48 protein-coding genes and 1 tRNA gene (2 of these 49 cut by a window edge) are annotated in these 56,763 nt (G+C 73.4%); 13 read left to right on the plus strand and 36 right to left on the minus strand.

Annotated features, from left to right (window positions below; all coding sequences use genetic code 11):
• On the plus strand, positions 1-840 hold the 3' portion of the coding sequence (locus tag AB0E62_RS16225; RefSeq protein WP_362193115.1) for a peptidoglycan DD-metalloendopeptidase family protein. Its footprint begins 651 nt before the window's first position; the window shows 840 of its 1,491 coding nt (coding positions 652-1,491); its start codon lies off the left edge, out of view; it ends in the stop codon at positions 838-840.
• Between the two features lie 39 nt (positions 841-879).
• Here the strand turns inward: AB0E62_RS16225 and pcrA are convergent, their stop codons facing one another.
• Both pcrA and AB0E62_RS16235 read right to left on the minus strand, forming a co-directional pair.
• Positions 880-3,354 carry a DNA helicase PcrA gene (gene pcrA, locus AB0E62_RS16230; RefSeq protein WP_362193118.1) on the minus strand — a complete coding sequence of 825 codons (2,475 nt, stop codon included), beginning with the start codon at positions 3,352-3,354 and terminating at the stop codon, positions 880-882.
• A gap of 246 nt (positions 3,355-3,600) precedes the next feature.
• Positions 3,601-3,954 (minus strand): hypothetical protein, encoded by a 354-nt coding sequence (locus tag AB0E62_RS16235; RefSeq protein ID WP_362193121.1) that lies wholly within the window; start codon positions 3,952-3,954, stop codon positions 3,601-3,603.
• Between the two features lie 585 nt (positions 3,955-4,539).
• Here AB0E62_RS16235 and AB0E62_RS16240 point away from each other — a divergent pair.
• The gene (locus AB0E62_RS16240) at positions 4,540-5,598 is read left to right on the plus strand and encodes an NlpC/P60 family protein (RefSeq protein WP_362193123.1); all 1,059 of its coding nucleotides are present in this window, start codon (positions 4,540-4,542) and stop codon (positions 5,596-5,598) included.
• A 28-nt stretch (positions 5,599-5,626) separates the two neighbouring features.
• Here the strand turns inward: AB0E62_RS16240 and AB0E62_RS16245 are convergent, their stop codons facing one another.
• Complete coding sequence (locus AB0E62_RS16245; RefSeq protein ID WP_362193126.1) at positions 5,627-6,370, minus strand: response regulator transcription factor; 744 nt, start codon at positions 6,368-6,370, stop codon at positions 5,627-5,629.
• Positions 6,367-7,656, minus strand: a complete 1,290-nt coding sequence (locus AB0E62_RS16250) for a PspC domain-containing protein (protein ID WP_362193129.1) — start codon at positions 7,654-7,656, stop codon at positions 6,367-6,369. Before AB0E62_RS16250 ends, AB0E62_RS16245 begins: the two co-directional genes overlap by 4 nt.
• Positions 7,657-7,877: 221 nt before the next feature.
• Here AB0E62_RS16250 and AB0E62_RS16255 point away from each other — a divergent pair, with 221 nt between their 5' ends.
• Both AB0E62_RS16255 and AB0E62_RS16260 read left to right on the plus strand, forming a co-directional pair.
• Positions 7,878-9,380, plus strand: coding sequence for a PspC domain-containing protein (locus AB0E62_RS16255; RefSeq protein WP_362193132.1), 1,503 nt, complete (start codon positions 7,878-7,880; stop codon positions 9,378-9,380).
• Positions 9,367-9,582, plus strand: coding sequence for a hypothetical protein (locus AB0E62_RS16260; protein WP_362193135.1), 216 nt, complete (start codon positions 9,367-9,369; stop codon positions 9,580-9,582). Before AB0E62_RS16255 ends, AB0E62_RS16260 begins: the two co-directional genes overlap by 14 nt.
• Here the strand turns inward: AB0E62_RS16260 and AB0E62_RS16265 are convergent.
• The 3 genes from AB0E62_RS16265 to AB0E62_RS16275 all read right to left on the minus strand — a co-directional run bounded on the left by AB0E62_RS16265 (position 9,573) and on the right by AB0E62_RS16275 (position 12,511).
• Positions 9,573-10,097 carry a DoxX family protein gene (locus AB0E62_RS16265; protein WP_362193137.1) on the minus strand — a complete coding sequence of 175 codons (525 nt, stop codon included), beginning with the start codon at positions 10,095-10,097 and terminating at the stop codon, positions 9,573-9,575. The two genes, AB0E62_RS16260 and AB0E62_RS16265, sit on opposite strands and share 10 nt — an antisense overlap.
• Before the next feature lie 124 nt (positions 10,098-10,221).
• A complete protein-coding gene (locus AB0E62_RS16270) occupies positions 10,222-11,502 on the minus strand; it encodes an IPT/TIG domain-containing protein (RefSeq protein ID WP_362193481.1) in 1,281 nt (426 codons plus the stop codon).
• Positions 11,503-11,716: 214 nt separating this feature from the next.
• Entirely contained in the window at positions 11,717-12,511 is a 795-nt protein-coding gene (locus AB0E62_RS16275) for a class II aldolase/adducin family protein (RefSeq protein ID WP_362193140.1), read from the minus strand.
• A 140-nt stretch (positions 12,512-12,651) separates the two neighbouring features.
• Between AB0E62_RS16275 and AB0E62_RS16280 the strand changes: the two genes are divergently transcribed.
• Positions 12,652-13,119 (plus strand): pyridoxamine 5'-phosphate oxidase family protein, encoded by a 468-nt coding sequence (locus AB0E62_RS16280; protein WP_362193143.1) that lies wholly within the window; start codon positions 12,652-12,654, stop codon positions 13,117-13,119.
• A 3-nt stretch (positions 13,120-13,122) separates the two neighbouring features.
• Here the strand turns inward: AB0E62_RS16280 and guaA are convergent, their stop codons facing one another.
• Positions 13,123-14,703 (minus strand): glutamine-hydrolyzing GMP synthase, encoded by a 1,581-nt coding sequence (gene guaA, locus AB0E62_RS16285; RefSeq protein WP_362193146.1) that lies wholly within the window; start codon positions 14,701-14,703, stop codon positions 13,123-13,125.
• A gap of 291 nt (positions 14,704-14,994) precedes the next feature.
• On the opposite strand from guaA, the gene AB0E62_RS16290 reads away from it, so the two are divergent.
• Positions 14,995-15,252 carry a chorismate mutase gene (locus tag AB0E62_RS16290; protein WP_362193149.1) on the plus strand — a complete coding sequence of 86 codons (258 nt, stop codon included), beginning with the start codon at positions 14,995-14,997 and terminating at the stop codon, positions 15,250-15,252.
• Between the two features lie 527 nt (positions 15,253-15,779).
• Here AB0E62_RS16290 and AB0E62_RS16295 read toward each other — a convergent pair.
• From AB0E62_RS16295 to AB0E62_RS16330, 8 genes are all read right to left on the minus strand, one after another.
• The gene (locus AB0E62_RS16295; RefSeq protein WP_362193152.1) at positions 15,780-17,585 is read right to left on the minus strand and encodes a GMC family oxidoreductase; all 1,806 of its coding nucleotides are present in this window, start codon (positions 17,583-17,585) and stop codon (positions 15,780-15,782) included.
• Between the two features lie 119 nt (positions 17,586-17,704).
• Entirely contained in the window at positions 17,705-19,318 is a 1,614-nt protein-coding gene (locus AB0E62_RS16300) for a succinic semialdehyde dehydrogenase (RefSeq protein WP_362193155.1), read from the minus strand.
• Positions 19,319-19,465: 147 nt separating this feature from the next.
• On the minus strand, positions 19,466-20,344 hold the full coding sequence (locus tag AB0E62_RS16305; protein WP_362193158.1) for a serine/threonine-protein kinase: 879 nt from the start codon (positions 20,342-20,344) through the stop codon (positions 19,466-19,468).
• Positions 20,345-20,392: 48 nt separating this feature from the next.
• Positions 20,393-22,078, minus strand: coding sequence for a serine/threonine-protein kinase (locus AB0E62_RS16310; protein ID WP_362193161.1), 1,686 nt, complete (start codon positions 22,076-22,078; stop codon positions 20,393-20,395).
• A gap of 121 nt (positions 22,079-22,199) precedes the next feature.
• Complete coding sequence (locus tag AB0E62_RS16315; RefSeq protein ID WP_362193164.1) at positions 22,200-23,879, minus strand: serine/threonine-protein kinase; 1,680 nt, start codon at positions 23,877-23,879, stop codon at positions 22,200-22,202.
• A 149-nt stretch (positions 23,880-24,028) separates the two neighbouring features.
• Positions 24,029-26,755: a protein kinase gene (locus tag AB0E62_RS16320; protein ID WP_362193167.1), complete on the minus strand. Its 2,727-nt coding sequence runs from the start codon at positions 26,753-26,755 to the stop codon at positions 24,029-24,031.
• A gap of 162 nt (positions 26,756-26,917) precedes the next feature.
• The gene (locus AB0E62_RS16325) at positions 26,918-28,948 is read right to left on the minus strand and encodes a protein kinase (protein ID WP_362193170.1); all 2,031 of its coding nucleotides are present in this window, start codon (positions 28,946-28,948) and stop codon (positions 26,918-26,920) included.
• A gap of 392 nt (positions 28,949-29,340) precedes the next feature.
• Positions 29,341-31,047: a glycerol-3-phosphate dehydrogenase/oxidase gene (locus AB0E62_RS16330; RefSeq protein WP_362193173.1), complete on the minus strand. Its 1,707-nt coding sequence runs from the start codon at positions 31,045-31,047 to the stop codon at positions 29,341-29,343.
• Between the two features lie 279 nt (positions 31,048-31,326).
• On the opposite strand from AB0E62_RS16330, the gene AB0E62_RS16335 reads away from it, so the two are divergent.
• Positions 31,327-32,535, plus strand: a complete 1,209-nt coding sequence (locus tag AB0E62_RS16335) for a nucleotide sugar dehydrogenase (protein WP_362193176.1) — start codon at positions 31,327-31,329, stop codon at positions 32,533-32,535.
• Between the two features lie 556 nt (positions 32,536-33,091).
• Here AB0E62_RS16335 and AB0E62_RS16340 read toward each other — a convergent pair.
• From AB0E62_RS16340 to AB0E62_RS16355, 4 genes are all read right to left on the minus strand, one after another.
• On the minus strand, positions 33,092-34,216 hold the full coding sequence (locus AB0E62_RS16340; RefSeq protein WP_362193179.1) for a GuaB3 family IMP dehydrogenase-related protein: 1,125 nt from the start codon (positions 34,214-34,216) through the stop codon (positions 33,092-33,094).
• Positions 34,217-34,353: 137 nt separating this feature from the next.
• Positions 34,354-35,862, minus strand: coding sequence for an IMP dehydrogenase (guaB, locus tag AB0E62_RS16345; RefSeq protein WP_362193182.1), 1,509 nt, complete (start codon positions 35,860-35,862; stop codon positions 34,354-34,356).
• Between the two features lie 162 nt (positions 35,863-36,024).
• Positions 36,025-36,612, minus strand: a complete 588-nt coding sequence (locus tag AB0E62_RS16350) for a sigma-70 family RNA polymerase sigma factor (RefSeq protein WP_030601058.1) — start codon at positions 36,610-36,612, stop codon at positions 36,025-36,027.
• 777 nt (positions 36,613-37,389) lie between these two features.
• Positions 37,390-38,001 (minus strand): response regulator transcription factor, encoded by a 612-nt coding sequence (locus tag AB0E62_RS16355; RefSeq protein WP_003948568.1) that lies wholly within the window; start codon positions 37,999-38,001, stop codon positions 37,390-37,392.
• Between the two features lie 381 nt (positions 38,002-38,382).
• Between AB0E62_RS16355 and AB0E62_RS16360 the strand changes: the two genes are divergently transcribed.
• Entirely contained in the window at positions 38,383-38,712 is a 330-nt protein-coding gene (locus AB0E62_RS16360) for a WhiB family transcriptional regulator (RefSeq protein WP_362193185.1), read from the plus strand.
• 179 nt (positions 38,713-38,891) lie between these two features.
• Here the strand turns inward: AB0E62_RS16360 and AB0E62_RS16365 are convergent, their stop codons facing one another.
• Positions 38,892-39,791, minus strand: a complete 900-nt coding sequence (locus AB0E62_RS16365; RefSeq protein ID WP_362193188.1) for a LysR family transcriptional regulator — start codon at positions 39,789-39,791, stop codon at positions 38,892-38,894.
• 80 nt (positions 39,792-39,871) lie between these two features.
• On the opposite strand from AB0E62_RS16365, the gene AB0E62_RS16370 reads away from it, so the two are divergent.
• From AB0E62_RS16370 to AB0E62_RS16380, 3 genes are all read left to right on the plus strand, one after another.
• On the plus strand, positions 39,872-40,540 hold the full coding sequence (locus tag AB0E62_RS16370) for an MOSC domain-containing protein (protein ID WP_362193191.1): 669 nt from the start codon (positions 39,872-39,874) through the stop codon (positions 40,538-40,540).
• 74 nt (positions 40,541-40,614) lie between these two features.
• Entirely contained in the window at positions 40,615-41,388 is a 774-nt protein-coding gene (locus AB0E62_RS16375) for an SDR family oxidoreductase (RefSeq protein ID WP_362193194.1), read from the plus strand.
• 86 nt (positions 41,389-41,474) lie between these two features.
• Complete coding sequence (locus tag AB0E62_RS16380; protein ID WP_362193197.1) at positions 41,475-42,182, plus strand: ester cyclase; 708 nt, start codon at positions 41,475-41,477, stop codon at positions 42,180-42,182.
• A 231-nt stretch (positions 42,183-42,413) separates the two neighbouring features.
• Here AB0E62_RS16380 and groL read toward each other — a convergent pair whose 3' ends face one another.
• From groL to AB0E62_RS16400, 4 genes are all read right to left on the minus strand, one after another.
• Entirely contained in the window at positions 42,414-44,039 is a 1,626-nt protein-coding gene (groL, locus tag AB0E62_RS16385; protein WP_362193200.1) for a chaperonin GroEL, read from the minus strand.
• A gap of 119 nt (positions 44,040-44,158) precedes the next feature.
• On the minus strand, positions 44,159-44,467 hold the full coding sequence (gene groES, locus AB0E62_RS16390; RefSeq protein ID WP_004955293.1) for a co-chaperone GroES: 309 nt from the start codon (positions 44,465-44,467) through the stop codon (positions 44,159-44,161).
• A 243-nt stretch (positions 44,468-44,710) separates the two neighbouring features.
• Positions 44,711-45,508, minus strand: coding sequence for a polysaccharide deacetylase family protein (locus AB0E62_RS16395; protein ID WP_362193203.1), 798 nt, complete (start codon positions 45,506-45,508; stop codon positions 44,711-44,713).
• Positions 45,505-46,470, minus strand: a complete 966-nt coding sequence (locus AB0E62_RS16400; protein WP_362193206.1) for a polysaccharide deacetylase family protein — start codon at positions 46,468-46,470, stop codon at positions 45,505-45,507. The genes AB0E62_RS16395 and AB0E62_RS16400 overlap by 4 nt, the downstream gene beginning before the upstream one ends.
• A gap of 90 nt (positions 46,471-46,560) precedes the next feature.
• Between AB0E62_RS16400 and AB0E62_RS16405 the strand changes: the two genes are divergently transcribed.
• Positions 46,561-47,727: a methyltransferase domain-containing protein gene (locus tag AB0E62_RS16405; protein WP_362193209.1), complete on the plus strand. Its 1,167-nt coding sequence runs from the start codon at positions 46,561-46,563 to the stop codon at positions 47,725-47,727.
• Here the strand turns inward: AB0E62_RS16405 and AB0E62_RS16410 are convergent.
• From AB0E62_RS16410 to tsaB, 9 genes are all read right to left on the minus strand, one after another.
• A complete protein-coding gene (locus AB0E62_RS16410) occupies positions 47,712-48,983 on the minus strand; it encodes an RNA polymerase sigma factor (protein WP_362193212.1) in 1,272 nt (423 codons plus the stop codon). The two genes, AB0E62_RS16405 and AB0E62_RS16410, sit on opposite strands and share 16 nt — an antisense overlap.
• A 41-nt stretch (positions 48,984-49,024) precedes the next feature.
• The gene (locus AB0E62_RS16415; RefSeq protein WP_362193215.1) at positions 49,025-49,381 is read right to left on the minus strand and encodes a YciI family protein; all 357 of its coding nucleotides are present in this window, start codon (positions 49,379-49,381) and stop codon (positions 49,025-49,027) included.
• Positions 49,382-49,502: 121 nt separating this feature from the next.
• Positions 49,503-50,558: an LCP family protein gene (locus tag AB0E62_RS16420; protein WP_362193218.1), complete on the minus strand. Its 1,056-nt coding sequence runs from the start codon at positions 50,556-50,558 to the stop codon at positions 49,503-49,505.
• Positions 50,559-50,721: 163 nt separating this feature from the next.
• Entirely contained in the window at positions 50,722-51,759 is a 1,038-nt protein-coding gene (locus AB0E62_RS16425; RefSeq protein ID WP_362193221.1) for a LacI family DNA-binding transcriptional regulator, read from the minus strand.
• A 154-nt stretch (positions 51,760-51,913) separates the two neighbouring features.
• Positions 51,914-51,986, minus strand: a tRNA-Gly gene (locus tag AB0E62_RS16430).
• A 128-nt stretch (positions 51,987-52,114) separates the two neighbouring features.
• Positions 52,115-52,372, minus strand: coding sequence for a hypothetical protein (locus AB0E62_RS16435; protein ID WP_362193224.1), 258 nt, complete (start codon positions 52,370-52,372; stop codon positions 52,115-52,117).
• Entirely contained in the window at positions 52,369-53,475 is a 1,107-nt protein-coding gene (tsaD, locus tag AB0E62_RS16440; protein WP_362193227.1) for a tRNA (adenosine(37)-N6)-threonylcarbamoyltransferase complex transferase subunit TsaD, read from the minus strand. Before tsaD ends, AB0E62_RS16435 begins: the two co-directional genes overlap by 4 nt.
• Positions 53,468-53,968 (minus strand): ribosomal protein S18-alanine N-acetyltransferase, encoded by a 501-nt coding sequence (gene rimI, locus AB0E62_RS16445; RefSeq protein ID WP_362193484.1) that lies wholly within the window; start codon positions 53,966-53,968, stop codon positions 53,468-53,470. The genes tsaD and rimI overlap by 8 nt, the downstream gene beginning before the upstream one ends.
• Positions 53,969-53,997: 29 nt before the next feature.
• A complete protein-coding gene (tsaB, locus tag AB0E62_RS16450; protein WP_362193230.1) occupies positions 53,998-54,654 on the minus strand; it encodes a tRNA (adenosine(37)-N6)-threonylcarbamoyltransferase complex dimerization subunit type 1 TsaB in 657 nt (218 codons plus the stop codon).
• A 123-nt stretch (positions 54,655-54,777) separates the two neighbouring features.
• On the opposite strand from tsaB, the gene AB0E62_RS16455 reads away from it, so the two are divergent.
• On the plus strand, positions 54,778-55,335 hold the full coding sequence (locus AB0E62_RS16455; protein WP_362193233.1) for a hypothetical protein: 558 nt from the start codon (positions 54,778-54,780) through the stop codon (positions 55,333-55,335).
• Between the two features lie 30 nt (positions 55,336-55,365).
• On the opposite strand, the gene tsaE is transcribed toward AB0E62_RS16455, so the two are convergent.
• The gene (gene tsaE, locus AB0E62_RS16460; protein ID WP_362193236.1) at positions 55,366-55,884 is read right to left on the minus strand and encodes a tRNA (adenosine(37)-N6)-threonylcarbamoyltransferase complex ATPase subunit type 1 TsaE; all 519 of its coding nucleotides are present in this window, start codon (positions 55,882-55,884) and stop codon (positions 55,366-55,368) included.
• Positions 55,844-56,763: the 3' portion of an alpha/beta hydrolase gene (locus tag AB0E62_RS16465; protein WP_362193239.1), read on the minus strand. Its footprint extends 346 nt past the window's final position; the window shows 920 of its 1,266 coding nt (coding positions 347-1,266); the start codon falls outside the window, past its right edge — the gene reads right to left on this strand; it ends in the stop codon at positions 55,844-55,846. Before AB0E62_RS16465 ends, tsaE begins: the two co-directional genes overlap by 41 nt.

Here is a 56,763-nt window from a genome sequence, read left to right on the forward strand (position 1 = left end):
GAGGCGGACGCCACCGGGGAACTGCCCGCCGTGCCCGTCCTGCTGGAGGGCCAGGAGGAGATCACCCCCGTGCCGGCGGCCCGCGCGGCCTCACGCGGCGCGGGCCGCTCCCGGCGCCGTACGCCCGCCAAGCGTTCGGCGCTGCTGACCGTCGCCGTGCCCTCGGCCTGTGTGATGGGGGTCGCGGGGATCGCCGCCGCCTCCGTCAGTGCGCTCACCGACGACTCCAAGGACACCTCCACCACCGCCGCGGACGCGCAGCCGGTCAAGCCGTCGGTCGCCAACAGCCGGCTCGACAGCCAGCTCCAGACCCTCTCCGCCGGCGCCGACGACTTCGCCGACCGGGCGAGCCGCACCCAGGAGCGGATCGACCTCAAGGCGCAGCAGGAACTGGAGAAGAAGAAGGCGGCGGCTCAGGCCGCGCTCAAGGAGCGGCTGCGCCCCAAGTTCGCGCTGCCGGTCGCGCAGCACGGGCTCAGCGCCTACTACGGCCAGGCCGGCATCAACTGGATGTCGGTGCACACCGGCATCGACTTCCCGGTCTCCTACGGCACCACGGTGCTGGCCGCCACCGACGGCACCGTCACCACCAAGTGGAACAGCGCCTACGGCAACATGATGATCGTGACGGCGAAGGACGGCACGGAGACCTGGTACTGCCACCTGTCCAGCTACCGCGTCGCCTCCGGTACGACCGTCAAGGCCGGCGAGCCCATCGCCTACTCCGGCAACTCGGGCAACTCCACCGGCCCGCACCTGCACTTCGAGGTACGGCCGGCCGGCGGGTCGGCCATAGACCCCCTGCCGTGGCTGCGCAGCCACGGCCTGGACCCCACCTAGCCGACAGGGCCCCGCTTCCCGGCGGGGCCCTTTTCGGTACTACAGCTTCTCCACCGGCGCGTACCGCAGCAGCAGCCGCTTCGGCTTGGTGTCGCCGAAGTCGATCGTCGCCTCCGCGTTCGCGCCCGTGCCCTTCACCGCGACGACCGTGCCGAGCCCGAACTGGTCATGGGTGACCCGGTCACCGACGGCCAGCGCGGCCACCGGCTTCTCCGCCGTGCGCCGGGTGGCGAAATCGGACGCGCCCGACGCCGAGGAACGCGAACGGGTCGAGGAGAGCGAGGCCGCGACCCCGGACGCCGGCGCCGTGGCCCCGGTCCGCTTCCACTCCACATGGACGGGCGGGATCTCCTCCAGGAAGCGGGAGGGCGGGTTGTACGACGGCTGGCCCCAGGCGCTGCGCAGCGCCGCGCGCGTGAGGTACAGCCGCTCCCGCGCGCGCGTGATGCCGACGTACGCCAGGCGCCGCTCCTCCTCCAGCTCCTTGGTCTGGCCGAGGGCCCGCATGTGCGGGAAGACGCCGTCCTCCATGCCGGTCAGGAACACCACCGGGAACTCCAGGCCCTTGGCGGTGTGCAGGGTCATCAGCGTGATGACGCCGCCGCCGTCCTCCTCGTCGGGGATCTGGTCGGAGTCGGCGACCAGGGCGACCTGCTCCAGGAAGTCGGCCAGCGTCCCCTGCTCGCCCTCCCCGCGTTCCTGCTCGAACTCCAGGGCCACGGCCGCGAGTTCCTGGAGGTTCTCGATCCGGGTCTCGTCCTGCGGATCGGTGGAGGCCTGCAGTTCGGCCAGGTATCCGGTGCGCTCCAGGACCGCTTCGAGGACGGTGGCCGGACCGGCGCCGGACTCGACGATCGTGCGCAGCTCCTCCATCAGCGTGTTGAACCGCTTGACCGCGTTGGTGGAGCGCGCGGCCATGCCGTACGCCTCGTCCACCCGCTTCAGGGCCTGCGGGAAGCTGATCTTCTCCCGCTGGGCGAGGGCGTCGATCATCGCCTCGGCGCGGTCGCCGATGCCCCGCTTGGGCACGTTGAGGATGCGGCGCAGCGGCACCGAGTCCTCGGGGTTGGCGAGGACACGCAGGTAGGAGAGGACGTCCCGGACTTCCTTGCGCTCGTAGAAGCGGACGCCGCCGACGACCTTGTAGGGCAGGCCGACGCGGATGAAGACCTCTTCGAAGACACGGGACTGGGCGTTGGTGCGGTAGAAGACGGCGACGTCCGAGGCGCGCGCCTGGCCCGCGTCGACCAGGCGGTCTATCTCGTCGGCGACGAACTGGGCCTCGTCGTGCTCGGTGTCGGCGACGTACCCGGTGATCCGGGCGCCCTGGCCGGCGTTGGTCCACAGGTTCTTCGGGCGGCGGGACTCGTTGCGCTCGATGACCGCGTTGGCGGCGGACAGGATCGTCTGAGTGGAGCGGTAGTTCTGCTCCAGCAGGATCGTCGTCGCGTCCGGGTAGTCCTCCTCGAACTGGAGGATGTTGCGGATCGTCGCGCCCCGGAAGGCGTAGATCGACTGGTCCGCGTCACCGACGACGCACAGCTCGGCCGGCGGGACGTCGTACTCGCTCGGCGGAGCGTCGCCCTCGCCGGCGGCGTGCTCCCCGGTGCCCACCAGTTCCCGGACGAGGGCGTACTGCGCGTGGTTGGTGTCCTGGTACTCGTCGACCAGGACGTGCCGGAAGCGGCGGCGGTAGTGCTCGGCGACATCGGGGAAGGCGCGCAGCAGGTTGACCGTCGTCATGATCAGGTCGTCGAAGTCCAGCGCGTTGGCCTCGCGCAGCCGGGACTGGTAGAGCGCGTAGGCCTGCGCCAGGGTCTTCTCGAAGCCGTCGGCGGCCTGGGCGGCGAAGTCCTCCTCGTCGATCAGCTCGTTCTTCAGGTTGCTGATCTTGGCGCTGAAGGACTTGGGCGGGAAGCGCTTCGGGTCGAGATCCAGGTCGCGGCAGACCAGGGCCATCAGACGCTTGCTGTCGGCCGCGTCGTAGATCGAGAACGACGACGTGAAGCCGAGCTTCTTGCTCTCCCGGCGCAGGATGCGCACGCACGCGCTGTGGAAGGTCATCACCCACATGGCGTTCGCACGCGGGCCGACGAGCTGCTCGACGCGCTCCTTCATCTCGCCCGCGGCCTTGTTGGTGAAGGTGATCGCGAGGATCTGCCCCGGGTGGACGTTCCGCTCGGCCAGCAGGTAGGCGATGCGGTGGGTGAGCACACGGGTCTTGCCGGAGCCGGCGCCGGCGACGATGAGCAGCGGGGAGCCGGCGTGCACGACGGCGGCACGCTGGTTCTCGTTCAGCCCCTCCAGGAGGGCGGCCGAGTCCAGCGCGGGGCGCGGGGCGCCGTCGCGGTAGTGGGTGTCCCGGTCCGGTGGCATGTCGAACTTCCCGCCGAACAGATCGTCCGGAAGCGGCTCCGGAGCATGATCGTCATCGGGCGGTGGCGGAGGCTCCTCCTCGTGCCCGCGAGGGGCCTGGAGGTCCGCCAGGAAGCTGTCGTCAAAGAGGCTGCTCATCGCTCTACGAGTCTAGGGCGCCCCACCGACAACCGGTCGCCGTCCCCGGAACATCGCCCGTTTCCGGGGCGGTTGATCTTCCCGCGCGCGACGTCACCCGGCGGGCCCACCTGGTCACGGACGCACGTCCCGGCCCCCAGGTCACGGAAACGTATCGGACGGGGCGCATGCCGTCCTTCACGGGAACTTCACGAGCCGGCCAGGTTGCCACAGTGTCGCAGGGCCGGCGCCGAGGCGTGCCGCGGATCAGGTCCAGAGGACGGCGATGAAGATGTTGGCCACGGTCAACAGGCCGACCAGTCCGAAGACGCCCTTGTCGATCCGTTCCTCGTCGCGCTTCACGTAGACCAGGCCGAGGATCACGATCAGCAGGGCCAGCTTGATCCCGAGCTTGATGTTGTTGAGGTGGTGGTCGTCGGCCTGGTTGAGCCCGACGAGAGCCACACCGGTGACCAGCATGGTGAGCGCGCCGTGCAGCATCCCGGGCACGAACCGGGCCGTGCCCTGGCCCATCGCCTTCATCTGGGTGAGGAAACCGCCGAGCAGCGCGGCGATGCCGATGATGTGCAGGCCGACGAAGAGATGGATGAGTACGTCCATGGAGCCGGAGCCTAACGAGGACCCACCGGCCACCCCGCCACCGACCCCCGCCGACCGTCCCGGGCAACCCTGACGGCACCCCGGCCTCAGCCCTGACGTTTCCCCGGCGCCACCCCTGCCAACGGCCTCCGACGACCCTTCCGGCGCCCCGTCACCAGCCCTTGAACGCCCTCGCGCACAGCCCTCGCCCCACCCCGCCGACTCGAGCAGGCCTGAGCCTCCCATCCCGATCGATCATGCATAAATGCGCTCCATAGCACCCCACCGCCCCCGCCAGTCCCTGTTTCCCCACTTTGATCATCACGGCCCGTGAAGGCGACGACTCCGGAAAGCCCAAGCGATCACCTGCGATCACACAACGGTCGACGCGAACCAGTTCCGTACACCTGGTCACCGACCCGTCACCGTACGTTCTAACGTCCTCCCCCAGGTGGTCGGCTCCCCTTGCCGGCCGCGGCAACCGGCCACCACCGAGAAAGGTCCGGCGGCGGCCACTCCCCCTGCATGGGCCGCCGCGCGGCGCACGTACGGCCGCCCGGCCGTGCGGAGTCGTACGAGTCGTACGGAAGGACGTGACGGTTCCAGGTGGCAGCCCACCGCAAGCCCCCGCAACGCCCGCTCACCGGCCATACGGTCCGGACGGCCGCCACGCTCGCCCTGGCGGGCGCGGCCACCGTGACCTGCTTCGACGGAACGGGCCACGCCGACCCCGGGCCGACTCCGTCACAGGTGAAGGCCAGGGTGCAGACGCTGTACCGGGAGGCCGAGGCCGCGACCGAGAAGTACAACGGGGTGAAGGAGGAGGCGGACGCGGCGCAGCGGCGGCTGAGCGCGCTGCAGGACGAGACCGCCCGCAGGCAGCAGCGGCTGAACACGGCCCGGAACGCCCTGGGCTCCCTCGCGGCGGCGCAGTACCGGGACGGCGCCATCGCCCCGGCCTGGCAACTGGCCCTCTCCAGCGACCCCGACCGGTACCTGGACGGTGCCGCGCTCGCCGAGCGGGCCGGTGACCGGCAGGCCGCCGCGGTGTCACGGGTGCGCCGGGAACTGGGGGAGATCGAGCGGCTGCGCGGCGCCGCCCGCGTCGAGGTGAGGTCGCTGCGCTTCCGGCAGGCCGAGCTGCGCCGGCAGAAGAAGACCGTCACCGGCAAGCTGGACGAGGCCCGGCGGCTGCTCGCCCGGCTGACTCCCCGACAGCGCACCGAGGTCACCGACGCGGACGCTTCGGCGGGACGCGCCTCCCGGTCGGCCGCCGATCCGCGGGAGCCGCTGGCCGGATCCGTCCCGGCCCCCAGCGGGCGCGCCGCGGTGGCCGTCGCGTACGCCTACGGCAAGCTCGGCAGCCCTTATGTGTGGGGCGCCACCGGCCCGCACGCCTTCGACTGCTCGGGGCTGGTGCAGGCCGCCTACCGCGCCGCCGGCCTCGCCCTGCCGCGCACCTCCTACGCCCAGATCAACGCGGGCCGGCGGGTCTCCCGCTCCGAACTCCGGCCGGGGGACCTGGTGTTCTTCTACCCGGGCATCAGCCACGTCGGCATCTATGTGGGCGGCGGCCGGATGATCCATGCCCCGAACCCGTCGGCGCCGGTCCGCCTGGCCCCGATCGACCAGATGCCGTTCGCGGGGGCTACCAGGGTGGCGTGAGCAACGGGCGCGGGCGGATCCGCAGGGGTCAGACCAGCCGGCGCGCGGTCGCCCAGCGGGTCAGCTCGTGCCGGTTGGACAGCTGGAGCTTGCGCAGGACCGCCGAGACATGGGACTCGACCGTCTTCACCGAGATGAACAGTTGCTTCGCGATCTCCTTGTAGGCGTAGCCCCGGGCGATCAGGCGCAGCACCTCGCGTTCCCGCTGGGTGAGGCGGTCCATGTCCTCGTCCACGGGCGGGGCGTCGGTCGAGGCGAAGGCGTCCAGGACGAACCCGGCCAGCCGCGGGGAGAAGACGGCGTCGCCCTCCTGGACGCGGAAGATCGAGTCGATCAGGTCGGTACCGGTGATGGTCTTGGTGACATAGCCGCGGGCGCCGCCGCGGATCACCCCGATCACGTCTTCCGCGGCGTCGGACACGGACAGCGCGAGGAAGCGGACGGGCCGTTCGGCGTCCGCCGTCAGGGCCGCGCACCGGCGCAGCACCTCGACCCCGCCGCCGCCGGGGAGGTGCACGTCGAGGAGGACCACCTCGGGCCGGGTGGCGGTGATGACCGCGACCGCCTGGTCGACGTCAGCGGCCTCGCCGACCACCTCGACGCCGGTCTCGGCGGTCTGGCCGATCTCGGCCTGGACGCCGGTGCGGAACATCCGGTGGTCGTCCACGAGCACCACCCGGACGTGCCGCCCGCCCGCGCCGGCACCGGATGGGCCGGGACCGGCCGCCTCCGCCGCCCCCACCGTGCCGTTCGCCTCGGTCGCGTCGCTCATGACGTCTTCTCCGCCCTCTCCATCTCCAGCTCGACCTCGGTACCGCCGTCGGGCACCGCCCGCAGCCGGGCCGTGCCGCCGTTGCGCTCCATGCGGCCGATGATCGATTCTCTGACACCCATGCGGTCGGCGGGTATCGCGTCGAGGTCGAAGCCGGGGCCGCGGTCGCGCACGGACACGAAGACCGATTTCCCCTCGACTTCGGCGTAGACCTGTACGGCACCGCCCTCGCCACCGTACTTGGCGGCGTTCACCATAGCCTCGCGCGCGGCCTGCATCTGCGCTCCGGTCCTCTCGTCCAGCGGGCAGTCGCCGACGATGACGACCTCGATGGGCACGCCGTGTTTGTCCTCCACCTCGGCGGCGTTGCGCCGCACCGCCTCGGCGACCGTGTCCGGCTCGTCGGCCTCGTCCTTGCCGGTGCCCTCCGGCCTGTACAGCCAGGTGCGCAGGTCGCGTTCCTGGGCGCGGGCGAGGCGGCGCACCTCGCCCGCGTTCTCGGCGTTGCGCTGGATCAGGGTGAGGGTGTGCAGCACGGAGTCGTGGACGTGGGCGGCGACCTCGGCGCGCTCCTGGGCACGGATGCGCATCAGGCGTTCCTCGGAGAGGTCCTGGGTCATGCGGACCAGGTAGGGACCGGCGAGGAGCGTGATGCCGACGAGCACGACGAGCGCGGCTTGCAGGACCGCGCCCAGGTGGGCGGTCGATCCCTGGAGGACGAAGATTGCCGTGACCCCGGCCGTGACGAGCAGGACACCGCCGGCCGCCCGCAGCAGGGTCAGGGTGCGGCGCCGCCGGCCGACCTCCACCCAGCGGGCCCGCCGGGCGTTGTCCGCCTGGCGCCACACGAGGGCGACACCGGCCGCGACCAGCACGGCGGGCACCAGATAGGCCTTGGTCGCGCTGCCCAGGTTGACGCTGCGCACGAAGACCATGGAGACGACGACCATGAGGAGCAGGGCGGCGATCTGTCCCCGGTCCGGTCTGCGGGCCATCAGCCGGCGCCGGCCGTCCGGTGCGGTCTCCGTGCCCGCCAGCGAGGACCTGTGGTCGCCGACGCCGCCGACACCGAGAGGGACGAAGAACCAGAACGCGGCGTAGAGCAGCGCTCCGAGCCCGTCGGCCATGAACAGGCCGGCGAAGACGAGCCGCACCCAGATGACGGGCAGCCCGAGATGCCCGGCGAGCCCTCGCGCCACTCCGCCGAGCCAGCGTCCGTCGCTGCTGCGGTAGAGCTTGCGCGGGGGCCGCGGATCGTCGAGTGGCAGGCTTGCGGCTTCCGGCATGCCAACGATGGTCACACGGGCGGCGGGGCGGAGCATCAGGGTCGGTCCCGGAGACGCCCCTGATCTTCTGTCGGGACCGGTCCGGGTGGGCGGCCCGGGCGGCGCCGCCCGGCCCGCGGTGCCGCTCGAACGCTTCCCCGCCTCGTCTCAGGGCCGATTTCAGGGTTGTCCCAGGGTCGTCCCGACTGCCGCCGGGGCGGCCGGGCGGTCACCATGGACGCATGACCGATCACGAGCACGCCGCGACGGGTCCGGGACCCGGCCCCGGCCCGCGCCCCGCCCCGGGCACCGGGCCGACGGATGCCGCGCCCGCCGCGGCGGGAGGCACCGGAGCGGCCGGCGCCCCTGGTTGCACCGACTCCCCCGGCCGCGCCGGCTTCCGCCCCCGTGCCCGCGACGCTGCCCCTTCCTCCGCGCAGGAGCCGGAGCGGCAGGAGAGCCCCCGGCTTCCCGAGCGGTTCCGGCGCGACCGGGGGCACAAGATGATCGCGGGCGTGTGCGCGGGGCTCGGGCGGCAGACCGACATGGACCCGGTGATCTTCCGGATCACCCTGGCCGTGCTGTCCGCGACGGGCGGCCTGGGCCTCATCTTCTACGGCTTCGCCTGGCTGCTGGTGCCGTACGACGAGGAGGAGAACGAGGTCCGCAAACTCTTCACGGGCCGCGTCGACGGCCAGGCGCTGGCCGCGGTCCTGTTCGCGCTGGTGGGCTGCGGGATCTTCCTGACGATGCTGAGAAACGGCGGGGTGCTGGCGTTCGCCACGGTGCTCGCGCTGCTGCTCGCGGGCGCGGGGTACTGGTCGCGGCGCCGTGACGCCTCCGACCACGATCCGCTGGCGGCGCAAGCAGCCGCCGACGCACCGCCGGAGGCCCAGGCTCCGCCGGTCGTCACCTACCCGTCCTGGTGGCGGGACCCGATCGTCAAGGACGGCACCCATGTCGGCGGCACCGGGTATCTGTGGGGGCCCGGCGACGCCCGCGGACGGGACCTCACCTCGGTCGTGGACGTCGGCATCGCCACCCCCTGGACCCATCCCGGGGCGATACCCGCGCCGGCGGCCGAGCCTCCGAGAACGCGCGGCCCGCGCTGGATCGGCGGCTGGGTGTTCCTGCTGGCCCTGCTGGCGGGTGGCCTGGGCACCTGGTCCGGCTGGTACACGCACCCGCTGGGAACCAGCCTGCAGACCGGCCTGGCCTGCGCGCTGGCGGTGTTCGGACTGGGCATAGCGCTCAGCGCGTTCCTGGGCCGGACCGGAGCCGGGACGGTGTTCTGGGCGCTGGTCACGGCGGCCCTGCTCGCCGGGGCGGCGGCGCTGCCCCGGGACATCACCACCGACTGGAGGGAGGCCTCCTGGAAGCCGGCGACGGTGGCGCAGCTGCGGTCCGGGTACGACCTCGGCACGGGACGGGGCACGCTGGACCTGACCCGGGTGCGCCCGGCCCCCGGGCAGACGGTCGCCACGGACGCCCGGGTCGGTGCCGGTCAGCTGAAGGTGATCGTGCCGGCGGACGTGACCCTGCGGATGGACATCGATGTGGGCATCGGCGACATCCGGTTGCCCGAGGACCGTGGACAGGACGTGGATGTACGGCCCGGCAGGCATCAGGACGTGACCCTGATACCGGCCGAGGGCGCCGCCAAGGGCCCCGGGACACCGGGCACGCTGGAGCTCACGCTCGGCGTCGGAGTGGGAGAGGTGGAGGTCAGCCGTGCTGCGTCATGAGTTCCAGCCCGGGAGGCTGGTCGCCGGGTTCTTCCTGACCGTCACCGCCGTGGCCTACGCGGGGGACGCGGGCGGGGCGTGGGACACGCCGTGGTTCGCGGTGATCCCGCTGGTCGTGGGCGGGCTGTGTCTGGCCGGCGCCACGGCCGTGCTGGCCCGCGCGATACGCGGACGGGGCGGCGCCGAGGAGGGTCAGCGGTAGCCGCCGGGCCACCGGCGGGCCCGCCAGGCGGCGTCCACGGAGAAGTAGGGGGCGCCTGCGAGGATCAGCGGGAGCCAGGCCATCAGATAGGCGAGGTCGTTGCCGTAGTAGTAGGGGGTGGTGGCCCAGCTCATCGTCAGCCAGAGGCTGAGCGAGATCAGCGCGCCGCCGAGCGCGGCGAGGCGTCCGAAGAGACCGAGCAGGGTGGCGATGCCGACGGCCAGTTCACCGAGGGCGATGGCGTAGCCGAAGCCGACCGGGCTTTTCAGGGCCAGGTCGATCAGGGCGGGGATCGCGGCGGAGTCGCGGGCCGCGCGCATGGTGTCGCCGATCGAACCGGCGCCGGCGGAGTGCATGAAGGCACTGTCGGTGAGCTTGTCCAGGCCGGCGTAGCCGAAGGTGACGCCCAGGAAGAGACGCAGGGGCAGCAGGGCGTAGTGGGTGGCGGTGTCCCGGAGGCTGCGGGGCTCGTTCAGCCGGGGAATGCGCGTATCCGTCCGCATGCCTTGAGTCATCGCTACAAGCCGCCTTTCACCCGCTGTGCCCCCTGATGTGACGATACGTATGACGAAGGGAGCCCGTTCAATCCTGTCCTAGATGATTTTCCGGATTTCGGCCCCCCGCGGCGAGCCCGCTCCCTCACTCCGTCACCTGGAGCGGGTACCGGTTCGTCGCCGCGCCGGCCGCGGTGATCACCTGGACGTCCACCTGGCCGGGCTCCACGTCCGCCGGCACGGGCACGGTCAGGGTGGTGTCCGTGGGATTGCGGAAGCCGCCGGTGACGGGGACCAGGGGCACGTGGACGTCGACCGCGCCGATGCGGACGACGGTCCGGGAGAGCCGGTCGGCGCCCTGCGCGCCGGGCGGGACGAAACCGGTGCCGCGGATCTCGATGTCGTCGCCGGTGCGGACCGGGCCGTCGAGGTCACCGGGTTCGCGGGCACGGACCACCGAGTGGATCACCGGCCGGCCGCCCTCGGCGTACTTGCCGGCCAGGTAGGTCGCTGCCGAGATCACGACGATCACGCCCAGGCCCCAGGGCAGGTCGGGCAGTTGGCCGGGATGGCGGGCCAGCCGTACGGCGGCGAACAGCAGGGCGACGGCGCTGATGGCGAGGTACTGGATGTCGGTGAAGGCGCCCCGGCCGGAGTCGTCGGTGAGCAGGTCGGCGGCGCGCGGCCGGTGGGCCGGCACCTTCTGCAGCCGTTGGGCGTGGATGCGCAGGCCCGCCACCCGGCGGACCAGGACGGCGACGGCGCACACGACGGCGAGGACGGTCACCGTGCCCGCGCCGCGCGCCAGGGCGAGGCCGGCGATCAGCGCGTCGCGTTCGGCGGGGCCGGAGGCGGCGGCCAGACGGAAGGAGAGCAGCAGGACGGCATAGCCGACGAACAGCACCCAGCAGACGGCGACGGTACGGGAGGTGGAGATGCGGTTGTCCTCGCCGATCACCGGTGCGAGCGCTCCCCCGCGCGCCCGGTGCAGGAGGCAGGCGGCGGTCAGCGCGCCGGCGACGGCGAGCGCGGCGAGCAGGGCCGCGGTGCGGGCAGCGGTCCAGCCCGCGCCGATCGCGGTGAGCGCCTCGGTGAGCAGCAGCGCGGTGACCGCGCCCCACACCGCGCACACCGTGCGCAGCCACAGCCCGGCGAGCCGGACCGCACCCTCGGCACGGGCCTGTGCGGCGACGGCCTCGGCCCGCTGGGTGAGTTCCTCGGACACCCACTGGCGCGATGCCGAGGCCGAGTACGCCACGGCCGCGGGCAGCCCCCGTCCGGCGGCGAAGTCGTCGCGCCGGCGCAGGAACGCGGCGACGGCCCGCCGGTGTCCCGCCCGTGCGCCGCGCGGACAGTCCTCGCAGACGCAGCCGCCCTCGTGGGCGCTCCCGGCGCCCGGGCCCGCCTCCGATTCCGCCTCCCGCATCGCCACGTCCGACGCCCGCCTTCCCCACGACCTGCCGGCCCGGCCGGTCCCGCCGACATCACCCGCGGCGCGCGCGACGGCCCGGCAACTCCCCTGTGACGACAGCGCATTGTGCCGTATGCGGGGCCCGCCGGGGAGGCCGTTCAGGGTCGGCGCGGGTGAACCGGGGTCCGTCGTGTTGACCCGGCGCCGGGAATCCCGCTTCGCGGACGGCTCAGTCGAACAGGTCCGGTTCGGCGCGGCTGATGTCCTGCCAGAGCGGCTGGTAGTTGATCCAGGCCACCAGGTCGCCGCCGAGCTGCTCGCGGGTCGCGACGGCCGCCTTGTGGTCGATGAGCACCGGCCGGCCCGCCGCCTTGGCGGTGAGCTGCACCTGGCAGCACCGTTCCAGGGACAGGAACCACCAGGCGGCGGCGTCCACCGAGTCGCCGACGGTGAGCAGCCCGTGGTTGCGCAGCACCAGCGCCTTGCGGGAGCCCAGCGTGGCGGCGATCCGGCGGCCCTCCCCGGCGTCGACGGTGACGCCGGTGTAGGCGTCGTAGAGGGCGATGTCCTCGTAGAAGGCGCAGCTCTCCTGGGTGAGGGGGTCGATCAGGTCACCGAGGGCGGCGAGGGCGCGGCCGTGCACGGTGTGGCAGTGGGCGACGGCGACCACGTCGGGGCGGGCGGCGTGCACCTGGGCGTGCACGGTGAAGGCGGCCTGGTTGACGTGGTAGCGGCCGTCGACGACCTGGCCGTTCTGGTTGACGAGGACCAGGTCGCCGACGGTGACGTGCCGGAACGGCATGCCGAACGGGTTGACCCAGAAGCAGTCGGTGTACTCCGGGTCGCGGGCGGTGATGTGTCCGGACACCCCGTCCTCGAATCCCGCCCGCCCGAAGATCCGCAGGGCGCCCGCGAGCCGCTCCTTGCGGTGCCGGCGTTCGTCCTCGGCCGACTCGTGCATCGGCGGCATGGCGAACCGCAACCGGTCGGTGGGCAACGGCAGGGGCGGGGTGGGCCCGTGCATGGATCCTCCAGCGGGGGGACTGCGCTACGGGCGGGAAAGTACCCCCGGTCGGCGCGGATCGGCAGAGCTGTCCGGTGAAGAAGACGTGTGCGCCGCATACCCGACAGAAGGTGTCGGGATTGAGCGGCAGGCTGGCGTCCATGAACTGGACAGCCTTCCGTACCGCCGTGCCCGAGCTGGCGGCGATCACCGAGGAGCGCTTCGGCGCGTACCGGCACCACGTCCTCGCGACCCTCCGCAAGGACGGCTCGCCCCGCACCTCCGGACTGGAGGTGCGGTTCCTGGACGGGGAGCTGTGGCTCGGCATGATGCCGCGTTCCCTCAAGGCCCTGGACCTGCTGCGCGACCCGCGCTTCACCCTCCAGGCCAACCCCGGCGACGGCACCGGCCTGGGCGCCGGCGACATCCGGGTCAGCGGGCGGGCGTACGAGGTCGGGGAGGGCCCGGAAAAGGCCGCGTACGTGAAAGAGGTGGAACCGCCGCAGCCGTTCCACCTCTTCCGCACCGAGCCGACGGAGGTCGTCCGCACCTACGTCGAGGACGACAGGTATCTGGTCGTCCAGGTCTGGCGGCCCGGTGAGCCCCTGCGCACGGTCAAGCGCGCCTAGGGCCTACTCCCACTCGATCGTCCCCGGCGGCTTGCTCGTCACGTCGAGGACGACCCGGTTGACGTCGCGGACCTCGTTGGTGATCCGGGTCGAGATGCGGGCCAGGACGTCGTAGGGCAGCCGGGACCAGTCGGCGGTCATGGCGTCCTCGGAGGAGACCGGGCGCAGCACGATCGGGTGGCCGTAGGTGCGGCCGTCGCCCTGGACGCCCACGCTGCGGACGTCCGCGAGCAGGACCACCGGGCACTGCCAGATGTCGCGGTCCAGGCCGGCCGCCGTCAGCTCCTCGCGGGCGATGGCGTCGGCCTCGCGCAGCAGGTCCAGCCGCTCCTTGGTGACCTCGCCGACGATCCGGATGCCGAGGCCGGGGCCGGGGAAGGGCTGGCGCTGGACGATCTCCTCCGGCAGGCCCAGCTCCTTGCCGACCATGCGGACCTCGTCCTTGAACAGCTTGCGCAGCGGCTCGATCAGCTTGAACTCGAGGTCCTCGGGCAGGCCGCCGACGTTGTGGTGCGACTTGATGTTCGCGGTGCCGGTGCCGCCGCCGGACTCCACCACGTCCGGGTAGAGGGTGCCCTGGACCAGGAACTCCACGGCCGGGCCCTCGTCGGCGATGATCTCGGCCTGCGCCTGCTCGAAGACGCGGATGAACTCGCGGCCGATGATCTTCCGCTTCTCCTCGGGGTCGGTCACCCCGGCGAGCGCCTTCAGGAAGCGCTCCTCGGCGTCGACGACCTTCAGCTGGACGCCGGTGGCCGCGACGAAGTCCTTCTCGACCTGCTCGGTCTCGCCCTTGCGCATCAGGCCGTGGTCGACGTAGACGCAGGTCAGCTGGGAGCCGATGGCCTTCTGCACGAGGGCGGCGGCGACGGCGGAGTCCACGCCGCCGGACAGGCCGCAGATCGCGCGCTTGTCGCCGACCAGCTCGCGGATGGCCTGGACCTGCTCCTCGATGACGTTGCCCGTGGTCCAGTCCGGCTTCAGCCCGGCGCCGCGGTAGAGGAAGTGCTCCAGCACCTGCTGGCCGTGCGTGGAGTGCATGACCTCGGGGTGGTACTGGACGCCGTAGAGCTTCTTCTCGTCGTTCTCGAACGCGGCGACCGGGACGACGTCCGTGGACGCGGTGACCGCGAAGCCCTCCGGGGCGGCGGAGCAGGCGTCGCCGTGGGACATCCACACGTGCTGCTCCTCCGGGGTGCCCTCGAAGAGGGTGGAGGACACCTTGGAGACGTGCAGGTCTGTCCGGCCGTACTCGCGGGCGCCGGTGTTGTCGACGGTGCCGCCGAGGACCTGCGCCATCAGCTGGAAGCCGTAGCACATGCCGAAGACGGGGACGCCGGACTCGAAGAGTTCGCGGTCGAGGCGGGGGGCGCCCTCCTCGTACACCGACGAGGGGCCGCCGGAGAGAATGATCGCCGCGGGCTTCTTGGCGAGCATGTCGCGGACCGGCATGGTGCTCGGCACGATCTCGCTGTAGACCCGCGCCTCGCGGACGCGACGGGCGATGAGCTGGGCGTACTGCGCGCCGAAGTCGACGACCAGGACGGTGTCGGGGGTGGCGGCAGACTGGGTCGCTGATGACACGGGGTGCCTTCTGGTGGTCGGGCGGGGGTCTGTACTTCCGATTCTAACGGGGTGGCCGCCGGACCTCGGAAATCTCCGAGGCGGCCCTCCGTGGCATACTGGCCGCATGCGCAAGCACTCGACCTTCGTCTTTACCTATGGCATCCGGCCCGCCGGCTGCCATGGTCGTGCTGCTTGAGCCAACCGCCAAGCGACTTCCCAGGCGCCCCGGGCCGACAAGGCCCGGGGCGCCTGTCGTTTCACCGGGTTCGTCGTCCCAGGGCTTCCGTCATCCCGATCGAGGAGCCCCCTATGACCACCACCACCCCGGAAGCGACGATCGCCGACGCGCGCGAGCGCATCGACGCGCTCGACGACCGGATCATCGGCCTGATCCAGGAACGGATGGCCGTCTCCGCCGTCGTCCAGCAGACCCGGATCGCCTCCGGCGGGCGGCGGGTGCACCTGTCCCGCGAGATGGAGATCCTCGCCCGCTACCGGGACGCCCTCGGCAAGCCCGGCACCAGCCTCGCCATGACCCTGCTGGAGCTGTGCCGGGGTCGCATCTGAGTTCGGCCGCGCTCTCACCCGTACGGTGCCGTGACCGGCCCGCGGACCGCTTCGTTGAGGGGGTGTGTCCGTGCCAGCCAGGGGCGGGCGACAGAACCACGCGTGGCTCGCCGGAGCGATGAGGCGTACGGGTCGTGCCGTACGCCGTGGGACCTCGCTCCGGGACGTGACCGGACGGCAGGGGACAGCAGCCCGGTCATCAGGAGAACGGCCGGCTCCGGGGACGCCCGGGGCCGGCCGGTCCGACAACCGCAGACAGCTTCCGACACGGCGCCGGTCCCGGGCTTCGGCGCCGACCGAGCGAAGGGCCCCGCGGCCCCTCCGTCCCGCGGGGCCCTTCGCCCTGCCCGAGCCCCCCTCACCTCCCGGTGTGGCGGAGATCACACGGCAGGCGCGGCGCTTCCGGGCAACCCTTCCAGCTCTTGACCGATCCAACCTGCCGGATCAAGAAGCGGTGGCCGGGACCTGCTTTCGGAGGGGGATGCAGGTCCCGTCCGCTGCCCCCCGCACGCGTCCGGCGGGTCCGGTCACTTCTTCGGCGGCACCGCCGGCATCCCCAGGAACGGCAGTCGCAGCGCGCCGAACGCGTCCGCCGGGACCACCGGCGCCTTGGGCTCCACCGGTGCCAGCCGCTCGTACGCCGCTCCCTGCGCCGGGCGCGGGTCCTCCTCGCCCTTGTTCGGCCAGAACGACATCGCCCGCTCCGCCTGCGCGGTGATCGTCAGCGAAGGGTTGACGCCCAGGTTCGCCGAGACCGCGGAGCCGTCCACGACCGAGATGCCGGGGTGGCCGTAGAGCCGGTGGTAGGGGTCGATCACGCCCGTCTCCGGGGAGTCCCCGATGGTGCAGCCGCCCAGGAAGTGCGCGGTGAGCGGGGTGCCCATCAGCTCGCCGATGTTGCTGCCGGCGAAGCCGTTGATCTCGGCGGCGAGCGCGGAGGCGGCCTCGGTCGCGGCCCTGATCTGCTTGGGGTTGGGCGCGCCGTGCCCCTGCCGGGCGGTCAGCAGGCCCCTGCCGAGGCCGGCGGGCTTGAGATACGTGGTCAGCGAGTTGTCCAGGGACTGCATGACCAGGCCGATGATGGTCCGCTCCGACCAGCGCCGGTTGGACAGCGAGCGGGCGACCTGGACCGGGTGCCGGGCCGCGTTCGCCAGCCAGGCCAGCACGCGCGAGGACCCCTCGGCGTACGGCACCTGGAGGATGGACAGGCTGCCCATCGCGTTGGAGCCCTTGCCGTAGCGGACCGGCTCGATGTGGGTGTTCTCGTCGGGGTGGACCGAGGAGGTGATGGCGACGCCCTGGGTGAAGTCGGCCCTGGGCGTGCCGGTCGCCCGGCGGTAGCGGCGGTCGTCGGTCTGCGCGCCCACCAGTGCCTCGGAGTTGGTGCGGGTCAGGTCGCCGAGCCGGGGGGACAGGTACGGCAGCTGGCGGCCCGCCTTCATGCGGTGCAGCAGGGTCTGGGTGCCGTAGGTCCCGGCCGCGAGGACGACCCTGCGGGCGGTGAACACCCTGCCGTCGGCCGTCCGCCTGCGGTCCGTCGGCAGGGTCGCCACCGCGTAGCCGCCGCGCGAGTCGTCGGTGACGGACACGACCGTCGTCATGGGGTGGACGACCGCGCCCGCCTTCTCCGCCAGGTGGAGGTAGTTCTCGTTGAGGGTGTTCTTCGCGCCGTGCCGGCAGCCGGTCATGCACTCGCCGCACTCGGTGCAGGCCCGCCGGTCGGGCCCGGCCCCGCCGAAGTAGGGGTCGGGCACCCGCGCGCCGGGCTCGGCCGTCGTCGTGCCGTCGGCGTCCTTGCCGTCCCCGAAGAACACGCCCACCGGGGCGAGGTGGAAGGTGTCGCCGACGCCCATCCGCCTGGCCGCCGCCCTCAGATGGACGTCGGAGGGGGTCATGGTGGGGTTGAGCCGCACCCCGAGCATGCGGCGGGCCTGGTCGTAGTACGGCCGCAGCTCCTCCTGCCAGTCGGTGATGTGCCCCCACTGGGGATCGTCGAAGAATGCCTTCGGCGGTACGTAGAGGGTGTTGGCGTAGTTGAGCGAGCCGCCGCCGACGCCCGCGCCGGCCAGCACCATGACGTTGCCCAGCAGGTGGATGCGCTGGATGCCGTACATGCCGAGCCGGGGTGCCCACAGGTAGTTCTTCAGGTCCCAGGAGTTCTTCGGGAGGGTGGCGCGGGTGAAGCGCCGGCCCGCTTCCAGCACTCCGACCCGGTAGCCCTTCTCGGTGAGCCGGAGGGCCGACACCGAGCCGCCGAATCCCGAACCGACGACGATCACGTCGTAGTCGTACCCGTCCTCGTCCCGGGTCTGGACAGACTGCTCCTGCGACACGTGCTCTCCTCGGTGAGAACGGGTGCTTTCCGAAAGGGGTTTCTCGGGGAACGGGGGGCTTCTCGGGGAACGGGGGGGGCTTCTCGGGGAACGGAGTCACTCGGGGAACACGGCGTCCCCTAGCGGAACCGGAACGCCTTCATCAGGCGCAGGCTCGTGTTCATGAACCGGGCGTACGCCTCGTCGTCCATGCCCAGCGAGGGCGCCATCGGCAGCAGCCGCTGCTGGGCGACGGTCTGGGCCTCCGTGTACTTGAGGATGCCCTCGGAGCCGTGGCGGCGGCCGAGGCCGGAGTCCTTCATGCCGCCCATCGGGGACTGGACGCTGCCGTAGGCGGGCGCGTAGCCCTCGTTGACGTTGACGGTTCCGGTGCGCAGCCGGGCCGCGATGTCCCGGCCGCGGCGGGCGTTCGTCGTCCACACGGACGCGTTCAGGCCGTACGGCGTGGCGTTGGCGCGTTCCACGGCCTCGTCGTCGGTCCGGAAGCGGTAGACGGAGACGACCGGGCCGAAGGTCTCCTCCTCGCAGACGGACATCGCGGGCTCGACGCCGTCGAGGATGGTGGGCTCGAAGAAGTAGGGGCCGATGTCGGGCCGGGCCACGCCGCCCGCGATCACCTCGGCGCCCTTGGCCACGGCCTCCTCGACATGCCGTTCGACGGTCTTGAGCTGGCGTTCGCCCACCAGCGAGCCCATGTCGGCGCCGTAGGCGAGGGAGTTGCCGAGCCGCATGGCCTTCGTGCGGGCGGCGAACCGGTCCAGGAAGGCGTCGGCGACGGACTCGTGGACGTAGAGCCGCTCGATGGAGACGCACAGCTGGCCGGCGGAGGAGAAGCAGGCGCGGACGGCGCCGGCGGCGGCCTTCTCGATGTCGGCGTCGTCCAGCACCAGCATCGCGTTCTTGCCGCCGAGTTCGAGGGAGACGCCGACCAGGCGGGAGGCGGCGCCGACGGCGACCTCGCGGCCGGTGCGGGTGGAGCCGGTGAAGGAGACGTAGTCGGCGTGCCGGACCAGTTCGGGGCCGACGACCGGGCCCTCGCCGAGGACGACCTGGAACACACCGTCGGGCAGCCCCGCCTCGATCAGCAGGTCCCGCGCCCACAGCGCGGTGAGGCAGGTCTCCGTGTCCGGCTTCATCACCACGGCGTTGCCCGCGGCGAACGCGGGCAGGGCGTCGCCGACGGACAGCTCCAGCGGGTAGTTCCAGGGGGCGATCTGGCCCACCACCCCGCGCGGGTGGCGCAGTTCGGTGACCTTCGTCAGGCCCGGCACGGCGCCCGCGTGCCGCTTGGGCCGCAGATACGCGGCGGCGCGGCGGCCGTAGTGCCGGGCGGCGACGGCGACGGCCTGCACCTCCTCGTGCGCGTGCAGGCGGGCCTTGCCGGTCTCGAGCTGGATCAGGTCCAGGACCTCGGCCTGCCGCTCCAGCACCAGGTCGTGGAAGCGCAGCAGTACGGCGGCGCGCTGCCGTACCGCGGTCGCCGCCCAAGCGGTCTGCGCGGCACGGGCCGCCGCGAATGCGTCCCGTACGTCGTCCGGGGTGGACTCGGGCAGGTCGGCCAGCTTCTCGCCGGTGAACGGGGTGTGGCTCGCGGTGCGGCCGGAGCCGGTGACGCCCTTGGTGAGCCGGGCCACCAGCTCCGGGGTGACCACGTCGGCGGCGGTACGGGCGCCGTCGGGGGCGGGCGCGAGCGGGTTGGTGCCGGCGATGTCCGGGGCCTGCGTGTCCGTCATGACGCGCAGGGTATGCCGCGGCGGCCCCTTTGTGTACCCGTCGGTAACGCGGATTCACCGACCGCTCACATCCCGCCAGTGATCACTGGCAGCGAACGCGCTGATCAGGGCGTTGACGGGGTGGCGGTCAGTCGGCTCCGGGTTTTTTCACCGGCAGCGCGGGGCGAGGAGGCGCAGGGGGGTGCGGCGGGCGGCGGGTCCGGGTTCCGGGGCCCGGGGCTCCGGCGCCGGAGCCGGCATGGACGTGGACACCGGCACCGGTTCCGGTTGCGGTTCCGGTACGGCGGTGAGGCCCGCGCAGTCGCGGAGCGCGGCCTCGGTCCGCGCCGCGTCCGGGCGGGCCGCCGGTTCCTCGGCGTGCAGCCGGTCCAGCAGCGGACCCAGCGGCCCGGGGTCCGTGTCCCCCACGGCGGTGCGCAGCAGCGCGCCGAGGGACCACAGGTCGCAGGCCGGTCCGGCACCGGGCCCGGCCGCCCGTTCGGGGGCCACGAAGCCGGCCGGCGCGTCCCCGGCGGGCCCGTCGCCGATGCCGAAGTCGGTGAGGACGACGCGCCCGGTACCGGACTCCAGCAGCACATTGGCCGGTTTGACGTCCCGGTGCACGATGCCGACGGCGTGGGCGGCGCGCAGCGCGCCGAGCACGGCGAGCCCGATCCGCGCGGCCTCGGCGGGCGGCAGCGGTCCGCGCCCCAGCACCTCGCGCAGCGACTCCCCCGCCACCAGCTCCATGACGATCCACGGGGTTCCGGCCTCGGTGACCACGTCGTACACCGTCACGGCCGAGGGGTGGCGCACCCGGGTGGCGGCGCGGGCCTCGTGACGGAGCCGGCGGGCGAGGCGCCGGCTCTCCTCGTCGGTGACCGGATCGCCGGGCAGCAGCGGCTCCTTGAGCGCGACCGGCGTCCCCCGCTGTTCGTCCAGGGCCCGCCAGACGGTGCCGGCCGGGCCGGTGCCGAGGCGTCCGGTCAGCCGGTAACGGCCGCCGATCAGACGTGCGTCGGGCGGATGTGCGCCGTCTTCGGTCATGTCCCATCAGTACCGTGCGCGGCGCGCCGCTGTCGAAGCGGGCGGCCCTCACCCGCCGGCCGAGAAGGTGTCCACGGCCACGTCGAAGTACTCCCGTGCCTCGCGCACCTTGCCGACCGGCGCCGACACCCACACGTCGTACAGCCTGCCGTTCTGCTCCCAGCACAGGTCGTAGGTGTGGCGCGGGCCCTCCGCCGCGCTGAAGCCGTTCCAGGTGAACTCCCAGAAGGCGGCCGGGTGTCCGGCGTGCGTGGTGGGGGTGACCCGGCCGTCGTGGTAGCCGGGGTTGTTCTCGGGTCCGGCGGCGGCGGAGCGCTCCAGCACGCCCCGGGGGCCGCCGGGTCGCGGGCCGGTGATCTTGACGCCCAGGCGGAAGGTCTGTCCGGGCGAGAGGTAGAAGACGCGTTCGCCGTGCGGGCTGCGGGTGAAGTCCTCCGGGACGGCGAGGGAGAAGCCGGCCGGGTCGTGGGCCGTGCGGTAACCGGAGGGGGCGGTGTGCGTGCCGGTGCCGGGTGAGGGAGTGACCGGTGTCCGGGGCGCCGTCGGGACGGGCGCCGTACCCGTGCCGGTGCCGGTCGCCGGGGTGGTGGCCGTGCCGCCCGGGGTGCCGCCGCCCGCGTCGCCTCCCTGGTGCAGCAGCAGCGCGGCGGCCGTCACGCCCGCCCCGGCCAGCGCGGCCACCAGCAGCGCGGCCACCAGGACCCCGCGCGGGGCCGGCCGGGCCGGGGGCGGCTGTGCCGTCGGCCGGCCCGGGCCGGGCGGCGGCCCGCCGTGCGGCAGGTCCGGCGGGGTCGGCGAGTGGGCCACCGGGACCTTGTGCGTCCGGCCGCCGCCGATCCGGTGCAGTCGCCCCACGCCGTGCGCTCCCGCCGTACCGTGGCCGCCCGGCGCGGCCGGTGTCCGGCCGGTCTCCAGGTACGCCCGCAGCATCCGCTCGGCGTCCGCCGCGCCCAGCCGCCGGTCGGGGTCGCGCTCCAGCAGCCCGAGGACGACGGGCAGCAGCGGCTCGGCCTGGGCCGGCGGGCGGATCTCGGCGGAGACGACGGCGTGCAGGATGCCGCCCAGCGAGTCGCGCCGGAACGGCGATTCGCCGCTGAGCACCGTGCACAGCAGCGCGCCCAGCGACCACAGGTCGGACTCCGGCCCGGTGCGCAGCCCGGACATCCGCTCGGGCGCGGTGTACTCCGGCGAGCCCACGAAGGCGCCGGTCTCGGTGAGCGTGGTGGCGCCCTCGACCTGGGCGATGCCGAAGTCCGTGAGGACGACCCGGTCGGTGCCGGACTCGATCAGGACGTTCGCGGGCTTGATGTCCCGGTGCAGCACGCCCGCCTCGTGCGCGGTGTGCACGGCGCTCAGCAGGGCGATGCCGATCCGCGCGGCCTCGGCGGCGTCGACCGGGCCGTCCCGGGCGATCCGTTCGGCGAGCGAGGGACCGTCGACCAGCTCCATCACGAGGTACGGCCGGCCGTCGTGCTCCACCACGTCGTGCACGACGATGATGTGCGGGTGCCGCAGCTGGCAGACCGCGCGGGCCTCGCGGAAGGTGCGGTCGCGGCGGCGGCGCGCGTCGTCGTCCGGGAGCGAGTCGTCGGGCAGGAACTCCTTGACCGCCACCTGACGGCCCAGCACCTGGTCGCGCGCCCGCCACACGACGCCCATGCCGCCGCGCCCGACGCGTTCCTCCAGGCGGTAACGGCCCGCGATCAGCCGGAATCCGGCTCCCTCGGTCCCCATGCGCCCCATCATGCCGCAGCGGGCGCCCGCGTCCTCGAAATCCGGTCGTGGTCCGCGGGCAGGCGGTTCACCGGTCGGACAGCCGTTCCCGGCGCGGGGGGCGCAGTCGGCGGCGGCGGGCTCAGCGCGGCTCCTGCCAGCCCTGGAGCACCGCCTTGAACCGCGTGCGGGCCTGGTCCCAGTCCGCGGCGGGCGAGGACATGTAGATCACGTACTCGGTGCCGTCGCGCGCGATGTACGTCTCCTCCACGGCGCGCCGCGGGCCCGGGAATGCGATGTCCTTCGCGAGCGCGGTCCAGGTGTACTCCCAGACGGAGCCGCCCAGATCGCGGTAGACGTTCTTCTCCAGCCGGACCCGTTGGTAGTCGACCAGCCGCCGGGCGAGCTGGCCGTCCAGGTCGAGCTGGTGGGAGTAGGCGTCCTTGAAGTCGGGCGAGGTGTCGATGGCGATGCGGACGAAGTGCTCGCCGTCGTCGGGCGTGTAGTCGACCTGCCGGAGGTCACCGGACACCCCGACGACCCTCCGCGACCAGCCCTCGGGCAGATACAGGCTGAAGCCCCACTCGTCGTCGTACCGGCGCCAGGAGGCCGGGATCGTGCCGTCGGCGCCGGGCGTGGCGCTGCCGCTCGCGGCGGGCGAGGGCGTGGCCGGGCCGCCGTGCGCCCCGCCGCCCCCCTCGGTGGTGCTCCACTTCTGGACGGCCACCGCGGCGCCGGCGCCGAGCACGGCCGCGAGGGTGACGACGAGCGCGAGGGTGCGCAGCCGGCGGCGGGGCCGGGCCGGGGTAGACACACCCGCCGGACCGGGCGGTACGGGCGCCACGGCCGTCGGTCCGGTGAGGGAACCGGCCGCGCCCGCCGGGGCTCCGGGGAGGCTCCCGCCGGGCCCGGCCGGGTGAGCGGCCGTGCCCGTGCCCCCGCCGGCCGTCCCGGGGGTGGGCACGCCCGCGCCCCGGGTCGGCAGGAACTCCTGCGCGGCGCGCGGTCTGCGCCCCTCCGCCGCCTCGGCGAGCATCTGCTCCGCCGCCGCGACGCTCGGCCGTCCGGCCGGGTCCTTGTGCAGCAGCGCGGCGATGACCGGTTCGAGCGGGCCGGCGTGGCGCGGCTCGGCCGTGTCCTCCTCGACGATCGCCTGCATGGTGCTCAGCGGCGAGGTCCGCCGGAACGGCGAGCGTCCCTCGACCGCCGTGTACAGCGTGGCGCCGAGCGCCCACAGGTCGGAGGCCGGGCCGGGGTCGTGGCCGCGCACCCGCTCGGGGGCCAGGTAGTCGACGGAGCCGACGACCTCCCCGGTGCGGGTGATGGTGGAGTCGCCCTCTATCTGGGCGATGCCGAAGTCCGTGAGCAGCACCCGGCGGTCCCTGCCGAGCAGGACGTTGCCGGGCTTGACGTCCCGGTGCAGCACACCGGCGGTGTGCGCCGCGCGCAGCGCCCGCAGCACCCACAGTCCGATCCGCGCGGCCTCCGCCGGCTCCACGCGGCCCTGTTCCTTGACCAGGTCGGCCAGCGACTCGCCCTCGACCAGCTCCATCACGATCCACGGCCGGCCGTCGTGTTCGAGGACGTCGTGCACGGTGACGACGGCGGAGTGGTTGATGCGCGCGGCGGCCCGCGCCTCGGCGCGGGTACGGGCGAGCAGCACGGCCCGGTCGCCACCGGAGGCGTAGAGCGCGGCGGTCAGCTCCTTGACGGCGACCATCCGGTGCAGCACCTCGTCGTGGGCGCGCCACACCCGGCCCATCCCGCCCCTGCCGATGGACTCGGCGAGCCGGTAGCGGCCTGCTATGAGCAGGCCCTGCATCTGATTCACGTTGCCCCGCAATGCTCTTGACAGGGCCAGACTAAGGACCGGCCCCCACCCAGGGAACCAGCGGGGTACACCGGTGACCGCACTGTGACGATGGTCGTTCCCCCGCGGACGGGGAACCGGAGCCCCCGAGCACGCGCTGCTCAGCCCGTGTAGCGATACGTCGCCACGGCCTGCTCGTACAGCCGGGTCACCGCGTCCCGCTCGCCCTCCGGACCGCGCACCTGCACGATGTGGTAACGGCCGTTCAGCAACAGCGCCATGTTCCGCACGAACCGGTCCCGCCCCTGCCCGTCGGTCCAGGTGAACTGCCCCTCGGCCATGGTCCGTCCGCCCACCTCGGTGGTCCGCAGACCGCTCGCCGTGGACCAGCTGGAGTCGCGGTACGGCTGGAGCTCCCGCTCCTTGTCCCGCTGGTAGGCCATCGGATCGCTGCCGTAGGCGGACGCCCCGTCCCGGCCCGGTACGACGACCAGCTCGAAGTTCCCGTGGGCGTAGACCACTTGGCCGCTGCCGTTCCTCGGGGTGCGGTCCCAGCCCTCGGCGACGGCGATCCGGAAGCCGTCGGGATCCTTGCGCAGGGTGAACCCGTCGGGCACGGAGGGGTCCCCGCCGGTCTGGGTCTCGGTCGCGGGCGCGGAGGTGCCGCCGGCCGGCGCGCTCCGCCCGTCGGCGGGCTGCCGGGTGTGCGCGGGCAGCGGGCTCGTCCGCCCGGCGCTGCCGGTGCGGTCCCCGCCGGTCTCCCGCTCGGGCATGAGGAACATCGCGTAGGCGACCCCGCCCGCCAGCAGGAGCAGTATCAGCAGGAGCAGGGTCCGGCCGAGGCTGCGCGGCGAACGCGCACCCTCGGAGGCCCGCTTGTGCCGTCCGTGCGGAGGGGCCACGACCTCGCCCGCGCGGCGGCGACGGCGCACCAGCTCGCCCCGGCGCCGCACGATCGGCAGCCGGCTCGGGTCGGCGGGCGGCACGCGGACGACCCGGGTACCGGCCTCCGGCTCCGGCGCGGACCGCACCAGGGACCGCAGCCAGCCGCTCAGCTCCTCCACGTCCGGCCGCTCGGTGGGGTCCTGGCGCAGCAGCGACTCCACGACCGGGCGCAGCGGCCCGCACTCCTCCGCGTACGCGGGCGGCTCGGCGCACACCAGCTGCACCAGCTCGGCCGTGGACTCCTCCGGGTACGGCGCGTGTCCCTGCACGGCCCGGAACAGCAGCGCGCCCAGCGCCCACAGGTCGGTGGAGGGGCCGATCGGCGCCGCCAGCTGCCAGTTCTCGTGCACGGGCCCGGCCTGCTCCGGCGCCCACCGCTCGGTCACCGGCCCCACCACGGCCATCCGCACCTGCCGGGCCCGCTCGGCGGCGAGCGCGCTGCCGGGGCCTCGGCGCAGGGCGCCGGGAGTGTCCCAGCCGGAGGCCGGGACGGCGCCCGGGCCCTGCGGGCGAACAGGCCCGAGCCCGGGGGCGAGTCCGGACTCCGGGCGGTCGTACGGGCCGGAGGGGCGGCCGGTGCCGGGACCGGACCCGGGGGTGCCGGGGCCGTCGGCCGGTGGGTGCCGCCGGTCGTGCCCCTGGGGCGGGACACGGCCGGGCCGCGACTGCGCCGGGGGCAGGCCCAACCGCCGGGTGCCGCCGTCGAGGGCCTGGGGGCCGCCGTCCGGAGCCTGGGCCGTACCACCGCTCAGGGCCTGGCGTGGGTCGGCGGAACCGGGGCGTGGGGCGGCGCCGTGCCAGGGGGTGCCGCGCACGCCGTACGGATCGGCTATCCGGCCGGGCGGTACCGCGCTGCCCGGGTCCGAGGGGTACGACGGCTCCGCCGGGCCGTCGGCCCGGTCGGCGCCGGCCGGCGGGCGGGCGCCGGGCAGGGCGGGACGCGGGCTGTGCTCCGCCTCGTGCACCCGGGCGGCGGCCCGGGCGCCCGCCCGGTACGCGGCGATGGCCCCGGCCCGCGCCGCCCGGACATCGGCACCGGTGTCCAGAGCCGGCTGCCCCGCCGCGCCGGGCATCCCGTCGTCACCGGGCGCCGGCAGCGCTCCGGCCGCCCGTGCCCGGATGGCGGCCCGCCGCACGGCCTCCGGGTCGGCGTCCGGGTCGGCTCCCGGCACGCCGTCCGCCGCACCGCCGGGACCGGAGGAGCCGGCCAGGTCCCCGCTGCGGTCCGCGTCCGCCCCCGGCCGTCCCGGGTCCCCGGCCGGGCCGGCGCCGAGGGCCTCCCTGGAGCCCTCGCCCCCTGGCATCTCCTCTGGCGTGTCCTCGGGGGCCGGCACCGGGTCGTACCCGCAGAGCGCCTCCTCCGCCGCGCCGGCCGCGAGACCGGTCAGCACCACACGGCCGTCCTCGCAGACCAGGACCGTGCGGAGGGTGATGTTGCGGTGCACCCAGCCGTGGGCGTGCAGCACCCGGAGCGCCATGAGCACGTCGGAGGCGACCTCGGCCGCCCGGTACGGCGTCAGCGGCCGCTCGGTGAGCAGGGCGGCCAGCGGGCGCGCGGCCACCAGCTCGCTGACGATCCACAGGGACCCGCCCTCGGCGAACACGTCGAAGACCTGGTCGAGGCGCGGGTGGTCGGGGACCTGGGCCGCGGCCTGCGCGGCCTCGACGGCGCGCCGCACCGCGGGGTCGGCGGGCCGCCGGGTGGCGGCCCCGGCCTCCGCCGTCCGCCGCGGCGGACGCTCGCGGGCGGTGAACCCCTCGGGCAGTCCCTCGGCGTCCAGCACCTCGGCCTCGACGACCTCCGGCAACGGCACCTGCCGGACGAGGACTTCCTGGCCGCTGTAGGTGTCGAAGGCGCGGCTCTCGGTGAATTCGTAGGCGTCGGACGGCGGCAGCGGCAGGCGGTAGCGGCCGGCGAGCACCCGACCCGCGTAGTCGTCCACTGTGCCTCCCTCGGCCGCCCGGCTGGTCATGTCCGTCCGTCCCACGACCGTCTCGCACACGCATGCGGCCGCGTACGGTCCGCGACCCTTCACGATACGTGCCGGAGGCAACCCGCACCGTGCGGATGACGGATTCTCAGGCACCAAACCGGCGGGCGGTGTCTACGACTTGGGTGCGAAGGACTTCGTCAGCGTCTTCCAGGTGTCCTTGCGCAGGTCGCCGTGCCAGTCGGCGTCCCGCGCGGTGTACATCAGCGCGTAACCGAGGTGGTCGTTCACCACGAAACCCCGGTCGACGGTGCGGAACTCGGTGCCGTCGTCGACATAGGTGAACTCCCAGTCGGCCGTGTTCCAGCCGCGGTAACCCACCTTCTCTATGCGGATCTTGTGGTACTGGGAGCGCACCATGTACCGCTCCTGGTTCCGCCAGTCCGCCACCGGGTCGTCCTTGGGCGTGCCGGTCCAGGCGACGAGCAGCTTCTGCCCCCGGGGACCGGTGTAGCGGTCCCCGGCGGCACCGGTGGTCCGGTACTTCCACCCCTTGGGCAGGCCGATCGAGTAGCCCTGGCCGCCCTTGCGGGTGCTCTCGACCGGTGCGCTCCCGCCCTCCTCGCCGGCGGGCGCGGCGGATTCACCGGAGCCGTCCGAGTCGCCGGCGGCCGGGCTCGCCCCGGTGTCCGTGGCGGAACCGGTGGCGGTGGCCGCCGAACTCGCGCCGTCCGTCCGGGGCGCGCTGCCCGACTCCCCGGCCGTGTCCTTGGTCCGCTCGGCGGTCGGGCGGGCGCCGGCGGCGGACTCGGCCCCGCTGTCCTTGCCGTCGTCGCCGCTGAAGGCGAAGGCCAGCACGGTCCCGAGCACCGCGAGCACGACCACGGCGACGATGACCACCAGCGTGCGTCTGGGCACCACGTCGGTGAGCGGCGCCCTCGGCACCGGCCGCGGCGGCAGGTCCAGGTCCGGCGGCGGCACCACGGGCCAGCCGGAAGCCGGCTTGTTCGTGCTGGAGTTCGGCCCGGCGACGCTTCCCGGCCCGCCCACGGCACCGGTCCGCGTCCCGTTGACGGAACCGCCGGCACCGAGCCGCGCCCCGCCGGTGACGGCACTTCCGGCGCCCGGCAGCGCACCGGGCGCACCCGGCGCGGACGGCGCGCTCCCGCCCCGGGTCCGCGCGGGCGCGGTGCCCGTGGCCGCCGCCCCCGCCGCCTTGCGCACCGAGCGCAGCGCGCCGCGCAGCTTCTCCCCGGCCTCCTCGCCGCGCCTGCTCTCCGGCCCGCCGGGCTGGACGGGCAGCGGGACCACCCGGGTGGCGTCCATCGGCTCCGGCTCGGGCGCGTGGATCACCGCGTTGAGCATGGCCCGGGCCCCGGCGTCGTCGAGCCGCTTGGCCGGGTCCTTGGTCAGCAGGCCGTAGATGACGTCCCGCAGCGGGCCGGCGTTCTTGGGCTCCTCCAGCGGCTCGGTCATCACCGCGGTGAGCGTGGCGATCGCCGAGCCCTTGTCGTAGGGCGGCGTGCCCTCGACCGCCGCGTAGAGCAGACCGCCGAGCGACCACAGGTCGGCCGCCGGTCCGGGCTTGTGGCCGCGGGCCCGCTCCGGGGAGATGTAGGACGGGGCGCCGACGAGCATGCCGGTGGAGGTGATGGACGGGTCGCCCTCGACCTGCGCGATGCCGAAGTCGGTGAGCACGACCCGGCCGTCCTCGGCGATGAGCACGTTGGACGGCTTCACGTCCCGGTGCAGGATGCCCTCGCGGTGCGCGGAGCGCAGCACGTCCAGGATGGCGAGCCCCACCTCGGCGGCGCGCCTCGGCTTCAGCAGCCCGTCCTCGCGGATGACCTCGGCCAGGGACTTGCCCTCGACCAGCTCCATGACGATCCAGGGCCGGTCGTCCTCGTCGACCACGTCGAAGACCGTCACCGCGCTGTTGTTGCGGATCCGGGCGATCGCCTTGGCCTCGCGCAGGGTGCGCGTGATCAGGCGCCGCTTCTCCTCGTCGTCGATGTTCGACGGGAACCGCAGTTCCTTGACGGCGACCGTCCGGCCGAGGGTCTCGTCCTCGGCGCGCCAGACCGTGCCCATACCGCCCCGGCCCAGCACATCCCCCAGCCGGTACCGCCCGGCGAGGAGACGCCGCTCGCTCTTGTCCTGACGAGTCTCCTGACGAGATGTACCCGCCCGCTCCGCCTCCGACATGCGTCCCCTCATACAACCCGCCCTGACAGAGCCTCCATTGTCTCTCACCCGGCAAGTGCCCGACGCCCAGGGTGCCCCTGGCCGCACCCCGCCCTCCCGTCTCCGCGCCCCCTCTTGAAGCGGGTGTTCCGCTTACCGGGATGATGGGTCGTAAGAGGGGAGGAACCGGCACACCACCCCTCCAGAGAGCCCTGCCCACACCCCCGCGCCCCGCCCCCGGCCACCCCCTGTCACCGTCGAATTCCGCCATCCACCCGGTAGAACGCCCGGGGTTCCGGCGAAGATCCCGAAATCGCCCACTCGTTCGAGTGAACGCCGGCCGTGCCCCGCCACCGCCGCGGGCCGGGAACCACGGAGCCGGCGAACCCGCAGGGCCCTGGATCCGCGGCGGCCTACAGCGGCACGATGTCCGGCGCGCCCAGCCGGGCCGCGTCCGCCGTCTGGTCGTCCGGCTGGAGCTGGGACTCGCGCTCGGCCTCCACCCGCTTCTCGTAGTGCTCCACCTCGCGCGCTATCTGGTCCGCGTCCCAGCCGAGGACCGGTGCCATCAGCTCGGCCGCCTCCCGGGCGCTGCGGGTGCCGCGGTCGAAGGTCTCGATGGAGATGCGGGTGCGGCGGGTGAGGACGTCGTCCAGGTGCCGGGCGCCCTCGTGCGAGGCGGCGTACACCACCTCGGCGCGCAGATAGTCGTCGGCGGCGCCCAGCGGTTCGCCGAGTCCGGGGTCGGCGGCGATCAGCTCCAGGACCTCCTCGGCCAGCGAGCCGTAGCGGTTCAGCAGGTGTTCCACGCGGACCACGTGCAGTCCGGTGCGGGCGGCGATCCGCGCCCGCGCGTTCCACAGGGCCTGGTAGCCCTCCGCGCCGAGCAGCGGGGTCTCCTCGGTGACGCAGTCGGCGACGCGCATGTCCAGGCCGTGCACCGCCTCGTCGACGGCGTCCTTGGCCATCACCCGGTACGTCGTGTACTTGCCGCCCGCCACGACCACCAGGCCCGGCGCCGGATGGGCGACCGTGTGCTCGCGCGACAGCTTGCTGGTGGCGTCGGACTCGCCGGCCAGCAGCGGGCGCAGCCCGGCGTACACCCCCTGCACGTCGTCGCGGCCGAGCGGCACGGCCAGTACCGAATTGACGTGTTCCAGCAGGTAGTCGATGTCGGCACTGGACGCGGCGGGGTGGGCCTTGTCCAGGTCCCAGTCGGTGTCGGTGGTGCCGATGATCCAGTGCCGGCCCCAGGGAATGACGAACAGGACGGACTTCTCGGTGCGCAGGATCAGACCGGTGGTGGAGTGGACGCGGTCCTTCGGCACGACGAGGTGGATGCCCTTGGAGGCGCGGACGTGGAACTGGCCGCGCTCGCCCACCATGGCCTGGGTGTCGTCGGTCCACACGCCGGTGGCGTTGACGACCTGCTGGGCGCGGATCTCGTACTCCCCGCCGCCCTCGACGTCCCGCACCCGGGCGCCGACGACCCGCTCGCCCTCGCGCAGGAACCCGGTCACGCGCGCGCGGTTGGCCGCCTTCGCGCCGTACGACGCCGCCGTGCGCACCAGGGTGGCCACGAAGCGGGCGTCGTCCATCTGGGCGTCGTAGTACTGGAGGGCGCCGACGAGGGCGTCCTTCTTCAGGCAGGGGGCGACGCGCAGGGCGTGACGGCGGGTCAGGTGGCGGTGCGTCGGCAGCCCCCGGCCGTGGCCGCGGGCCATCGACATCGCGTCGTACAGCGCGACGCCCGAGCCCGCGTACAGCCGCTCCCAGCCCTTGTGCTGGAGCGGGTAGAGGAACGGCACCGGTTTGACCAGGTGCGGGGCGAGGCGTTCCAGCAGCAGGCCGCGTTCCTTGAGTGCCTCGCGGACCAGGGCGAAGTCGAGCATCTCCAGATAGCGCAGGCCGCCGTGGATGAGCTTGCTGGACCGGCTGGAGGTGCCGGACGCCCAGTCCCGGGCCTCGACCAGGCCCGTGGACAGACCGCGGGTCACCGCGTCCAGCGCGGTGCCGGCGCCGACCACTCCACCGCCGACCACCAGTACGTCCAGCTCGCGTTCCGCCATCGCCGCCAGTGCCTCGGCACGCTGCGCCGGCCCCAGTGTCGCTGTCCTCACCGCTGCCTCCCGCTGTCGCTGACTCGCTCGCGTCGGCCGCACCCGGTGGGCGTAGCCCCGTCATGCCCTCCTCATGCCCAAATGATGACCGCGATGCGCCGCTTCAGCCACCACGGACTTCCCACCTGTGGATAACTCGCGCACAACCATCGGAAGACACACAAACACAATCACACATAACGGTCATATGTGTACCTAGTCTGTGAGTGCGCGCGCTCATGCTGTCCACAGCGGTTGCGCACCTGTTCCGCTTCGGCTACTGGGAAGGACGGCCCACGCATGCCCGCAGACCTCGCCGTCATCGGACTCGGCCCCTACGGACTGCCGCTCGCCCAGGCCGCCGTCGCCGTCGGCGTCCGCACCGCCGGCTACTCCACCGGCCCCGAGACGGGCCCGCTCAGCGCCGCCGAGCTGCGCCGGATGCACTCCGCGGGCTTCCGTCTCGCCACCGACCCGGCCCAGCTCGGCCGGGTGCGCACCGCGGTGATCTGCGCGCCCACCCCGCGCGGCGCCGACGGCGGCCTCGACCTCGGCCAGGTCGAGGCCGCCGCCCGCACCCTGGCCGCGCACCTGCGCCCGCACACCACGGTCATCCTGGAGTCACCCGTGCTGCCCGGCACCACGGAGGAGTTCCTGCGCCCGCTGCTGGAGGACGGCTCGGGCCTGCGGGCCGGCCGCGACTTCCACCTCGCCTACTCCCCCAGCCGCGTGGACCCCGGCAGCCGGGCCCACACGCCCGCCTGCACCCCGCGGGTCATCGGCGGCCTCACCCCCGCCTGCACCGAGTCCGCCGCCGCGTTCTACGGCCGGCTCACCGACAAGGTGGTCCGCGCGCGCGGGCTGCGCGAGGCGGAGACCGTGCAGTTGCTGGAGACCAACTACCGGCACGTGAACATCGCGCTGGTCAACGAGATGGCCGTGCTCTGCCACGAGCTGGGCGTGGACCTGTGGGACGTCATCCGGTGCGCGGAGACCAAGCCCTTCGGCTTCCAGGCGTTCCGGCCGGGCCCCGGCGTCGGCGGGCACGGCGCCGCACAGGACCTGACCGGGCACGCGACCCGCACGCTGCGCATGGTCGAGCTGGCCCAGCAGGTCAACAGCCGGATGCCCCGGTACGTCGTCCAGCGCGCCGCCACGCTCCTGAACGAGCACGGCAAGTCCGCGCGCGGGGCCCGGGTCCTGCTGCTCGGCGTCACCTACAAGCCCGACCTCGCCGACCTCCAGGGCACGCCCGCGCGCGAGATCGCCGTCCGGCTGATGGAGTTCGGCGCGTCCGTGAGCTACCACGACCCGTACGTGCCCGCCTGGAACGTCCTGGACCGCCCGGTCCCGCGCGCCGACTCCCTCTACGAGGCCGCCGCCGACGCCGACCTCACGATCCTGCTCCAGCACCACCGCACGTACGACTTGCAGGGCCTGTCGGTGAAGGCCCAGCTCCTGCTCGACACCCGGGGAGCCACACCCACGGGGGCGGCGCACCGGTTGTGAAGGGGGGCGCGCGGAGGTGTGGGGGCCTCGGACTGGTGGCGTCGGAAATTCCCCGCCGGTACCTTGGGCACAGACGGAGCCCACCGCAGCGGCCACTGCGGCAGGCTCCTGGATGGATCACGGAGTGTCCACCCCTAGTTCTCATGGGGGTGGCCGCTCACCATCCGAAGATCCGCAAGATCCACCTCCTCCGGAACTTCACCAGCCGAAGGCGAGTGCGGTCCCAGCGGTCGGGCTTGCGGTGGCGTCCCATGGGCGCCCCCTTCCACGATGCCGCCCATTGGCCCGGTAGGCGGTCCGTCTGGAATTCGGGCCGGGCCCCGAGGGCGGGAGCCCGGTCCAGATCCTTGGAAGGGGGCGGCCCAGAGAGCCCGGGTCGCCGGTCACGGACATTACCGGCCCGCCTACGCCCGTTCGGCCCACATTCGCCCCGAACACAACCGTGCGCCCCCTTTCACGCAGTGCGCCCCCGGGCAGAGCGTCCCGGGCATGCGAAAGGGCCGGCCGTCCACCAGGAACGACCGGCCCTCAGGGCGTCGCGGGGACCGCCCGGTGACTACCGCCGGTGCTGGCTGTCCGCCACCGTCACCTCGACCCGCTGGAACTCCTTCAGCTCGCTGTAGCCGGTGGTGGCCATGGCGCGGCGCAGGGCGCCGAAGAAGTTCATCGAGCCGTCCGGGGTGTGGGACGGACCGGTGAGGATCTCCTCGATGGTGCCGACCGTGCCGAGGCCCACCTTCTTGCCGCGGGGCAGCTCCTCGTTGACCGCCTCCATGCCCCAGTGGTGGCCCTTGCCGGGCGCGTCCGTGGCACGGGCCAGCGGGGAGCCCATCATGACGGCGTCGGCGCCGCAGGCGATCGCCTTGGGCAGGTCACCGGACCAGCCGACACCGCCGTCCGCGATCACGTGCACGTACCGGCCGCCGGACTCGTCCATGTAGTCCCGGCGGGCCGCGGCCACGTCGGCGACGGCCGTCGCCATCGGGACCTGGATGCCGAGGACGTTGCGCGTGGTGTGCGCGGCGCCGCCGCCGAAGCCGACCAGCACGCCGGCCGCGCCGGTGCGCATCAGGTGCAGCGCGGCGGTGTACGTGGCGCAGCCGCCGACGATCACCGGCACGTCCAGCTCGTAGATGAACTGCTTGAGGTTCAGCGGCTCGTGCGCGGACGACACGTGCTCCGCCGACACCGTGGTGCCCCGGATCACGAAGATGTCCACACCCGCGTCCACGACCGCCTTGGAGAACTGGGCGGTGCGCTGCGGGGAGAGCGCGGCGGCGGTGACCACACCGGCGTCGCGCACCTCCTTGATGCGGGCGCCGATCAGCTCCTCCTTGATCGGCGCCGCGTAGATCTCCTGGAGGCGGCGGGTCGCCTGCTCGGCGGGCAGCTCGGCGATCTCGTCCAGCAGCGGCTGCGGGTCCTCGTACCGGGTCCACAGGCCCTCGAGGTTCAGCACGCCGAGGCCGCCCAGCTCGCCGATGCGGATCGCGGTGGCCGGGGAGACCACGGAGTCCATGGGGGCGGCCAGGAACGGCAGCTCGAAGCGGTAGGCGTCGATCTGCCAGGCGATCGAGACCTCCTTCGGGTCCCGCGTACGGCGGCTGGGGACGACGGCGATGTCGTCGAAGGCGTACGCCCGGCGGCCGCGCTTGCCGCGCCCGATCTCGATCTCAGTCACGTCTTGGCCTTTCCCTGATGCGTTTCAGCGTCTTCCAGTATCGCCGACGGCTGCGACAGCGGCCCCCACCCGCACGGCGAGGGCGGCCCCGGAGTCCTCCGGAACCGCCCTCGATGAGCCTCACGCGTGCGCGCGCGTCACTTCTTGCCGCTGTAGTTCGGTGCCTCGACCGTCATCTGGATGTCGTGCGGGTGGCTCTCCTTCAGGCCCGCCGAGGTGATCCGCACGAACCGGCCGTTCGCCTGGAGCTCGGGCACGGTCCGGCCGCCGACGTAGAACATCGACTGGCGCAGGCCGCCGACCAGCTGGTGGACGACCGAGGACAGCGGGCCGCGGTAGGGCACCTGGCCCTCGATGCCCTCGGGGATCAGCTGCTCGTCGGAGGCGACACCCTCCTGGAAATAGCGGTCCTTGGAGAACGACCTGCGGTCGCCGCGGGTCTGCATGGCACCGAGGGAGCCCATGCCGCGGTACGACTTGAACTGCTTGCCGTTGATGAACAGCAGCTCGCCCGGGGACTCCTCGCAGCCCGCGAGCAGCGAGCCGAGCATCACCGTGTCGGCGCCCGCGACCAGGGCCTTGGCGATGTCGCCGGAGTACTGCAGGCCGCCGTCGCCGATCACCGGGACACCGGCGTCCTTGGCGGCGAGCGCGGCCTCGTAGATCGCGGTGACCTGCGGGACGCCGACACCGGCCACGACGCGGGTGGTGCAGATGGAACCGGGGCCGACACCGACCTTGATGCCGTCGGCGCCCGCGTCGACCAGGGCCTGGGCGCCGTCGCGGGTGGCGACGTTGCCGCCGATGACGTCGACGCCGGAGGAGTTCGACTTGATCTTGGCGATCATGTCGCCGACCAGCCGGGAGTGGCCGTGCGCGGTGTCCACGACGATGAAGTCGACGCCCGCCTCGATCAGCGCCTGGGCGCGCTCGAAGGCGTCGCCGGCCACGCCGACCGCCGCGCCGACCAGCAGGCGGCCCTCGGCGTCCTTGGCGGCGTTCGGGTACTGCTCCGCCTTGACGAAGTCCTTGACGGTGATCAGACCCTTGAGGATGCCCGCGTCGTCGACCAGCGGCAGCTTCTCGATCTTGTGCTTGCGCAGCAGCTCCATGGCCTCCGGGCCGGAGATGCCGACCTTGCCGGTGACCAGCGGCATCGGGGTCATGACCTCGTGCACGCGGCGGCTGCGGTCGCTCTCGAAGGCCATGTCACGGTTGGTGACGATGCCGAGGAGCCGCTTGTCGCCGTCGGTCACCGGGACGCCGCTGATGCGGAACTTGGCGCACAGCGCGTCGGCCTCGGCGAGCGTGGCCTCCGGGTGGATGGTGATCGGGTCGGTCACCATGCCGGACTCGGAGCGCTTCACCAGGTCGACCTGGTTGGCCTGGTCCTCGATGGACAGGTTGCGGTGCAGCACGCCGACACCGCCCTGGCGGGCCATCGCGATCGCCATGCGGGACTCGGTCACCTTGTCCATGGCGGCGGACAGCAGCGGGATGTTGACCCGCACATTGCGGGAGACGTACGAGGTGGTGTCGATCTCGTCGGGCGCCATGTCCGACGGGCCCGGCAGCAACAGCACGTCGTCGTAGGTCAGCCCGAGTGTCGCGAATTTACCGGGCACTCCGTCGACGTTGGCAGTCATGACACCTTCCCCAAATGGCCTTGATCGGTGCGGATGTCCATGCTAACGGGAAGCGTCGCTAGCAAATTCCACGGTAAGGGCTCGCTTCAGGCTTCGTATCTTCGTACGAAACCCTCGGTGCGCGGGTACGGTGACGGGGCTACGACGGCTCCGTCCAGGGGGTTACTGCTCGGCGAGCGCCCTGAGGCGGCTCAGCGCCCGGTGCTGGGCCACGCGGACCGCGCCGGGTGACATTCCCAACATCTGCCCCGTCTCCTCCGCGGTCAAGCCCACGGCGATGCGCAGCAGAAGCAGTTCGCGCTGGTTCTCCGGGAGGTTGGCCAGCAGTTTCTTGGCCCACTCGGCGTCGCTGCTGAGCAGGGCGCGCTCCTCCGGGCCGAGGGAGTCGTCGGGCCGCTCGGGCATCTCGTCGGACGGCACCGCCGTCGACCCCGGGTGGCGCATGGCCGCGCGCTGGAGGTCGGCCACCTTGTGGGAGGCGATGGCGAAGACGAACGCCTCGAAGGGCCGGCCGGTGTCGCGGTAGCGCGGCAGCGCGAGCAGCACCGCCACGCAGACCTCCTGGGCGAGGTCCTCCACGAAGTGGCGGGCGTCACCCGGGAGCCGGGACAGCCGGGTGCGGCAGTAGCGCAGCGCCAGCGGATGGACCCGGGCGAGCAGATCGTGCGTGGCCTGCTCGTCCCCGTCGACGGCACGATGCACGAGCGCACCGATCGCCCCAGGGGCCGTGCCCGCCTCGTCGTCGCGCATCGGTCCATGGTGCCCTGTGGCCGCGCGGTCCGTCGCATCGTGCTCGTGGTTGTGCACCGAAGCGTTATGAGCAGGTGCGCCGGCACTCATCCCCTGCGCCCTCCCCTTCCGCTCGACCGACTCGTCCCCGAGAGACTCCACATCTCAAGGATGCGGCATCCGCGCCGAAACGAGCAGCGCGCGTCCGGCGGGCCGCCGCGCGCGCACCCTTCCAGGGGCCCGGCAGAGCGTACGACGACCGGGCGCGCACTCGTCGTCGGGGGCACTGACGTGCGCCGGAGCACACGCCTGCGCGCCCGGCGCGCACAGCAGGACCGCGCGCCGACGCGGGATGCGCGGGCGGCTGCCACCGGAGCCGGACCTCACTCACACCCGTACGACGATCCCGCCGGGCGTACGCCGCCCGCCCCCGCACGAGGGACCGGCCACGGCAGGCCCGGCACTTCCCGCGGCACCGAGGACGGCGCCCCGTACCGAGAGGGGTTCGCGCACCCTGGGCACACCCCGGGACCGGCGGAGCACCGAGCCCAGTGCGGCGCGGTCCGGAACCCCGGACCCGGTACCGGACCCGTCGGCGGAGTACCGGGTCCGGGCCGTCACCCGCGCCACCGGATCCGGCGCGACACCCGGAGTTCCAGTACGCGCGGAATGCCGGGACGGACCGGACGTCAGGCACTGGCCTGCGCCCGGCCCCGACCGGCGTCGGGGCACCACGGCCGGGCCCGCTCCCCGGAACACCGGGCCCGGCCCGGCACCCGGTGTGCCGGCCGCGCAGTGTTACCGGACCAGGCCCCAGCGGAACCCGAGGGCCACCGCGTGGGCACGGTCCGAGGCGCCCAGTTTCTTGAACAGGCGGCGGGCGTGCGTCTTGACCGTGTCCTCGGAGAGGAACAGCTCGCGGCCGATCTCGGCGTTGGAGCGGCCGTGACTCATGCCCTCCAGCACCTGGATCTCGCGCGCGGTGAGCGTGGGCGCCGCGCCCATCTCCGCCGAGCGCAGCCGGCGCGGGGCGAGCCGCCAGGTCGGGTCGGCGAGCGCCTGCGTCACCGTGGCCCGCAACTCCGCGCGCGAGGCGTCCTTGTGCAGGTAGCCGCGGGCACCGGCGGCGACCGCGAGGGCCACGCCGTCCAGGTCCTCGGCGACGGTGAGCATGATGATGCGCGCGCCCGGGTCGGCGGAAAGCAGCCGGCGCACGGTCTCGACGCCGCCCAGACCGGGCATGCGCACGTCCATCAGGATGAGGTCGGAGCGGTCGGCGCCCCAGCGGCGGAGGACTTCCTCGCCGTTGGCCGCCGTCGTCACACGCTCGACACCGGGCACGGTCGCGACCGCGCGGCGGAGCGCTTCTCGGGCAAGCGGGGAGTCGTCGCAGACGAGGACGGATGTCATGACCGCCCTCCGCAGCTGATGCGCGTCACCTTGAGCCTCCAGGCTGGTACGGAATCGTCACCTGTGCGGTCGACCGTCTCGGACGCCTGCCCGAGCGCTTGTTCTTTCAACCGCCTCCGCACTCTCAACGACGGTCACTCGAAAGAGTTACGGGCCCGCGTGCCGTCTTCGGCACTCTATGTGAGGGGACCGACACGGTGCCGACATGCCCGTCGGACTCTCAACTTTTCATCACAACCTATGACCCATTCGGCCCCTTTTCTTCCCGTTTCGCAGTGTCCGGGGCTAGATTCGCAATGAGTCATATTTTCATCTCCTTAGACCGGAGATGTACGGTCGTTGGCACCGTACCCGCCCAGATCGGCGACAAGGGGTCACGTAATGGCAGATTTCTCCCGCCTTCCCGGACCGAACGCGGACCTGTGGGACTGGCAGCTGCTGGCTGCCTGCCGCGGCGTGGACAGCTCGCTCTTCTTCCACCCGGAGGGCGAGCGCGGGGCGGCTCGGAGCGCTCGCGAGAACTCGGCCAAAGAGGTCTGCATGAGATGCCCGGTCCGCGCGGAGTGCGCGGCGCACGCGCTGGCGGTGCGCGAGCCGTACGGCGTCTGGGGCGGCCTGACCGAGGACGAGCGCGAGGAGTTGATGGGGCGGGCGCGCAACCGGCTGGTGACGGCCTCCACCCCCGGCGGGGATACCGCTCGGGATCACTGAAGGAACGTTTCTGTACGCAGGATCCGCCGACCGGGTGCGTCCCTCCGCCCGGCCCGGCCCGCACGGGGCCCGCAGGGGGCACGCGCGCGGCCGCGGCATCGGCGCGGTGCTGCCGCGCGCCCAGCCGCTGACCGCGCTCCCGCACGCTCTCGCCGGGCGCGTTCCCGCGCCCCCGGGCCCTAGATGCGAGCGGCTGCCCGGGCCAGGTGCTCCAGAGTCGCCGCCACCGCCGGGACCTGGGCCAGGTCGGGCAGGGTCAGGGCGACGATCTCGCGGCGCACCGCCGGTTCCAGCCGTACCGCCCGCACGCCGCGCGGCCGTACCGACTCCACGGCCAGCCGGGGCAGTACGGCGACGCCGAGACCGGCGCCGACCAGACCGACCACGGCCGGGTAGTCGTCGGTGGCGAAGTCGATGCGCGGGGTGAACCCGGCCCCCTCGCACACCTCGACCAGCTGGCCGCGGCAGCGCGGGCAGCCGGCGATCCACGGCTCCTGGGCGAGTTCGCCGATGGCGACGGTCTCCGCGCGCGCGAGCCGGTGCCGCTCGGGCACCAGGGCGACCAGGCGGTCCGTCAGCAGCGGGCGTACCACGAGGTCGTCCCACTCCTCGGCGACCGCGGCCCCCTCGTAGCGGAAGGCCAGGGCGAGGTCGCAGTCGCCTTCCCGCAGCAGTTCCACGGACCTCGGGGGCTCGGCCTCCTCCAGGGAGACCCGGGTGCCGGGGTGGGCGGCGCGCAGGGCGGCCAGGGCCGTCGGGACGAGCGTGGAGCTGCCGCTGGGGAAGGAGACCAGCCGGACCCGGCCCGCGCGCAGGCCGGCGATGGCGGCGACCTCCTCCTCGGCCGCGGTGAGCCCGGCGAGGATGCCGGAGGCGTGCCGGACGAGGGCCTCACCGGCCTGGGTGAGGCGCATCTCCCGCCCGTTGCGGACCAGCAGCGGGGTGCCGACCGAGGCCTCCAGGGCCTTCATCTGCTGGCTGACGGCGGGCTGGGTGCAGCCGAGTTCGCGCCCGGCCGCCGAGAAGGAGCCGGTGGTGGCGACGGCGCGCAGGACGCGGAGATGACGGGCCTCGATCACCCTTCGAGCATAAGACAACCTTTGGGTGATGCGCCCGATAACCTTCGACGCTTTGGGGGCTGATCGCTTAGCGTGCTGGGATGAAGCTTCTCTCGGTCAATCTGGGCCGCCCGCGGCCCGTGCCGTACACCAGCCAGCCGGACGGGGTGACCGGTATCCACAAACAGCCGGCCGAGGGGCCGGTGCGGGTGGCGGCGCCGGGTCCGAAGGGGATCGGCGCCGGCGGACTGGCCGGGGACGCGGTGTGCGACACGCGCCACCACGGCGGGGACGACCAGGCGGTGTACGCGTACGCCCGCGAGGACCTCGACACGTGGGAGCGGGAACTCGGCCGGCCGCTGGCCAACGGCTGCTTCGGCGAGAACCTGACGACGGAGGGCCTGGACGTCTCCGGGGCGCTGGTCGGCGAGCGCTGGCGGATCGGTGCGCGGGTGGTGCTGGAGGTGACCGCGGGCCGCATCCCGTGCGCCACGTTCCAGGGCCACATGGGCGAGCGCGGCTGGATCAAGAGGTTCACGCGGAAGGGCGCGACGGGTGCCTACCTCCGGGTGATCGAGCCGGGGGAGATCCGCTCCGGCGACCCGGTGGAGATCGTGCACCGGCCGGACCACGGGGTGACGGCGGAGATGCAGTTCCGCGCGGTGACCACCGAGCGCGAGCTGCTGCCCCGGCTGCTCGCGGCGGGCGAGGCACTGCACTCGGAGACGCTGGCGCAGGCCCGCGAGTACGTGGCTGGGCTGCGGGTCTGACCGGCCGTCGGCCGCGCGGGGCGAGGCTCGCGCGGCCAGCGGGGGCTGTCGGCGCGGGTCACTACCCTTGGGCCATGACAACGGCTCTGATTACGGGATCGACCGCGGGGATCGGTGCCGCGTTCGCGCGGCGGCTGGCGGCCGACGGGCAGGACCTGGTGCTGGTGGCCCGGGACACCGGGCGGCTGCGCGAACAGGCGACGGAACTGCACGACCGGCACGGCGTCGAGGTGGAGGTGCTGACCGCCGACCTCGCCGGGGACGAGGGCATCGAGGCGGTGGCCGGCCGGCTCGGTGACCGGAAGAACCCGGTCGACCTGCTGATCAACAACGCCGGCTTCGGCAACAAGGGCCGCTATCTGGACGTGTCGATGGCGGACGAGCTGCGGATGCTGAAGGTGCACTGCGAGGCGGTGCTGCGGCTGACGTCGGCGGCGGCCGGGGCGATGCGCGAGCGCGGCCGGGGCGGGGTGGTGAACGTCGCCTCGGTGGCCGCCTTCGTGCCGCGTGGCACCTACGGGGCGTCGAAGGCGTGGGTCGTGCAGTTCACCCAGGGCGCGGCGCGGGACCTGGCGGGCAGCGGGGTCCGGCTGATGGCGCTGTGCCCGGGGTTCGTGCGCACCGAGTTCCACCAGCGGGCCGGGATGGGCACGGACAACATCCCCGGCTGGCTGTGGCTGGACGCCGACAAGCTGGTCGCGGCGGCCCTGGCCGACCTTGCGCGGGGCAGGACGCTGTCCATCCCGGACCCCCGGTACAAGGCGCTGATGGGGCTGGTGAAGGTGACGCCGCGCGCGCTGCTGGGCGGGATCAGCTCCCGTACGGGGCGCAAGTACGGGCCGCAGTGACCGGCCGGTGAGCGCGCGGGTGGCGCCGCCGTCCCGGTGGGAAAATGGGCGGGACGGTTGCCGGACCAGGGGCCGGAGGCGGTGCCATGACCTTCGTACAGCTCATCGAGTGCAGGACGAGCCGGCTGGACGAGATGAACCGGCTGCTGGACGACTGGCTCCGGCACGCGCACGGGAGACGGACGGCGACGCACGCGGTGGTCGGCCGGGACCGCGCGGACGCGTCGCACGTGGTGGAGGTGGTGGAGTTCCCCTCGTACGAGGAGGCGATGCGGAACTCGGACCTCCCGGAGACGGAGCGGATCTTCGGGGACCTGGCCGCGCTGTGCGAGGAGCGGCCGACGTTCACCGCTCTGGACGTCGTACGGGACGAGCGGCTGTCGGAGCGTGCCGTACGCCGGTTCTTCGCGGCGCTGGGCGCGGCGGGCGGGCTGCCGCCGCTGAACGACCTGCTGGACGAGGACGTGCACAGCCGCGATCCGATGAACCCGCAGGACACCATCGGGCTGGACCACGCGCGCGCCGAGTTCCGGATGTGGCGGGCCGCCTTCGACTTCGCGTTCACGGTCGAGGACGTGCTCGCCGACGGCGACCGGGCCTGTGCCCGCTGGTCCTGGCGCGGCACGCACCGGGGCGACTTCCTCGGCATCGCGCCCACCGGCCGCCGGGTCAGCATGACCGGGATGACGCTGTTCCGGTTCGGCGCGGCCGGGAAGATCACCGAGCTGTGGTGGCAGCACGACCAGCTGGGGCTGATGCAGCAGCTGGGGGCGCTGGACGAGCTGGAGCGGTGAGGAACACGTTCCCTGCCGGGTCTCGTACCGCGCCTGCGGAAACGCGGCTTCGAGGGCGGCGCCGGGTGCGGCCGGGTCCAGGTTCCAGCCGGCGGGGGGCCCGGCGGGCGCGTGGGACAGGAAGGCCGTCCGGTGTGCCGGGTGTCCGGCCCGGCCGGTGCGACGCACGGTGCCCGGTGTCCCCCCGCGGGGACACCGGGCACCGTGGCGTGGTTCAGCTCAGCGCTTGCCTCAGTGGGCGTGGCCGTGGCTGTGGCCCGCGGCGGCCGGCTCCTCTTCTTCCTTCTTCTCGACGACCAGGGTCTCGGTCGTGAGCAGCAGGGAGGCGATGGAGGCGGCGTTCTCCAGGGCGGAGCGGGTGACCTTGACCGGGTCGATGACGCCGGCCTTGATCAGGTCGCCGTACTCGCCGGTGGCGGCGTTGTAGCCCTGGCCCTTGTCCAGGTCCTTGACCTTGGACACGATGACGTAGCCCTCCTGGCCGGCGTTCTCGCCGATCCAGCGCAGCGGCTCGACCACGGCGTTGCGGACCACGGCGACACCGGTGGCCTCGTCGCCGGTCTTGTCGAGGTTGCCCTCGAGGACCTTGGAGGCGTGGACCAGAGCGGAGCCACCACCGGAGACGATGCCCTCCTCGACCGCGGCGCGGGTCGCGGAGATGGCGTCCTCCAGACGGTGCTTCTTCTCCTTCAGCTCCACCTCGGTGGCGGCGCCGACCTTGATCACGCACACGCCGCCGGCCAGCTTCGCGAGGCGCTCCTGGAGCTTCTCGCGGTCCCAGTCGGAGTCGGTGTTCTCGATCTCGGCCTTGATCTGGGCGACGCGGCCCTGCACGTCCTCGGACTTGCCGGCGCCGTCGACGATCGTGGTGTCGTCCTTGGTGACGGTGACACGGCGGGCGGAGCCGAGCACGTCCAGGCCGACCTGGTCGAGCTTGAGGCCGACCTCCTCGGAGATGACGGTGGCGCCGGTGAGGACGGCCATGTCCTGGAGCATCGCCTTGCGGCGGTCGCCGAAGCCGGGGGCCTTCACCGCGACGGCGTTGAAGGTGCCGCGGATCTTGTTGACGACCAGGGTCGACAGGGCCTCGCCCTCGACGTCCTCGGCGATGATCAGCAGCGGCTTGGAGGAGCCGGCCTGGATGACCTTCTCCAGCAGCGGCAGGAGGTCCGTGATGGCGGAGATCTTGCCCTGCGTGATGAGGATGTACGGCTCGTCGAGGACGGCCTCCATGCGCTCCTGGTCCGTCACGAAGTACGGCGACAGGTAGCCCTTGTCGAAGGCCATGCCCTCGGTGAAGTCCAGCTCCAGACCGAAGGTGTTGGACTCCTCGACGGTGATGACACCGTCCTTGCCGACCTTGTCCATCGCCTCGGCGATCAGCTCGCCGACCTGCTGGTCCTGGGCGGACAGCGCGGCGACGGCGGCGATGTCGGACTTCTCGTCGATCGGGCGCGCGGTGGCGAGCAGGTCCTCGGAGACGGCCTTGACGGCGGCGTCGATGCCCTTCTTCAGGGCGGCCGGGGAGGCACCGGCGGCGACGTTCTTCAGGCCCTCGCGGACCAGCGCCTGGGCGAGCACGGTGGCGGTGGTGGTGCCGTCACCCGCGATGTCGTTGGTCTTGGTCGCCACCTCCTTCACCAGCTGGGCGCCGAGGTTCTCGTACGGGTCCTCGATCTCCACCTCACGGGCGATCGTGACACCGTCGTTGGTGATGGTGGGGGCGCCGAACTTCTTGTCGATGACGACGTTGCGGCCGCGGGGGCCGATCGTCACCTTGACCGTGTCGGCAAGCTTGTTGACGCCGCGCTCAAGGGCGCGACGGGCGTCCTCGTCGAACTTCAGGATCTTCGCCATGGCAGCGGGAGCCCTCTCGGAAATCTGTGGGTGAAAAACGCCGCGCCCCGGGCGCCCGGCTTCTTGTCGATTCGCGGGGGCCAGGGGCGCAGCTTCAAGCAGAGAGTCGCTTGAGGTGATTACTTCTCGATGATCGCGAGCACGTCGCGAGCCGAGAGGACGAGGTACTCGTCGCCGTTGTACTTCACCTCGGTGCCGCCGTACTTGCTGTAGAGGACGACGTCGCCGACCTTGACGTCGAGCGGAAGGCGCTCACCGTTCTCGAACCGGCCCGGGCCCACGGCGAGGACGGCGCCCTCCTGGGGCTTCTCCTTCGCGGTGTCCGGGATGACCAGGCCAGAGGCCGTGGTCTGCTCGGCGTCCAGCGGCTGGACCACGATGCGGTCCTCGAGCGGCTTGATGGCAACCTTGGAGCTGGCGGTCGTCACGATCCGACCTCCCCCTTCGGAGATCTCACGGGGTTAACTGTCTGAGGTGGCGACCAGGTCGATCCGTCGTCGCGGGTGCCGGACCTGCCCGTCGCGTTTGTTGGCACTCTCACCTGCGGAGTGCCAGACCTGAGACTATGACCGTGATTAGCACTCGGTCAAGCGGAGTGCCAATGCCGTGCGGCGCGTCGGCGGTGAATCGGCCGTCGTGGCGTTGACCGGGGGCCCGGGGAGCCGGCTCTCCTAGAGGTAGTCCTCCAGGCGGGCCACCGTCAGGCGCCGCGCCTGGGCCGCCCTGAGGACCCGTGCCGTGCGTTCGCGCAACGGGACGTCCGCCGGCTCGCCGGAGTCCACGAGGACGATGTCGCCGGGGGCGAGGCCGCGGGTGAGGCCGGCCGGGGTGAGGGCGGTGCGCCACAGGACGACCGCGGAGATGCCGCAGTCGGCCGCGGCGCGCAGGGTGGTGGGGTCGTAGGAGCCGTGGGGCGGGCGGAACAGGCGGGGGCGGACGCCCAGGCGGGTGCGCAGCCGGTCCTGCTGGCCGCAGATCTGGGCGCGCTGGCCGGCGTACGGCAGTCCGGCCGGGGCGCGGGGGCCGACGGCGCGGTTCCCGATGCCGGCGCCGAGGGCGCGCAGGCGGGCGTAGTGGCGCCAGCCGGGGGCGGCGGCGCCGTCGGTGAGGAACAGGGTGACCGGGAGGCGCAGGTCGCGGACCATGTCGGCGAAGCGGGGGTCGCGTTCGGCGCCGTCGTCGTAGGTGAGGAAGACGACCGGGTCGCGGGTGGGGACGTGGTCGATCACCGGGGGCGGGGCGGGGGTGGCCCGGTGCAGGGCGAGCGGGCGGGCGTCGCGGACCGGGGAGCGGGCGAGCGGGCGGGTCAGGCCCCAGTGCCGGTAGGCCCGGCCGGGGCCGGTGGCGTGCGGGCGCACCCCTGCGGCGGCCTTCTTGCCGAGGCGTTCGATGGGGTCGACGGACTGGGCGCAGCCCGCCAGGAGCAGGGCCGAGGCGAGGACCGCGGCGGGGCCCCGCAGGCGCCTCACAGGTAGTCCTCCAGGCGGGCGACGGCGTAGCCCTCGCGCGTGACCTTGTCCAGGAAGCGCCGCATGTCGTCCACCATCGTGCCGTTCCAGTCGTCCCGGCCGCGGAAGTGGGTGAGGACGATGTCGCCGGGGTGCAGCCGGCGGTCCCAGTCGCGGTACTCCCAGTGGTCGACGAAGACCTCCTCGTCCCAGATGGGCGCGTACTTGATGCCGCACTCCTTGGCGGCGCGCAGGGTGTCGCCGTTGTAGTTGCCGTACGGCGGCCGGAAGACGGTGGGCGCCTTGCCGAACTGCTTCTTCATGACGGTCTGCATGCCGCAGATCTCGTCGCGCTGCTCCTCGTAGGACAGTCCGGGGAGGTAGGGGTGGGTGAGGGTGTGGTTGTTGAGGGTGACGCCCTGGGCCTGCATCCGGCGGAAGTAGCCGTAGTCGTCCTCGATGACGTAGTTGCTGAGGAACGCGGTGTACGGCACCTTCAGCTCGCTCATCATGCGCAGGAACGCCGGGTCCTTCTCGGCGCCGTCGTCGATGGTGAGGAAGACGACCTTCTGCCGGGTGGGGACGGTGGTGAAGACCGGGGGGAGGTTCTCCTCCTCCTGGCCGTCCACCTCGAAGCCGTCCCGGGGCGTGATCCGGGGTTTGCCGGCGGGCGGGGCCGGCGGGGTGAGCGGGGCCCGGTCCAGGCCCCAGCGCCGGGCGGCGGCGGCCAGCCGGGCGTGTTCGGCGGCCTCGCGGGCGCGGGGGTCCAGGGGGTGGGCGGGGCCGCCCTGCGCCGGGGCCGGGGCGGGGTCGCCGGCGCAGCCGGACAGGAGGGCGGCCAGTGCGAGGGCGGTGGCGGCCGCGGCCGTCTTCGCGACTCGTGCCCGGCTCTTGCCGTCCGTCCGCACGACCCGTGCCCGACCCTCGCCGTCCGCCTGCGCGACCCGTGCCCGACTTTTGTCATTTTGTACTACTGCTCGCATGGTGCCGGATCCTCCCAGGCCCCGGCCCGCTCCCCCGGCCGACACCGCCGCCGCGGGCGCACCATCCACCGACTGGCCCACAATGAGCCGGTGAACGACCTCGCTCTGCTCCTCACCCCCGAAGGCCGCGCCCTCCTCGACGAGGTGCGCGACACCGAGCCCGCGCGGGAACTCGCGGTGGCCACCCGGCTGCGCCGCGACCACCCGGCCGAACTGGTCTCGGCCGCGCTGGGCCAGGCCCGGCTGCGGCAGCGGGCGGCGGCGAAGTTCGGGGCCGCGGACGCCGGCCGGATGTTCTTCACCCCGAACGGGGTCGAGCAGTCCACCCGGGCGAGCGTGGCGGCGTACCGGGCGCGGCGGCTCGCTGAGCTGGGCGTGACCTCCGTGGCCGACCTGTGCTGCGGCATCGGCGGGGACGCGGTCGCGCTGGCGCGGGCCGGGATCCGGGTGCTGGCCGTGGACCGCGACCCGCTGACCGCGGCGGCGGCCCGCGCCAACGCCGAGGCGCTGGGCCTGGCCGAGCTGATCGAGGTGCGCGAGGCCGATGTGACGGAGGTGGACACCACCGGGTACGACGCGGTGTTCGCGGACCCGGCCCGGCGCGGCGGGCGCGGCCGGGTGTTCGACCCGGAGGCGTACTCGCCGCCGCTGTCCTGGGCGGTCCGGGCGGCCCGCCGGGCGTCCCTCGCGGCACTGAAGATCGCGCCCGGCATTCCGCACGAGATCGTCCCGGCGGAGGCCGAGGCCGAGTGGATCTCGGACGGCGGGGACGTGAAGGAAGCGGTGCTGTGGTTCGGGACCGGGGCGCCGGGTGCCGTACGGGCCACGCTGCTGCCGGGCCCGCGCACGCTGCCCGGCCGGGGCCTGCCCGACCCGGCGGTGCGGCCGGTGGGGCGGTACCTGTACGAGCCGGACGGCGCGGTCATCCGCGCGCACCTGGTCGCCGAGGTGGCCGAGGAGGTCGGCGGCGGGCTGCTGGACGCGACCATCGCCTACGTCACCGCCGACGAACCGCGGCCCACGCCGTACGCCACCGGTTACGAGATCACCGACCAGCTGCCCTTCAACGTCAAGCGGCTGAAGGCCCTGCTGCGCGAGCGCGGGGTCGGCACGCTGACCGTGAAGAAGCGCGGCTCGGCCGTCGAGCCGGAGGAACTGCGCCGCAAGGTACGGCCGCAGGGGCCGAACGCGGCCACCGTCTTCCTCACCCGCGTGGCGGGGGCGCCGACGATGCTGATCGGTCAGCCGCTGGGCTGATCCGCCCGGCGCCGCAGCAGCGCGCGTTCCCGCTCGTTGCGGGTCAGCTCCGCCGCCCGGCGGAACTCCTCGCGGGCCTCGGCGGTGCGCCCCAGCCGGGACAGCAGGTCGCCGCGGACGCTGGGCAGCAGGTGGTAGCCGCGCAGCGCGGGCTCGGCGGCCAGCGCGTCCACCAGTTCCAGGCCCCGCTGGGGACCGTCGGCCATCGAGACGGCGACCGCGCGGTTCAGCTCGACCACCGGGGACGGCGCGCGGGCGGCCAGCAGGCCGTACAGGGCGGCGATGGCCCGCCAGTCGGTCTCCTCGTAGGTGTACGCGCGCGCGTGGCAGGCGGCGATGGCCGCCTGGAGGGCGTACGGGCCCGGCGGGCCCGCCGCGGTGGCTCCGGCGCGCTCCAGGGCCCGCACCCCGCGCGCGATGAGCATGCGGTTCCAGCGGCCGCGGTCCTGGTCCTTCAGCAGCACCGGTGTGCCGTCGGGGGCGGTGCGGGCGGGGGCGCGGGACGCCTGGAACTCCAGCAGCGCGGCCAGGCCGTGCACCTCGGGCTCCCCGGGCATCAGCCCGGACAGCACCCGGGCCAGCCGCAGGGCGTCCTCGCACAGGCCGGGGCGCAGCCAGTCGTCGCCGGCGGTGGCCGCGTACCCCTCGTTGAAGATCAGGTAGATGACGTCCAGGACGGAGCCGAGGCGGGCCTCGCGGTCGGGTCCGTACGGCACCTCGAAGGCGACGTTCCTCGCCGCGAGGGTGCGCTTGGCGCGGACGATCCTCTGGGCCACCGTCGCCTCCGGCACCAGGACGGCGCGGGCGATCTCGGCCGTGGTCAGGCCGCCGAGCAGGCGCAGGGTGAGCGCGGTGCGGGCCTGCGGCGACAGCACCGGGTGGCAGGCGGTGAAGACCAGCCGCAGCAGGTCGTCGTCGATGCCGTCCGGGTCGGCGGGCTCCTCGGGGGGCGCCGTGGTCTCCAGGTCCCGGCCGATCTCGGCGAGTTTGCGGGCGTAGACCTCACGGCGCCGGACCAGGTCGACGGCCCGGTGCCGGGCGGTGGCCAGCAGCCAGGCGCCGGGGTTGTCGGGCACCCCGTCACGGGGCCACCGCTCCAGGGCGGCGACCAGCGCGTCCTGCGCCAGTTCCTCGGCGATCCCGACGTCCCGCACGATCCGCGCGACGCCGGCGATCACGCGCGGCGCCTGAAGCCGGAAGACGGTCTCGATGGCCTGGGCGGGGGTCGGCTGGGCTGCCGTGGGCTGTGGTTCCACAGCCCACATGCAACACCGTGGACGGTCTCCGGCCAACCGGCTCAGGCCTCGGCGATCTCCCGCAGCTCGCAGGAGATCCGCCACTCGGGGCCGTGCACGGCCAGGAAGCGCCGGGTCCACTCCAGGGCCTCGGCGCGGTCCTTGCACTGCATGAGCGCGTAGCCGCCGACGACCTCCTTGGACTCGGTGAACGGCCCGTCGGTGACGGTGGCCCGCTCGCCGTCCCACTCCACCCGGGCGGCCCGCGCGGCCGGGGTCAGCCCGGCGGTGTCGAGCAGGACGCCGGCCTTGGTGATCTCCTCGATCAGCTCGCCCATCCGCTGCTGCAGTTCCGCGCTGGGACCGCCGGCGGGCGCGGTGGACTCGTCGAAGCGCACGAGCGACAGGTAACGGGGCATGGTGTCTCCCTCGGTCGGGCGGCGGGGCCGTTCCCCGCCGCTCACCTGTACGTCGAACGGGAGACGCCCGGATCGACACGCGCCCCGAAAAAATCCGGGTTGATTTTTTTTCCGGCGAAGCTCAGCGCAGGGAGGCCCAGAGGTCGCCCGCCCGGGGTTCCTCGGGGATCACCCGGTTGGCGTCGTCGGGAGCCGTGACGACCGGCATCGTCACCGTCGTCACCCGGTCGGCGGTCAGCCCGTCCAGGCTGCGGGCGAGGCCCGTCAGCTCGCCCAGGGAGTCCAGGCCGGTGTCGGTGGTCAGGCCCGCGGTGGCGGCGTCGGCGACCTGGTACAGCCGGGCCGGGTCGGTGAGCAGTCCGGCGTCGGAGATCCGCTCCAGCAGGGCCTTGACCAGCTTCTGCTGGAGCCCGATGCGGCCCAGGTCGCTGCCGTCGCCGATGCCGTGGCGGGTGCGGGCGAGGGCGAGGGCCCGCGTGCCGTCGAGATGGTGGGTGCCGGCCGCGAGGTGGAGGTGGCTCTGGTCGTCGTCGATGTCCTGGTCGGTGGTGACGTCCACCCCGCCGAGCGCGTCGACCAGCCGGGCGAAGCCGGAGAAGTCGATCTCGAGGTAGTGGTCCATGCGGACGCCGGTGAGGGTCTCCACGGTCTTCACCGCGCACACCGGACCGCCCACCGCGTAGGCGCTGTTGAACATCGCCCCGTACGCCGGTGCCGAGGTGCCGCCGGAGTCGAGCGGGCAGGACGGCCGGGTGACGAGCGTGTCGCGCGGGATGCTGACCACGGTCGCCGCCGTCCGGCCCGCGTCCAGGTGGACGACCATCGCCGTGTCGGACCGGGCCCCGTCGCTGTCCCCGCCGCCCAGTTCCCGGTTGGCCGCGCCGCTGCGCGAGTCCGAGCCGAGGACCAGGATGTTCAGCGAGCCGGTGGGCACCGGGGAGGCGCCGGCCGAGGCGGTCGGGCCGGGCGTGAGCACCGCCCGGGCGGGCCGGTCGTCGCCGAGCGCGCTGTCGATGTCGACGCTGGTGATGTTGTGGTTCAGATGCCAGTACACCCAGCCCGCCGCCGCCACGGCCAGCACCAGGGCGCCCGTCAGGGTCAGGCCGGCGATCCTGAGCGCCCCCGGCCGCCGGCCCGTCCGTCTGCCCGCGTCGCCCCGCTCCTCGTGTCGCGTCACGACAGGAACATAAGTCCGAATGATGAACGGGCCGTTAGGCCATTCGGCGGCAGCCGTTTTTCTTGCGCAATTCTCATCCAGCGGCCGTCTGGAGCGGGTGCCCACCCGAAAGTTTCGGCCGCTGACCTCTCGTATGCCGGAGCGTGTCCCGCCCGTCGGTGTGTCAGCTTCCGGCCGGCGCCGGAGCGGCCGTGCTGGAGCGCACCACCAGGCTCGTCGCCAGTTCCACCCGGGTCGCCGTACGGTCGTCCTCGGCCCGCCCCAGCTCCAGCACCAGCCGGGCCGCCGCCTCGGCCATCTCGGTCAGCGGCTGCCGAACGGTGGTCAGCGGCGGGCCCACCCAGCGGGCCACCGGCAGATCGTCGAAGCCGACCACGCTGAGGTCCTCCGGGACGCGCAGGCCCAGTTCACGGGCGGCCTCGTACAGACCGAGGGCCTGGAGGTCGTTGCCCGCGAAGACGGCGGTGGGCCGGTCCGGGCGGCGCAGCAGCTCCAGGCCCAGGCGGTAACCGGCGTCGTGGTGGAAGTCGCCGGTCAGCACCAGCGAGGGGTCCACGGGCAGTCCGGCCGTCTCCAGCGCCGCCCGGTAGCCGTCCATCCGGGCGCGGCTGCCCATCATCCGCGACGGGCCGCTGATGGCGCCGATCCGGGTGTGGCCGAGTTCCACCAGGTGCCGGGTGGCGGCCAGTCCGCCCTGCCAGTTGGTGGCGCCGATGGAGGGCACGTCCGGGCCCGGGTCGCCGGCCGGGTCCATCACCACGAACGGGATGGAACGGCTGGTCAGCAGGGCCCGCTGGGACTCGTCGAGGCCGGACAGCACCAGCACGACGCCGTGCGGCCGGCGGGCGGCGACCTGGTCGGCCCAGGTCCGGCCGGGGGTGAGCCGGCCGGCCGACTCGGACAGCACCACGCTCAGCCCGGCGTCCCTGGCCACGTTCTCCACGCCCCGGATGACCTCCAGCGCCCAGGCGCTCTCCAGTTCGTGGAAGACGAGGTCGATCAGCGGCGAACGGGACGCCTCGGCGCGCCGGCGCCGGTAGCCGTAGGCGCGCAGCAGTTCCTCGACCCGGGCGCGGGTCGCCGGGGCGACGTCGGCGCGGCCGTTGAGGACCTTCGAAACAGTCGGAGCGGAGACCCCGGCCTCCCGGGCGATCTCGGCGAGGGTCGCCGTCTGTGTCTCTGCGGGCTTCGGAGGCTTCATACCGGCGATCGTAGCCGCGCGGGAGCAGGGGGCGAAGAATCGTGCACCGCAACAGGACTCCGGAACATTCGGAGCGGATTACGAAACATTCGACGAGCGCTGTCGGTACAACGCGAACACCCCGCCTCCGGTGACCCGGGGGCGGGGTGTCGAGTGGAGCGCCGGGCAGGCCTTGCACCTGCATCTCCCCGCAGGAAGCGGGGCGTCTTTCCTTGGACCACCAACGCACTGGCTTCGGGCCGGTGTTCCGGCCGTTCGCTGTGTGATGATCATACGCAGCGAGGGGGTGGCACCGCAACCTCATCCGCCCCGGTGGACTCACCAACCTCAGCGGCCTCACGCCACCGGGGTGGCCTCAGTCGTCCGCCACCGACTCGAACCGCCACCGGTGCGGAGCGCGGGTCACCAGTTCCGGGTCCGGCTCGGGCAGCTCCGGCAGCGGGGTGTCGTAGGGCGCGTCCCACCAGGTGACGACCAGCACCCGGTCCTGCGGCGCGCGGAAGGTCTCCCGGCGCAGCGGCTCCTCGGCCAGCCGCTGGGCGCGGGCCCAGGCGAGCAGGTCCGCGCCCCGCCCCTCGGCCGCCCGCGCCTCCCACATCAGAGCGACGGTCACGAGTACAGGTTCTCCTTGCTGATCTCGTGCACGTGGTCGTGGTCGTGGGCGTGGCCGGGCACGTGCGGGTCGGTCACCGGCAGGGAGGAGTCGGCCGACAGGTCCCAGGCGGAGGCGGCCCGGTTGCGGGCGACCATCTCGGCGCCCAGCGCGGCCACCATCGCGCCGTTGTCCGTGCACAGCTTGGGGCGCGGCACGCGCAGCCGGATGCCGGCCGCCTCGCAGCGCTCCTGGGCGAGGGCGCGCAGCCGGGAGTTGGCCGCGACCCCGCCGCCGATCATCAGGTGGTCCACGCCCTCGTCCTTGCAGGCGCGGACGGCCTTGCGGGTCAGCACGTCGGCCACGGCCTCCTGGAAGGAGGCGGCGACGTCACGCACCGGGACCTCCTCGCCGGCCGCGCGCCTGGCCTCGATCCAGCGGGCCACGGCGGTCTTCAGGCCGGAGAAGGAGAAGTCGTACGCCGGGTCGCGGGGGCCGGTCAGGCCGCGCGGGAAGGCGATGGCCCCCGGGTCGCCCTCCTTGGCGTAGCGGTCGATGACCGGGCCGCCGGGGAAGCCGAGGTTGAGCACGCGGGCGATCTTGTCGAACGCCTCGCCGGCCGCGTCGTCGATGGTGGCGCCCATCGGGCGCACGTCGGAGGTGATGTCCGCGGACAGCAGCAGGGAGGAGTGGCCGCCGGAGACCAGCAGGGCCATCGTCGGCTCGGGCAGCGGGCCGTGCTCCAGCTGGTCCACGCAGATGTGGGAGGCGAGGTGGTTGACGCCGTACAGGGGCTTGCCGAGGGCGTAGGCGTACGCCTTGGCCGCCGAGACGCCGACGAGCAGGGCGCCCGCGAGGCCGGGGCCCGCGGTGACCGCGATGCCGTCCAGGTCCTTGGGGCTGACCCCCGCCTCCTTCAGCGCGCGGTCGATGGTGGGCACCATCGCCTCGAGGTGGGCCCGGGACGCCACCTCCGGTACGACACCGCCGAAGCGGGCGTGCTCGTCCACGCTCGAGGCGACGGCGTCCGCCAGCAGGGTGGTGCCGCGGACGATGCCGACGCCGGTCTCGTCGCAGGAGGTCTCGATGCCGAGTACGAGAGGCTCGTCGCGTGAGTCAGTCATTGCTCTCGGTTCCTTGTACGGGGTCGGACCCGGCGGCGGTGCCGCTGTCGGATCCGGTGGTCAGGCGCATCACCAGGGCGTCCACGTTCCCGGGCTGGTAGTAGCCGCGCCGGAAGCCGACGGGGACGAAGCCGAAGCGTTCGTAGAGCTTCTGGGCGCGGACGTTGTCGACCCGGCACTCGAGCATCACGTCGGGGCACTCGAACGCGGTCGCCGCGCGCAGCAGCTCCGCCAGCAGGCGGGCGCCGAGGCCGGTGCCCTGGTGGTCGCGGGCGACGGCGATGGTCTGGACGTCGCCCACGTCACCGGCCGCGGCCAGGCCGCCGTACCCGACGATGTGACCGTCGGCGGACTCGGCGACGAGGTAGCACCGGGTGGACTCGGGGCCCCGGGCGTGGGCCAGCTCGGACCAGAACATCCCCCGGGACCAGGCGTCCTCGGGGAACAGGTCCCGTTCCAGCTCCAGGACCGGGTCGATGTCCCACCAGCGCATCTCGCGCAGTCGGGGAGGTTCCGGCTGTGTCACTTGGGGGTGACCACCTTGTAGTTCTTGGGGACCTGGGCGTCCGGGCGGCGCAGGTACAGCGGCCGGGGCGCGGGCAGTTCCCCGCCCGCGGCCAGCCGCTCGGCGGCGAGCGAGGCGAGCGCGGCGGCGGACACGTGCTCGGGCTCGTGGGCGCTCGGGAACGTGTCCGGGTAGAGCAGCGCGCCAGCGCCCACCGCGGGGAGGCCCGCGACCCGCTCGGCGATGTCGGCGGGGCGGTCCACGGCCGGGCCGGTCAGCCGGGTGCGGGAGTCGGCGTACGTCGCCCAGTAGACCTCCTTGCGCCGGGCGTCGGTCGCCACGACGAAGGGGCCCTTCTCGATGTCGGCGGCGTAGGCGAGGCCGTCCAGCGTGCACACGCCGTACACCGGGACGCCGAGCGCGAGGCCGAAGGTGTCCGCGGTCATCAGGCCGACGCGCAGGCCGGTGTAGGGGCCGGGCCCGGTGCCGACGACGATGCCGGTGACGGCCTCCAGCTTCAGTCCGGCCTCGGTGAGGACCCGGTCGACGGCCGGCAGCAGCAGCTCTCCGTGCCGGCGCGCGTCCACCTGGCTCGACGAGGCGATGACGTCCGTGCCGTCGTGCAGCGCGACGGTGACGGCGGGGGTGGCGGTATCCAGAGCGAGCAAGAGCACGCGAACAGCCTACGGCGCCCGCGGCTCGCGCACGGCCGCCCGGGACGAACGGCCACCGGCTGCTACGGTCTGCACGAATACGACATTCAGCCCTAAACGGACTCGAAGCAGAGGTGGGCGCAGGTGGCAGGGACCAGCTCGGCGATCGTGGCCGGCCTCACCGCGGCGGCCCTGGGAACGGTCGGTTTCCTGGCGCTCCGGGCCGAGGCGACCGTGCCGGCCGCGCTGCGCGACGGGCCGGCCGCGAGCGCGTCCGCGGCGGCGAAGGCCAAGGCGCCCCGGGACCGGCAGCACCCGACCGCCCTGCCGGGCGGCTCCGGTTCGGGTGAACGGGTGGTCTACTCGGTGGACGACGACCGGGTCTGGCTGGTCGCCCCCGGCGACCGGGTACGGCGCACCTTCACGGTCCGGCCGGGCAGCGTCGACCCGGCGCCGGGCACGTACTGGGTCACCTCCCGCTCCAGCACGGCCACCGGCACCGACGGCCTGCCCGTCGAGCACGTGGTGCGGTTCACCAGCGTGGACGGGGTGGTGATCGGGTTCAGCGCGGCCGTGAACGGCGGGACGGGCCTGGCGGCCGACCCGAACGTGAAGACGGGCGGCATCCGGGAGAGCCGCGTGGACGGCGACGCGCTGTGGCAGTTCGCCACCATCGGGGTGCCGGTGGTGGTGATCCGGTGACGCGCCGTGCCGTCGGCCGGCCGCGGGCGCTCAGCCCGTCAGCGTCTCCAGGTCCGCCCCGGCCCACCGCTCCCCCAGCCCGGTCAGCGTCACGTGCCGGACCTCGTCCGTCGTGTCGCCGACCGCGCGGTGGATGGTGATCTGGAGGCGGTCCTCGGTCAGCTCCTCGACCTTGCCCTCGCCCCACTCCACCACGATCACCGAGTCGGGCAGCGAGACATCGAGGTCCAGGTCCTCCATCTCGTCCAGCCCGCCGGCCAGGCGGTAGGCGTCGACGTGCACGAGGGGCGGGCCGTCGCCGAGGGACGGGTGCACCCGGGCGATGACGAAGGTCGGCGAGGTGACCGCGCCGCGCACGCCCAGCCCCTCGCCGAGCCCGCGGGTCAGGGTGGTCTTGCCCGCGCCGAGCTCCCCGCTGAGCATCACCAGGTCGCCCGCGCGCAGCAGCCCGGCCAGCCGTCGGCCCAGCTCCCGCATCCGCTCGGGGGAGGTGATCGTCAGCCGGGTCTCAGCGGCCGCGTGCGCTGCTGGTGCTGCTGGTCGTTCCATAGCCACTTACGGTAGCCCCTGCGGGCACCGCGCCCGCGCGGGTGAGCAGGTCGGCGAGCCGGTCGGTGACCACCTCGGGGTGCTCCAGCATCACCAGGTGCCCGGCGTCCGGCACGAGCACCAGCTCGGCGTCGGGCAGCAGGTCGGCGATGGCCTCGCTGTGCTCGCTGGGCGTGACCAGGTCCTGCACACCGGCCAGCACCAGCACCGGCACGTCCCGGAAGCAGCCGAGCGCCTCCGTCTTGTCGTGGTCGGCGAAGGCCGGGTAGAACTCGGCGACGACGTCGATCGGGGTGGACTCGATCATCCGCTCGGCGAAGCGTTCCACCGCCGGGTCGACGTCCCGGCCCGCGAACGAGTACCGCTTGATGATCCCGGCGAACAGGTCGGCGGTGGCCCGGCGCCCCTTCTCCACCAGCTCCGCCTGCTGGCCGAGCGCCCGGAGCACCCCGGGCAGGATCCGGCGCACCGCGTTGACGCCGGCCACCGGGAGCCCGAAGTTGACCTCGCCGAGCCGTCCGGACGACGAGCCCACGAAGGCGGCGGCGACCACCCGGTCCCGGATCAGCTCGGGGTACTGGGCGGCCAGCGCCATCACCGTCATCCCGCCCATCGAGTGACCGACCAGCACCAGCGGTCCGTCGGGGACGGCGGCGTCGAGCACCGCCTTCAGGTCCCGGCCCAGCTGGTCGATGGTGACCGGCGCCCGGTCCCGGGTCTGGGCCACGCCCCGCCCGGAGCGGCCGTGGCTGCGCTGGTCCCAGTGCACGGTACGGACGACCCCGCGCAGGGCTGCGCGCTGGAAGTGCCAGGAGTCCTGGCCGAGGCAGTAGCCGTGGCAGAAGACCACGGTGACCGGGGCGGGCGCCTTGCGGCCGA

The sequence above is a fragment of the Streptomyces sp. NPDC038707 genome (assembly GCF_040636485.1).
GTDB lineage: Bacteria > Actinomycetota > Actinomycetes > Streptomycetales > Streptomycetaceae > Streptomyces.

What these genes read in the sequence shown, in the direction of transcription:
- pcrA (WP_362193118.1), bottom strand. Translation starts at nt 3,354, where the DNA reads ATGAGCAGCCTCTTTGACGACAGCTTCCTGGCGGACCTCCAGGCCCCT.
- AB0E62_RS16235 (WP_362193121.1), bottom strand. Translation starts at nt 3,954, where the DNA reads ATGGACGTACTCATCCATCTCTTCGTCGGCCTGCACATCATCGGCATC.
- AB0E62_RS16245 (WP_362193126.1), bottom strand. Translation starts at nt 6,370, where the DNA reads ATGAGCGACGCGACCGAGGCGAACGGCACGGTGGGGGCGGCGGAGGCG.
- AB0E62_RS16250 (WP_362193129.1), bottom strand. Translation starts at nt 7,656, where the DNA reads ATGCCGGAAGCCGCAAGCCTGCCACTCGACGATCCGCGGCCCCCGCGC.
- AB0E62_RS16255 (WP_362193132.1), top strand. Translation starts at nt 7,878, where the DNA reads ATGACCGATCACGAGCACGCCGCGACGGGTCCGGGACCCGGCCCCGGC.
- AB0E62_RS16265 (WP_362193137.1), bottom strand. Translation starts at nt 10,097, where the DNA reads ATGACTCAAGGCATGCGGACGGATACGCGCATTCCCCGGCTGAACGAG.
- AB0E62_RS16270 (WP_362193481.1), bottom strand. Translation starts at nt 11,502, where the DNA reads ATGCGGGAGGCGGAATCGGAGGCGGGCCCGGGCGCCGGGAGCGCCCAC.
- AB0E62_RS16275 (WP_362193140.1), bottom strand. Translation starts at nt 12,511, where the DNA reads ATGCACGGGCCCACCCCGCCCCTGCCGTTGCCCACCGACCGGTTGCGG.
- AB0E62_RS16280 (WP_362193143.1), top strand. Translation starts at nt 12,652, where the DNA reads ATGAACTGGACAGCCTTCCGTACCGCCGTGCCCGAGCTGGCGGCGATC.
- AB0E62_RS16290 (WP_362193149.1), top strand. Translation starts at nt 14,995, where the DNA reads ATGACCACCACCACCCCGGAAGCGACGATCGCCGACGCGCGCGAGCGC.
- AB0E62_RS16300 (WP_362193155.1), bottom strand. Translation starts at nt 19,318, where the DNA reads ATGACGGACACGCAGGCCCCGGACATCGCCGGCACCAACCCGCTCGCG.
- AB0E62_RS16305 (WP_362193158.1), bottom strand. Translation starts at nt 20,344, where the DNA reads ATGACCGAAGACGGCGCACATCCGCCCGACGCACGTCTGATCGGCGGC.
- AB0E62_RS16310 (WP_362193161.1), bottom strand. Translation starts at nt 22,078, where the DNA reads ATGGGGACCGAGGGAGCCGGATTCCGGCTGATCGCGGGCCGTTACCGC.
- AB0E62_RS16315 (WP_362193164.1), bottom strand. Translation starts at nt 23,879, where the DNA reads ATGCAGGGCCTGCTCATAGCAGGCCGCTACCGGCTCGCCGAGTCCATC.
- AB0E62_RS16325 (WP_362193170.1), bottom strand. Translation starts at nt 28,948, where the DNA reads ATGTCGGAGGCGGAGCGGGCGGGTACATCTCGTCAGGAGACTCGTCAG.
- AB0E62_RS16335 (WP_362193176.1), top strand. Translation starts at nt 31,327, where the DNA reads ATGCCCGCAGACCTCGCCGTCATCGGACTCGGCCCCTACGGACTGCCG.
- guaB (WP_362193182.1), bottom strand. Translation starts at nt 35,862, where the DNA reads ATGACTGCCAACGTCGACGGAGTGCCCGGTAAATTCGCGACACTCGGG.
- AB0E62_RS16350 (WP_030601058.1), bottom strand. Translation starts at nt 36,612, where the DNA reads ATGCGCGACGACGAGGCGGGCACGGCCCCTGGGGCGATCGGTGCGCTC.
- AB0E62_RS16355 (WP_003948568.1), bottom strand. Translation starts at nt 38,001, where the DNA reads ATGACATCCGTCCTCGTCTGCGACGACTCCCCGCTTGCCCGAGAAGCG.
- AB0E62_RS16360 (WP_362193185.1), top strand. Translation starts at nt 38,383, where the DNA reads ATGGCAGATTTCTCCCGCCTTCCCGGACCGAACGCGGACCTGTGGGAC.
- AB0E62_RS16370 (WP_362193191.1), top strand. Translation starts at nt 39,872, where the DNA reads ATGAAGCTTCTCTCGGTCAATCTGGGCCGCCCGCGGCCCGTGCCGTAC.
- AB0E62_RS16375 (WP_362193194.1), top strand. Translation starts at nt 40,615, where the DNA reads ATGACAACGGCTCTGATTACGGGATCGACCGCGGGGATCGGTGCCGCG.
- AB0E62_RS16380 (WP_362193197.1), top strand. Translation starts at nt 41,475, where the DNA reads ATGACCTTCGTACAGCTCATCGAGTGCAGGACGAGCCGGCTGGACGAG.
- groL (WP_362193200.1), bottom strand. Translation starts at nt 44,039, where the DNA reads ATGGCGAAGATCCTGAAGTTCGACGAGGACGCCCGTCGCGCCCTTGAG.
- AB0E62_RS16400 (WP_362193206.1), bottom strand. Translation starts at nt 46,470, where the DNA reads ATGCGAGCAGTAGTACAAAATGACAAAAGTCGGGCACGGGTCGCGCAG.
- AB0E62_RS16415 (WP_362193215.1), bottom strand. Translation starts at nt 49,381, where the DNA reads ATGCCCCGTTACCTGTCGCTCGTGCGCTTCGACGAGTCCACCGCGCCC.
- AB0E62_RS16425 (WP_362193221.1), bottom strand. Translation starts at nt 51,759, where the DNA reads ATGAAGCCTCCGAAGCCCGCAGAGACACAGACGGCGACCCTCGCCGAG.
- tsaD (WP_362193227.1), bottom strand. Translation starts at nt 53,475, where the DNA reads ATGACTGACTCACGCGACGAGCCTCTCGTACTCGGCATCGAGACCTCC.
- rimI (WP_362193484.1), bottom strand. Translation starts at nt 53,968, where the DNA reads ATGCGCTGGTGGGACATCGACCCGGTCCTGGAGCTGGAACGGGACCTG.
- tsaE (WP_362193236.1), bottom strand. Translation starts at nt 55,884, where the DNA reads ATGGAACGACCAGCAGCACCAGCAGCGCACGCGGCCGCTGAGACCCGG.